The sequence below is a fragment of the Maricaulis maris genome, from assembly GCF_049116555.1.
Classification (GTDB): Bacteria; Pseudomonadota; Alphaproteobacteria; order Caulobacterales; family Maricaulaceae; genus Maricaulis; species Maricaulis maris_C.
In genome coordinates this window covers 337542-395212 of sequence record NZ_JAGDYT010000025.1, presented here as the reverse complement: position 1 = coordinate 395212, position 57671 = coordinate 337542, and the positions used below count along the sequence as shown (strand labels likewise).

Sequence of the window (57671 nt, the reverse complement as noted above, 5' to 3'; positions counted from 1 at the left end):
ACCGGACCCGCCGCCGCTGCCGGCCTTGGTGCTATCGCCGTAGAGGGCGTCATTGCCCTCGCCACCGAGCAGCGTGTCATTGCCCTGGCCGCCGACCAGAAGGTCATTGCCAGCGCCGCCGTCGAGATAGTCATCAAACGACACAGGAGCGCCGGACCCGGAGCCACCACTTCCATTGCCTTTGACGCTGTCGCCGTACAGCGCGTCGTCACCGAGGCCGCCGAACAACTCGTCGGCACCGTTCTCGCCGATGATCTCGTCATTGCCAGCGCCGCCGGTCAGGCGGTCATTGCCATTGCCGCCTTCAATTTCATCATCTCCGGCACCGCCATCGATCACATCATCATCGTTGCCGCCGTCAATTTCGTCGTTTCCGGCGCCGCCATCGATGACATCATTGCCGTTCCCGCCCTTGATCCTGTCGTCACCGCCGTTACCAAAAATTATGTCATGGCCGTTCTTGCCATCGATCTTTTCGTCTTTTTCGGAACCAATAATCGTGTCGTCCCGCTTGCTGCCTTTGATCGATTTCGCCATGTCAGTCTCCGATACAGCCGAATTTCCGGCTCAATTGGGCCATGCACAGCGCGGCCTCCGGCGTGAAGGCACGCGCGCGCTGGCAAGTTTAGGTTGTTGATAGGATTGCCGAATTTGTCGACGCTCCCCCCCGATGGTTTTAATATGCATCACTACGGAATGGGGACAATCGCTTTCTCCCCTGAGGGGTACGCCACTACCGCACTACATAAATGAATTCCCCGGTATCAGACTTTGCATAATCTGAGGCACGGCAAGGGCGGACGGCGGAAACAAGCCTCCGGAAACACCGCCAAAATCTTTTGGAATAAAAATATTCCAGGATGAAAATTCAATCCCGAGTGACGCCGGACCAGCGTGGCAATTCCTGCGTGAATTCACGCACCTCATCGATGCTAGGCACGAGTGAACTCCGACTGAGCCAGAGCCACCTCATCGGCAATTCAGACAGGAGAATCCGCTGGCAAGCGCGTCATGCCGGCAGTTGATTCAACCATCTCCGGATCGATGTCATGGAGACCGGGTCTTGCCCGAACCAGGCTCTCCGATTCCGGACAGGCAGGATGTCGGTAAGGTTGTGTGCCGGCGCAACTCAGCCCTTGCCCGGTGAACGTCAGAGCAGCGCAACAAACCCTCCGCGGAGACGGGCCTTTACGCGTACCGAGCGCCTAGAACCGCACAGCAAGCGGCCGCCCGGTTTGTCTCCGGGCGGCCGCCTTCTGCATGCGTTTGAGCGCTAGAAGCGGACGCGGAAGTCGATGCCGGCCCGCTGGTGCTCGGTTTCGGCGCCGAACTCGGCGTCATAGCCGATCGACAGGCCGACGCGCTCATTGCCGGCAATCTCGATATCCGCTCCGATCTGGTAAACCAGTTGATCGAGCGAGGTGCCAATCATGGCCGGATCGGCCAGCGGGTTGGAACCCAAGAAGCGCGTTGGCAGCTCAAGACGATCCTGCGTGCTCAGACGCAGACCACCGGTCAGCGACACGACACCCACCATATCTTCGGTCTCCCGGAAGATATGGCCGACCGTCAGCTGTGGATTGATCGCTCCGATCAGCTCCTTGTCGGCCCGCACCTCAATGCCCAGACCGTCCAGACCCTCCTCAATCAGACCATCATGATAGAGCGCCGTCAGCGAGGCTGAGACTTGCGGACGAGCGAACAGGCTGCCATGGCGGAAGCTTTCGCCGACATGACCGCCAAGCCGCGCATAACCGGTCTCCGGCGTGGAGGTGCCGACGCCGCTGGTGAACACCGTCACAGCCCGCTCTGTCTCGTGCCAGGACCAGCCACCCGATATCGCAGCCCCGTAATAGGGACCTGTCGCCGGATTGCGCTCGACACCCAGACCCACCGAGAAGCCCTGGCTTTCGGTGCGCGCCCGATCCCCGTCGATCCGGACCGGATCGGTGGTTTCGTAGCTGACCCCGGCTGCCACCGACCATTCATCGGTAAGGCGCTGCTCGAAGCCACCGGTAAAGCGCATCGATTGCGCCTCGGTGTGCAGGTTCTCGGTCGTCGCATCACGGTTTTTCGCGGTCATCTCCAGGCGAGACCACACACATTGGTCATCGCCGTTCGAGACCGGAGAGCCGCAATTGAACAGATCTTCGGCGAAATTGTTCGCCGCCGTCAGCTGACCATGCATCACCGCCAGGTGGGGCTCGGGATTGAGCTCCGCGAAGATCGCCTCATACACGTCCAGCTGATCGCTCTGCATATTGCCGAGCAGCGCCAGAAGACGTCCAATTCCGGCGGAACCGCCGACATCGAGGGCGGAGTCCATGTGACCACCCAGCGCCCGGCCATTCCGATTCAGACTGGGCAGACCAAAGTCGGTATCGATCAGCAAGTGGACACCAGCTGCGTCGGCCACAATCGAGTAATCGACCGCCAACGTGTCCCGAATGGTCAGGCCATTGTCGACACCGCCTTCCGCCGCGGCGAACAGCGTCACCGCCTCACGGTCCTGCAACCAGGTCAACGTAATGTCGCCGGTACCGTCCACCGCAGCGCCGCCCGTGACATTCACCCGGTCAGAAGCGTAGGGGCCAAAAGCGACATCAAAGACCAGATGACCGCTTTCGGTTTGCTCGAAATGACCATCCAGCTCAACCGTATTGATGACCCGAGCCCCATAGAGAAGGTTGGTCGCGGGATCGCCGACCGCATCAAAATTCCCGAACGTGTCGCCGTTCAGGAGGTCAATCGGATAGGGCGAAGCCGACAGGCCCATAATGAAGTTGCCGGCATTGCGGAAGGTCGCGGCATCAACCGGGCCCGCAGCCGCGGCAACGCTCGGCGCGTCTTCGGCGGATTGGCTCAACGCGTCGGCCGGGTCGAGATCGACCATCACCTGAACAGGAGATCCCGCATCCCGCGTGTCGGCCTGCAAGGCGGTCTCCAGCGTCGGGGTCGTCAGCGCTTCCTGGACCGGCGCGCCCTTGGAAACATCGACCCCGTCGCTGCCGGGAGCGGCCGTCGGCGAAAGCGACACAGGCGCTGGTTGGGCCCCGGTCTCCAGGTCTGCCTGGACAGGTCGCTTGGACGTCGTTTCGGTCGCGCCCATCGTGATGGGCTCGGGTTGCGCCCCGGTCTCCAGACCGTCTTCAGCCGGGACCGCCGGCTCGGCAGCATCGGATGGTTGCGATGACAGCTCGGCCTGGGTCGCCGACGCCTGGGCCGGCTCTGCGGTCGTGCCGGAATTGCCTTGGCCCAGAACTGTTTGCGGACTGGCAACGTCATCCCTCAGATCAATCGTGTCGAACGCAATAAACGTCGCACCGGCCTGATTATCGAACCGGTTTACACCGGCTCCCAAATCAACATTGCCGATGACCGTCCCTGTGTTCTCGATCAGATCATTGCCGGCGGTCGTCACGATGGCATTTCCGGACACCGCCGAGACGCTGCCTGAAGTGAACAGCGTGTTATCCGCCCCGCCATCGAAGAAGACCCCGATCCCGTTGCCCGAGCCACCACGGATGTCATTGTCCAACGTCACCGTGATTGCAGCAGCCGCAAGTGCGCTCATCACGTCGACATCATCAGCTTGATGGGCCGGATCAACCAATGCCGCCTGCCCCTCAGGACCGAACCGGTCAAGGAATGACGGCATTTCGGAACCGGTATCGGCCGTCTCGGTCGACGAGCCGGCGATACGGACGCTGGCCTGTGCCTCCGTCTGGTCGGTACTGTTGAGAGTGATCGGCTCGGCCGGAGCAAAGCTCGTACCCAGACTCTGGGCAAAGAAGGCAATCGCATTGCGACCCGACGATATGATGGCGCCGGTGTGATTGACGATTACCCGCCCCGCTTCACCTTCACCGCCCACCGAGCCGAAGAAGCCCTGGCCGTCGGCGGAACCAAACGTCCCACCGCCGCCGCCAATCGACTGGGCGAAAATGCCGATGGCACCACCACCGAGGAGATTGATCGTCCCGCTGGAATTGATGGTGACGTTGCCACCATCACCGCTATTGCCGCCAAACGGGTTGATGGCCAGGTCGATACCGGCTTCCTGCACACCGATCGTGGTGTCGCCCGCATTGCCGCCGCCGCCGCCGATCGACTGGGCGAAGATGCCGTATGCACCGATACCGTGAGTGGTGATATTGCCGGTATGGGTAACCGTAACGTCGCCGCCATCGCCGGCATTGCCACCGGCGCCACCGAAGGACACCGCACCGGCATTGGAGATGTATCCATCGCCCGCATTGCCGCCGCCGCCGCCAATGGACTGCGCGAGAATGGCATGGGCATTGTCGCCCGTCGTGGTGATCGTACCGGTGTTGGTGACAATCACATCACCGCCATCACCGGACGCGCCGCCAAAACCACCCATACCGATGCTGATTTCGGGCTGAATGGTGTCGCCAATATTGCCGTTATTCTCGAGGAGAGCGTTTCGCGTATCGCGGCTGCCATCCATGTTTCCGGCGCCGCCATTACCGCCGCCGCCGCCAATGGACTGGGCGAAAATTCCATAGGCCAGATCGCCGTCTTCACCGTAATTCGGATCATCATCCGCGCTGAAGAAGCGCGTGCCCGAGGTCTGGATCGAGCCGGTATTGACCACCGTGACATCGCCGCCATCGCCGGCCGCGCCACCAAAGCCACCAACCGCGATCGTACCGGTCGCCGTTGCGCCGCCTTGGCCGACTTCACCGCCACCGCCACCGACGGACTGGGCAAAGATGCCGCGAGACCCGTCGCCCCAGGTTCTGATGTTACCACTATTGGTCACCCGGACGTCGCCGCCATCACCGGACGCGCCGCCAAAGCCGCCGAGCGTGAAGCTCAACGAATCGCTGTCGCTACTGGACAGCAGGGCGTCGAGTTCCTCGCCGTCGAGCGAGGTCCCACCGCCATTGCCGCCGCCGCCACCGACCGATTGCGCCTTGATGCCGTCCGAACCCGCACCAAGCGTCGTGATGTCGCCTTCGTTCAGGACAGTCACATCGCCGCCATCACCGGCCGCACCACCGAAGCCGCCAACGACCGCAACGAGTTCGAGATTCTTGTCGTCATCCGAGATGTCGGCCGCATCGCGGGTGATCGCAAATCCGGTTGCGCTTCCACCATTGCCGCCGCCGCCGCCGATCGACTGGGCGAAAACACCAATGGAGCCGCGAACCCAGGAAATGACCGAGCCCTCATTGGTGACGGAAACATCACCCCCATCACCCGCCGCGCCGCCGGAGCCGCCGACAGTTACCGCGATCGAGGCTGACTGGCTGGCGCCAGCTGCGCCGGTCGCCGACATGCTGGGTCCGCCATTGCCACCGCCGCCGCCAACCGACTGGGCGAAGATAACATGAGCGTCCTTGTTCACAGTCACAAGCGAGCCGGTATTGGTCACGAACACATCGCCACCATGGCCGCCCGTACCGCCGAATCCGCCGACTGATGTCGCCAGGTTGAACGTGTTCGAGCCAATTCCGCCCGCGCCCGCACCACCGCCGCCGGTCGGCGCGCAAGGTGTCTCCGACTGCGGCAGGCATTGGTCGCCGATGATTTGTGTGCCGAAGGCACTGGAGTCGAGGCCGGCAAATCCGCCATCCCCGCCGCCGCCACCGACGGACTGGGCAAAGATCGCGTGTGACGCCTCGCCGAGCGCGTTGATGGTCCCGGAATTGTTCACCGTGACCGTGTTGCCAGTATTGCCGGTCCCGCCGGTCCCGCCGACCGCAAAGCTCAGATTGACAGAATCCGATCCGCCAGCGGCCAGTGAGCCGCTCGACCCGCCAGTACCACCACCGCCACCAACGGACTCCGCATAAATACCGTGTGCGCGATACCCACTCGTCTGGATGGTCGAGGATGACGTCACGTCGACGATGCCTGCTGTGCCGCCCTCACCGCCTGTGCCGCCGATGCTCGCTGCAACATTGACCGAATCCGACGAGCCAAAAGTGGCTGTCAGGGCGAGGCCGCCATTGCCACCACCGCCGCCAACCGATTGGGCGAAGACACCGTGTGCGCGATCGCCGACGGTCATCAGGAGCGATCCGCTGGTATCGACAATTACGTCGCCGGCCGCTCCGCCGGTTCCACCACTTCCGCCAAGACCAAAACTGATTCCGACCGCGCGGTCATTGCTGAGCGTGCCGGTCATGCTGCCGGTCCAGCCGCCATTGCCGCCGCCGCCACCGACAGACTGCGCCATGATGGCGCTGGACATGTCGCCCGCCGTTCCAATGGAGGCGGTGTTGAACACTTCGACCGTCCCGGCCGTACCTCCCGTTCCGCCATCGCCGCCCAGCGACACACCAACGGAAACCGACCGGTCACCGCCGGTAAGCGCACCGGACAGCGCGAAGCCGCCATTGCCCCCGCCGCCGCCAACAGACTGGGCCAGAATGCCGACCGAATTGTCGCCAGCCGTGGTGATCTGGCCGTTATTGGTGACCCCGACCCGATCGCCCGTGCCGCCGGTGCCGCCCGAGCCGCCCAGCGAAACGCCGAAGCCGGCGGCACTATTGCCAAACCCGCCTGCCAGCGCGGCGGACCAGCCGCCATTGCCGCCACCGCCGCCGACAGACTGGGCCAGGATGCCGTGACTATTATCGCCGAAAGATGCCAGGACAGCCGAGTTCAACACGTCAGCGGTTGACGCATTGCCGCCGCTATCGCCCGACCCACCAAGCGCCAGAGCCACAGCCCCGGCGCGATCACCCACGGCCATCGAGGCAGCGAAGCTGGCGCCGCCATTCCCGCCACCGCCGCCGACTGACTGGGCGTGCACTGCCGAAGACTGGTCGCCAAGTGTCTGGACATTGCCGCTCACGGTCACATCAACCGCTCCGGCCACGCCGCCAGTTCCGCCATCGCCGCCCAGGGCAACATTGATCGCAGCACTATTGCCGCCGCCGGTCGCCCCAAAGGCGCCCGAGAAACCACCATTACCGCCGCCGCCGCCGACCGACTGGGCGAAGATTCCGTTGGACTGGTCGCCCTCGGTCCCGACTTGGCCACGCGAGTCGACAGTGACCACACCGGCCGTATTGCCGCTGCCACCGCTGCCGCCCAGCGAGACGCCGATCGCGGCGCTGTTTGACGAAGACAGGCTGATCCCGCCCGTAATGGACATCCCGCCATTACCGCCACCGCCACCGACCGACTGGGCAAAAATGCCGTTGGACTGGTCGCCGCGCGTGTAGATCGTTTCGAGCGTGTTGACGTTGACCGCCCCGCCTGTGCCGCCGGCCCCGCCATCGCCACCAATGGCCACATTGATACTGGCCGAATTCGAGCTGCCGGCAGAGATGGAGCCGGAAATCGCTGCGCCGCCATTGCCGCCGCCGCCACCGATCGACTGGGCAAGAATGCCATTGGCATCATCGCCATCGGTCGTGATCTGGTCATTGGCATTGACGGTCACCACACCGGCCGTATTGCCAGTGCCGCCACCGCCGCCCAGCGAGACGCCGATCGCTGCGGATTGCGAACCGAAGCTCAAACCGCCCGTGACCGAGAAACCGCCATTGCCGCCACCGCCGCCCAGCGACTGCGCCGAAATACCGTGCGCGCCATCGCCAAGCGTTGAGATCTCTTGTGCGGTGACCGTCACATCGGCCGCCGAACCGCCACTGCCGCCGGACCCGCCGACACCGACATTGACCGCGCCGCCGACAGAACCGCCGCCGACCAGGCTTGCAGCGACGGCGAAGCCGCCATTACCGCCGCCACCGCCAATGGACTGGGCCAGCACGCCGATCGCGCCATCACCACCGGTCGCCACGTCTTCGACGGTCACGTCAACCGTCGAGGCTGCGCCGCCGACCCCACCGGAACCGCCGAGCGAAACATTGACAGAACCACCGACACTCATACTGCCGGCCGCGCCCGCAGCGACCGAGAAACCACCATTGCCGCCGCCGCCACCAATCGACTGGGCCAGCACGCCATGCGCTTCGTCGCCACGCGTAATGATGTGATCAGTCTGGGTCACCGTGACGGTCCGGGCATAGGATCCTGCGCCACCACCGCCGCCAATCGAAACGCCAACGCCGGCGCCGGCCGAGCCGCCAGCCGCAACATTGCCCGTTGCAGACCAGCCGCCATTACCACCGCCACCACCGATCGACTGGGCCGCGATACCGTGGGAACCGGTCCCGGTCGTCTCGACGACGCCGGTCGATGCGACCGTCACATCATCAGCGTGAGCCCCGTCGCCAGCGGCACCACCGAGCGCGACATTGACCGCTCCGCCCGCCGTACCGCCTGCTGCCAGGGAGCCCGAGAACGCAAAACCGCCATTGCCGCCACCGCCGCCAATCGACTGGGCCAGAATGCCGTGGGAAACATTGCCGAAGGTGAAGACTGTCCCGTCCGACGTGACCACCACATCGCCGTTGACGACACCGCCGCCACCGCCATCACCGCCAAGCGAGACACCGACACCGACACCGGCCGTCGCACCCAGGCTCATAGTGCCTGTTGCCGACCAGCCGCCATTGCCGCCGCCGCCGCCGATGGATTGCGCGAAGAGGCCGTGCGAATTGTCCCCGGAGGTCGCGATGATGCCATCGCTGTTGAGGGTGACCTGCCCGGAATAGGACCCGGAGCCACCATTACCGCCGAGCGCGACATCCACGCCAACGCCGGCGATACCGCCGCCGGAGAACGAACCCGAGAACGAGAAGCCGCCATTGCCCCCGCCGCCACCGATGGACTGGGCAACCAGTCCATGGGCATTGCTTCCGGAGGTAATGACATTGCCGGTCGAGTCGATCAGCACAGTGCCGCCAAATCCACCCGATCCCCCACTACCGCCAAGGGACACACCGAGGCTGATGGCCGCGCCGCTGGATACGGCCAGGTTCGCGGTACCCGTCCAGCCGCCATTGCCGCCACCACCGCCAACCGACTGGGCCAGGACGCCGAATGAGTTGTTGCCGCTGGTCTGGATCGTGTCAGCCGTGCGAACCGTGACGGACTCCGAGTCCCCCCCGGCCCCACCGTCGCCGCCGACAGCCACCGAGACCGACGCAGACGCGCCGACACCGGTGCTGATCGCGCCGGCAAAACTCTGGCCGCCATTGCCGCCGCCACCGCCGACGGATTGCGCCAGGACAGCATGGGCATTGTCGCCGAAGGTCAGGATCGAGCCATCGAGGTCCATCTCGACGACACCGCCGTCGCCACCGGCGCCGGCATTGCCGCCGACAGCGACGCTGACCGATCCGAATGCACCGATGGAACCGGCAACCGAATAGCCGCCATTACCACCGCCGCCACCGACCGACTGCCCAACGATCCCGGTCGAGCCATGCCCGCGGGTTTCGATGAAAGCGCCGTCGGCGCTGTTGACCCGCACGATGCCGCCGCCGCCGCCGACCGCACCGTCGCCGCCAACAGCGACGCTGGCGAAGAGACCACCGGACACGGCGCTACCGCCATTGCCGCCGCCGCCGCCGATGGATTGCGCGACTATCCCGTTTGAATTTTCGTTGGTTGTCAGGATGTTGCCATTGGCGTTGACCGTAACCGTGTCCGCCGAATTTCCGGTTCCGCCCCGGCCACCGACAGAAACCACGCCGCCAGCGCCGCCGCCATTGCCGCCACCACCGCCAATGGACTGCGCGACAATACCGGTCGCGCCAATTCCCTGGGTCTGGATGAGACCGCTTGTCGTGACAGTAACAGTGTCACCCGTTCCGCCACCGGATCCGTCGCCGCCAATGGCACCGATGCCACCGCCCGCGCCGCCATTGCCGCCGCCGCCGCCGATCGACTGAGCCAGGATGCCGAAGGCACGATCGCCTTCGGTCAGGATGCTACCCATGGTGATATCAACGGCACCACCGTCGCCACCGACATCTCCGTCGCCGCCGATTCCGACAATGCCGCCGCTGGTGCCGCCATTGCCGCCACCGCCGCCAATGGCTTGCGCCAGCACGCCATGTGCGTCGATACCGGTCGTTGAAATTGTGCCGTCCCCGGTCACCGTGACGGTCTCGGCACTGCCGCCGGAATCACCGTCGCCGCCAATGGCCGCCAGACCCACAGTCGAACTGCCATTGCCGCCGCCGCCGCCAATCGACTGAACCAGAATGCCAAGCGCGCCTTCGCCAGTGGTCGTGATCAATCCGTTATTGCCGACTTGAACGATGCCAGCTGCACCGCCCGCGCCGCCCTGGCCGCCAAGCGCAACGAGGCCGCCGGTGCCACGTCCAGAGCCGCCACCGCCGCCAATCGACTGGGCCATGATGCCGTGACTTCTATCACCGGTCGTCGCCGTGCCGGTCGAAATGGCGCCCTCATTGTAGACTGTGACGATGCCCGCATCGCCGCCGGGCCCGGAGCCAGCGCCCAGTGCCGCAATGCCAACGGACGCACCACTGCGACCGCCGCCGCCGCCGATCGACTGCGCGGTGATGCCGACGGCATCGTCCCCGCGCGTTGTGATCGTACCCGTCGCAGCATTGGACACATATACGAGACCACCATTGCCTGCGCCGCCGCCGCCGCCGCCGAAGGCCACCAGGCCGCCGGACGCGCCGGCATCGCCGCCGGAGCCACCAATGCTCTGCGCCACGATCCCGTCGGAGTAATTCCCTGTGGTGATGATGGAGCCGTAATTCCTGACGGCGACCGATGAACCATTACCGCCGGTGCTGCCGGAATTGGCGTTGCCCACAATACCGAAACTGGAGCCGGCATCGCCTGATGCTCCGCCCATCGACTGCGCGAGGATACCGTTTGCGCTGAGACCGATCGTGCTGATGGCCCCATGATTGACAACGACGACCGTGCCGCCTTCCGCGGCCGGTCCGGATGACCCCCCGTCAGACCAGATGAAACCGCTGCCGCCGTCACCGCCCCGACCGGCCCGGCTGAGCGCGAAAATGCCATGGCCCTGATTGCCGGACGTAGTAACGTTGACATAGGAGGTCAGCGAGACCGTACCGCCGGCGCCGCTGGCGCCACCTTCATATCCCTCGAAGCCGAAGCCGGCCGCATTGCCGCCATCGCCACCATTACCGCCGATCGAAACCGCACTGATACCCGGCAGATTGTCGGTTACGGCCTCGATGTCCCCGAAGCCTGATGTGGTCAGGTTATGGATGACATCGGGACCGACACCGCCGTCCTCACCGGGATCCCCATTCTCACCGATCGTGAAGCATTTGATGATGCAGATCCGCGCGCCCCAGGCATTGTCACCATCAGAGCCGTTCGAACCGGTCTGACGGTCCGCGAAAATATTGACATTCCCGGCCGGGATGGCGGGGTTCACAGACGTCGCAGGAGAGCCCGGAGATCCTGTTATTCCAGACGATGCAGTCGTGATGTCCCCACTGCGGGAGGTGACCGAGGAGAAGGTGAAGCTATTGCCGTCAGCATCTTCGGCCGTATAGGAGACGATCGCCGCGAACGGATTAACGTTGATGGCCGTGATCGTGTAGGTCGCCGCACTCCCGGCGCTATCCGATGTCGCTGTCGGATCGACGATCGTGTCGCCGACTGCGCCTGCAACAATGATCACATTGAAAGCGTCCGTCATGACGACATTGTCGCCGAGGATCGCCTGCACAATTTCGGATCCGCCGGTGATCGGGTTGGTGACCGTATCACCGACATCAACCGCAAAGGCCGCCGGACTGACGATCGCGGCGAGGCTTGCCCCTGCCAGCGCCATGCTCATAGCGTGCGGCGACGTGCCAAGAAGCAGAGACGCAACACGGCGGGACCGCATCTTCTGGCCCCCATCAGACGCTTTCAGAAAGTTGGACAAGACAATTCCCCCCGGGAACAAGGTACTGACGCAATTATTGGGGTTTACGCAAAAACAATGCCGCCCTCATAGCCAGATGTTAACGGAGACTTAATGAATCATCTAGCGCCGACTTGGATGAATCATAGAGCGCCGACCTGGGAAATTATCACCCGGGTCGGCAGGCCTTGTGAGGCAGTATCGGACGCCGAATCCGACATCAGGTCAGAGAGCCGGATCAATGTTGAGGCAACACGCCGGCCAGCCCGAAGGGTCATGATGCAAGCCCCGAATTTATTGCCCAAGCCGACCAAATCGGGAAATTCAGACCCTCTCACGACCCACTCTGCTACAGAATTCGAACCGGGACACGCTGCGTCAGTCGCGCATTGACCGCCAAATCGCCTGGGTTGACGCGCAGGGAGGAACCCACGCAAACGCAGACGCGGCGGGGATTTCGCAATGACACTTTATCGAACTATTTCAAAGTTTAGCGCTATCGTCTCGGGACAAGAGCGCCCCGACTTCTGTTGCCGGAAATCTGGGAGCGTAAGCGTAGAGTGCTGCTCGTTTTCTACCGTCGCAGGCTAATCGCCAATCTCCCGAACTTTCGCCGAACGCGTTTCGATAATGCCGGCCTCAATTGTGAGGCGAACACCTGGCGCGGGGACCATCCACGCTTCCAGATCCGACAGTTCGGGATCGCAAGAATCATAACCCACGACCTGATCACCATTGAGCCAGTGCTCGACGCGGCCCGGCATGATGATCAGCCTGACCCGGTTCCACATATCGCCGGAATAGGCGCGTTTTCCATATCCGGGCTCGGAGAGGTTTTCCGCCGCAATACGTCCTGGGAAACTGCCCAGGAGACCATTCGCGGGCCGCGTCTCTCCGAGCACCGCATCATTGGCGATCTGGTAGCGTCCGGCACACTCGCTCGACCCGCTTGAATAAGAGTAGGAGAGCTGACCATCCGCCGCGTCCTCGACGCGGACGTCAACGACCAGTTCAAATGCGTCCCCGGGAACATCAAGGTTCGCGCGTCCGTCCGTGAGATCAACCCGTCGCCAGCCCCGCAGAGCCTCAGAAGCGCTGATCTCGTCGACCAGCCAACCCTCGATTTGGGCGAAGCGTCGGTCCCGCCACAAGTCGTCGTCATGCGGGTTTGCGAGAAGACGCAGATCGCGCCATTCCGTGAAATTGCCTACCAGGGCCTCATTCCGCCCGATATCGTGGATCTGCAAGGCGATGAAACCGTCTGAATGATGGTCGCCGACCACGTGTGCACAAGCGATCCCATTGACCCAGGTCGCCACGGTCTGGCCTACCGCTTCAATGCGAAAGTCATTCCACTCGCCATGGTGATAAGCCGCGCGGCACTCCGGGTTTCGAGCCATCGAATGGCGCCAGACATTGGCGCTTTCATGATAGATGCCGCCCGTGAAGCGCCGATCTGTTGGGTCGATTTCAAGCTGATAGCCTATCAAGCCGCTGCGTTCATCCGGCGCAAGCTCGGTGCGAAACTGAACGCCGGAATTGCCGAAACCCTCCGAACGCGCCTGAAACTCGAGGACAAAGTCTTCATAATGCGTGTCTGTGGCCAGAAAACTATTCGGCGAATCAAGCACATTACTGCCCCGGATTGCCCCGTTCACGACCGCATAGGGTGCCGCACCATTCAGCTGCGTCCAGCCCTCGAGGGTGTGCCCGTCAAACAGGTCCACCCACCTTGCCTCGGGATCGTCAGACAGGGACAAGCCGCCGCAGCCCACCAGCCCAAGGGCCAGGCTCACACATGCCACGCGCACGCCCTTGCGCGCATCCAAACGCCTCATAAGCTACCCTCCTGCAGGCGCTGAACGGCGTGATCAACAGCCCGAGCGGTCAACGCCATGTAGGTCAGTGACGGGTTGGCCGTACCGCACGAGGACATGCAGGCACCGTCGGTAACGAACAGATTGTCGACATCATGAGCCTGGTTCCACCGGTTGAGGACCGAGGTCGCAGGATCGTGCCCCATGCAGGCTCCACCCATCTCGTGCGTCTTGCCGCCAACCAGGACATGCTCGTCATCAGGCGTCCGCACCGAGGAGATATCCTTGCACCCTGCCGCCGTGAGGATTTCCACCGCATCCTGCTCGGCCTGGCGGATCATGGCGCGCTCATTCTCGCGAATATGACAGTCCATATGCGCCAGTGGCATGCCCCAGTCATCAGTGCGCGTCGGATGGAGTCGTATGGTGTTGTCGGCATAGGGCAACATTTCCCCGAACATGCCGATACCCAGAACCCAGGGCGACCATTGGTCCATCGCGGCCTTGCTCTCCGCTCCGATACCCGGGCGCGATCCGGTGTGACCAGCGCGCTGGCGATTGGCCCCGCCCTGAAAGCCAAAGCCGCGGACGAACGCCTGGTCCTCGCGCTCGTGGCGGTAGTTGGGAATGTAGATGCCGGTGGGCCGGCGCCCGAAGTCAAACCGGTCTTCCAGCCCCTCAATCCGGCCGTTGGCACCGGCATGACCGAAATGGTCCATGATGTAATTGCCGAGCTGGCCAGAGGTATTGGCAAGGCCATTCGGCATCGCCTCAGACTGCGAATTCAACAGGATCTGGGCCGAGGCAATGGCAGACGCATTGAGAAAAATTATCCGCGCGGAGAACAGGCGTTCTTCACGTGTGTGATAATCAACGACCTTCACATGCGTCGCCCGACGAGTGAGTGGATCGAAGATGACCTCGCTGACAACCGAGTCGGTTTCTACGGTGAGGTTACCGGTCCGCTCAGCCGCTGGAAGCGTCGCTGAAAGTGACGAGAAATAGGCTCCGTATGAGCACCCCCGGATACAGTGATCGCGCGCCTGGCAGGCCCCGCGCCCGAGCTCTGCATGCACATCGCGCACTTCGGTGAGATTGGCGCCCCGCCCGATAATCATGCGGCGATCTTCGAAGCTGCCATTTATGTTCCGCGCCGCAACTTCCTCGGCACAATTCATCTCCCATGGCCTCAGGAATTCACCGTCGGGCAAGTTCTCCAACCCGTCACTCGCCCCGGATATCCCGGCGAAGGCTTCCACATGGTCATACCACGGCGCCAGGTCGCCGTAGCGAATAGGCCAGTCCACACCGTGCCCGTCTCGCGCATTGGCTTCGAAATCTTTCGGACCCCAGCGATAACTCTGGCGAGCCCAGGTTAGCGAGCGACCGCCCAGCTGATAGCCGCGCGTCCACATGAAAGGCCGGTCTTCGGGATAGGAATAGGGATGATCCCTTTCATCAACAAAGAACTGGATGATCTCGTTGCGATAGGTCCACCCCTTCCGCTTGAGCATGCGGTAGCGGCCCTGATCGTCGTAAATCTCCGGCACCATGCCCCGGTATTCCATGTCCCAGGGCGCTTCAAAATCGGTGTATTCCGGGCTTGGGTGATCAAGATGGCGCCCACGCTCCAACACCAGGGTCTTCAGGCCTCGCTCACACAGCTCCTTGGCCGCCCAACCACCGGACATGCCTGACCCGATGACAATCGCATCAAACTCTTCACTCATGCCCCGCCCCTAGAATCGCGCATCATCGACAAGCGCCTGAAACTCGGTGGCCGACACATCGCCGAGATACTGCCCCGGCACCGCAACATAATCGGGGTTTGCCGCCTCGCTGGTATAATGAATATGGAAAATCAGCCGCTTCAGCTTGCGGTAGGCGGCGGCGAAACCATGTCGCTCGCCCTCGGCGAAGCTCGCCTGGTCCATACTTTCCAGGAGACGAAAGCGGGCCTGCCGGGACAAGGACCGGAATGCGCGCCCGACGCTCTGGCGAGCATGACCATCCAGCTGTGCGGGAAAGCCCAGGATTTCAGCCCGGCTGGCCGCAGATGCCCAGTGGTCCATCAACTGATCGAGATACAGCACAGTGCCGGTATCGCCCGCACCGGGGGTATCGGTCCGGGGAATCATCAGATCCGCGACATCGAGAAGGATCGCCGCCGTAGCCCGGTCAAAGACGGAAAAACCGGTGACGTCCGCGAGATCCAGCTCGATTGCGTCACGGTTCTCGCACCCCGACAGTGACAGTCCGGCCAGGGCCAGACCGCCCGTCGAGAGCAGGATTCGCCGTGTAACGCCCGTCCCCGTCAATCTCTGCCCCCTCGTTCAGGGCGTCACTCTGCAGGGCCTGAAAGCAGCAATCAAGCCGGAACCCATTGACCAGAGACCGATTTCTTCGGCGCCAGAACGCAGAATTCCGCTTTGGATCTGACGGCTCCTGATAACAGGTCGCTCACCCGCAAGGCGGCGCGCCGCATGCCAATCTCGGATGAGCGCCCACGCTTCTGTCCCGGTCGGGTATCGAATTTGAGAATTGCGTCCCTCAGCAGGAGGTTTTGCATCTGCTATCGCCGCATCAACGGCCGGACATGCACGCGCCCTTCGTGAGACGGCTTTCTTTTGGCCATCTGTGCGGAGCAAGGTCCTGACTTCTCACTTTCAGCCAAAGAAATCCCGCATATCCTCGAGCAAGAGGCAACCATACTGGCAGCGGCGTCCGCGCAGAGTCCAACGCTCGTGATTGGGGACTTTTTAAAATACCCATTGGCACCACAAATAGTCCCGGCGCGGCGTTCTATCCGCTTTAAAAACCGATGATTTGTGGACTCGTCAGCGCTTGGGGAAATAGTGGCGGTGCTGTCAGCCGCGAGCGAAGGAGTCTCGACCGGCGGGCGTTTCGAAGTTAGCTGTCCCGTTCGACGTCCGACGCGCGACACCGAATCTCGGCAGGTCTCAGGACGATGCCTTCTGGGGCGACTTGATTGCGCAATCTGGCGGTTGGTTTGAGCAGATGCCCATTGCTGCAACCGGTTGTGCCCACACTCCCGCCGCCTGATAGTCTTGTTGGCACATTCGGTTTATCGATGAGGGGTCGGCGCGCGTGTTGCGTATCGGGTCCGTGTTGATCTGGAGTTTCGAAATGATCAGTGTTCTTGTATCTGCCCTTCTAGCCCTGACGGCCGCAGACCATCACGGCCATCACGGCAACCATCACCAGGCCGAAGAACAGGCCAGCTCTACCGTCGCTGCGGATGTGCGGGCAGCTGACGCCGAAAACCGCACTGCGCTCGTTCGGCATGATGCGCTGACCGAGCTCGGCATGGGCGCGATGATGATGCGCTTCTCAGTGGCCGAAGATGTGGATTTCGATCTGTTTCAGCCGGACGCGGCGCTGATCATCACCGTCATCAGCGGCGAGAATGGCTTCGAGATCATCGCCGCCGAAGCGCGTTCGGAGTAACCCTCCGCGAAATTACGCCCCGCGTGGACATGGCCGGGCGAGCTGTCGGCTCGCCCGTTTATGTGTGCTGTCATCAATCCAGGCGCACCGTCATCGTGGCCTGATCGCTGTGATAATTGCCGTCCGGCGTTTCCGGCAGATCGATCCAGATCGCAGACAGCAGGACCTCGCCGTCCAGCTCAGCGGAAACGGTGAACCTGCCGGTCTCGTCTGTCAGCGCTTCGAAATGCCGTCCGTCAGGCGTGTGGATCGTGACCCGATGGCCGGCCAGGGTCTCGCTGTCCTGGTAGAGCGCGAACCGTCGCGCCTCATTCTGCACCGGCACAAATTCAAGCGCCTGGCCCATCGGTGTGAACACGGCATCTTCGCCGCCTTCACACGTCGCCACGCAGAAGATCGTCTTGGTGAGCTTGGAGTAGCTGCGCATCAGGGTCGGTGAGCCGGGCAGCGCATGAAAGGCCGCCTGCACGTCAGCGTCCGCATCGATCTCCTCGAAGTAGACGTCGATGCTTTCCGGAGGAATTTCACCGGATCTTGGATGGGTCGAGACCGCCAATACACCCAGCCCAGCGGAAGTGGGTGTGAACCGAATGCCCAACGCAGTCTCGGTCTCTGCATAGGAAAGATCATCCACGGCAACGCCGCCGACTGTCGCCGATATAAATGCCACCCGGTCCTGGCCCAGACCAAACTGGATGTCCGGATATTCCAGCGCACTGGTCATCGCGATCTCGACAGTCTCTCCGGACGGCCAGATGGCTTCGCTTGAAGCCAGGAAAGTCTTGTGACCGAAGGCAGCAGAACTGGCGAGGAGCGCCGCGAGGCCACCCGCGAATACCGCCTTCAAACGCGGCGAGCGATTGTCAGTTTTCATCGTATTCCCCTCAGTTCTCCGGGCCCGCAGGCCCTTTTCTGTTGGCACTCCAAATTCGCCGAAGCCGGTCTCCGACCGCAGTCTTGAACGCAAGACTTGGTTTTTCCACGAGGCTCCAGGACATGGCGGAGACCAGACACGTGACCGGGACCGCAATGATACCGATCTTCAACGGGTCGGCGTTCGGGTCGAAGAACAGCACCATCTGCATGATCGGATAGTGCCAGATATAGATTCCGTAGGACCAGTCCGGCAGATCCGCGCCGGTCGGCCAGCGATCGAGCGCCGCAAAGGCAACCGCAAACATCGCGGCGGCTATGGCGAGATTCATGAACAGCTCGGCACCAGGATGCTCGCCAAGGGCCAGCCAGAGCGGGACGACCAACAGCAAAGGCCAGGGCAGAATGGGGATGCGATGCCGCCAGGCATGAATGACCATCCCGATCGTGAAGGCCGAGGACAGGCGTGCAGCGCTGGCAATCAGGGCCGGCGCGTCATCCCAGAACAGGCTGATGAGAATATGGGCAGCGGTCGTGACAGCAAACAGGACGAGATGCGCGTGACGGCCCCATGGCAGGGGCGAGAAGAAGATCAGGGCCGCCGCCACGTAGGCAATGACCTCGTAGCGCAGCGTCCAGAGCGTGGCCGAAAATTCACCGCTCCAGGGATGACTTGAAAAAATGCCTGCCGGCCCCTGGCTCGTATCAAGGAAGGCAAGAACATTGACCGGAAAGAACCAGGTTTGCGCAGACCCGAAATACTCGGGAACGCTCAGTATCGTCACGGCGGGCCCGATAACGAAGACGGCCACGAGGGACAGAACAAGCAGCGCTGGCCACAGACGGAGAGCGCGGGCGGCGACGAACTGGTAGGGGTCCGCGCGGCGCTCAAGACTGTCGGCAATCAGGAAGCCACTGAGAATAAAAAAGGCGTTCACGGCCGCATAACTGAGCGACCAGCCGTTTATCGCCAGCGGCGGAGGCGGTTCGGGGCCTTGCGTGACGATAATCGCGTGTTCGACTAGCACGGCCGAGGCCAGGACGAGGCGAATCGGCGTCAGGCGGTTATGCCGGCTCGTGAAAGCCGAACCGATGGTCTTCAAGCCGAAAATGGGCGCCCTCCCGATGCGATCCTTTACCGGATACGCGGCGGGTCGAGCCTCCCCTCACCTTCGGGTCATTGCCGGCGCTTCGCGATTTCCATCCTCACCAGGCGCTGCATGCGCAGGACCAGCAGGAGAAGTCCGGCCAGTACCGTCACCAGAGCGAAAATCGATGCCGTAATCAGGAGCGGATTATTGAAATTCTCCCGCTCCTCATAGTCCATGATGTGGAGCATCCAGAAGAAGTCGAAGAAGCGCCAGTCATCATTGCGGCGCGCCATCACCAAGCCGGTATCCGGTGAGACATAGATCCGCGTTCCCTCGCCATCAGCGAAGCTGATCCGCCAAGCAGCGCCCGGCCGCCGATACTCCCAGGTCGGGTCCTCGAAATACTCAACCGCAGCGATTTCCGGGTCCCCGGCGTAATCGGCACGGGCCAGCTCGATCGCAGTTTCGCGGGAGACCGGCGTGATACGCTCGCCGGTCATGGCATCGACCAACGCGGACGCGCCGTTGTGGGCAATCGCGTTATAGACCGGGCGTCCCTGCCACGCCTGCAATCTGACTTCCTCGAAGGGCGCGCCGAGATCCAGGTCCGACAATGCCTGGTCAGCGGGCAAAACCGTGTTCACATCGATCATCAGCGGCGCGGGCTCGGCGATATTGTGCTCACCGCGGACACGCTCGAGCGGCAGGACGCTCATGACCACACCGCCCACGATCCAGAGCACGATCTGAATGCCGACCATCAAAGCCAGCCATTTGTGAGCGCGAATTGTCCAGCGAAGCAGCGCTGTCATGAATATCCCCTGCCTGTCACGGCCCTGCTGGCCTGTCCCGATTGGAAGTTACGCGAAGCAGACCTCTACCCCTCATGGTAGTAGTCGTCCTTCAGCTTTTTCCTGGCCCGATAAACTCTCACTTCCGCTGCCTTTTCGGAAATTCCCATCGCAATGCCGATTTCGGCCAGAGACAACCCCTCCAGGACGGATAGCAGAAGCGGTGTCCGCAAACCCTCGGGCAAAGCACGGATCAGGGCGTCTACCCGGGCGAGGTCCGCCTTGTCTCTGACGGTTGTTTCAGGGTCTGGGTCCTCCGAGGGCATGAATTCGGCTCGATCTTCGAATCCGACCCAATTGAGAACCGCGCGGCGTCGATGATGATCCTTCGCTTTGTTCCGGGCGATGAAGAACATCCAGGTCACGAAGGATTTGTCGGCGTCAAACCGCGCCAGATTGCGATGGATCGCGATGAATGTGTTCTGGGCGACGTCCTCGGCATCCGCCCTGCCGCCCACCTGGCGCTCAAGGAACTGGACCAGCCTGGGCGCATGACGCTGCATGAGCTGGTTGAACGCCAGCCTTTCACCATCCCGGGCGCGGATTGCGAGTTGTTCGTCGGTCGGATCGAGGGCAGATCCGTCGGCCCTATCCCTCGACATCAAAGGCGTTGGCCAGACGGTCATCAAACTCGGCGCGCTGGTCTTCGGTCATGACCTCGCGCATAGCCAAAATGTGATTGAGCGTGGCCAATTGCAGCTCACCCATCACATCGTGAAAGGCCTCGGCCGCTTCGGCTACGTCGGCTGACATTTCGCGGTCTGCGAGGAGAGCCCGGCCAATTGCGCGCCGCGCCTCCGTGACCCGGTTTTCATACCCGGCCTTCTGCGTAGCGAAACTTGCCTCGAGCGCTTCGATGACCGCTTCCTGCTCGTGATCGAGCGCGAGCTCGTCATGGATGATGGCGTGCAGGCTGGACGAGGCTCCATCGTGATGGCCAAGCACATTCACGCCCAACCACACACCGGCAAATCCGCTGGTCAGCCCGAGGGCGGTTGCGACAACTCCAGCTCTCCAGATCATCCGTCCGCCCCCTCATCCACGAGCGCGGTTAACGACCAGCCGGCATCGGCGTCGAATACTGCCAGGAGGTCCGGCTCGGCATGACCGATCGCACCGGCGCCGACTACCCCACCGATCAGCAACGCCACCGCAGCGGGCGCCGCACGCATGGCGAGAGCACGGCCAAGCGCTTCGCGCCCTGGATGACCGTGCGCCGCGCCATCGAGGCGTGCCCAGACTCGCGGCTGGAAATCGGCCATGTCGACCTGGGACGGCGCGCCGCCCATGTTATCGAGGATTTCGTCCAGCTTATCGTCGGACATGTCAGTTCTCCGTCAGGACGTGTGCAGGTGCTTGATGCGCCAACCGGTATCAGTGCGAACAAGTATAGCGGTTCCATGCGCGTCACGCTCGCGTGCCTCTCCACGCACCTCGTACTCCATCCGGATATCGAAGGTCGCAAAGGCCAGGTTCCGATCCGCATTCACCGTGTAACCGGACCAGTCATAAACATGGAAGGTCACATGCTCCGCCGCGAATTCCGGCGCCAAGTGATGATCACGATACTCGGCCCAGCCGATATCGCTGCCACTGCCCTCGAAGATCGTGAAGTCGGACCCGTCCGGAAGCACCCAGCGCTCGGCCTCTTGAACATTCTCCGCGGAAAGCGCACCCGAATAGCTCTCCAGAACAGCGGTTATGTCTGCAGCATCATCCGCAATAACGGGCGACGACATCGCGATCGCGGTCGCGGCTCCGATGCTTCCGTGTCTGATCCAGTCCATTTCACCCTCTCATATCGTTTTCAGGTCCTGCGCCACCGGCTGATCCAGGCCTCACCCCATGCGCGCATACGAGTACGCGCCGGGCGCTCTACCCACTCATATGTGCCCGCTGAAACACCGATCATCACAACCATCATCGCCAGCAGTATCGGCCAGGATATCGTCTGATCGACCACGCCCAGGACGTCCTGCAGGAAATTGAAGCTGACCATGAAAAACGGCACATGGATCATGTAGACGCTGTAGGAGATGTCGCCGAGATAACTCATCGCCCCGGCTCTCGTTTCGCCGGCACGCCGGTCCAGCTCTGCGAGGAGGAAAATGATCGGCGCCCCAAGCAGCGCGATCGCGCGATCATCCCAGGCGGCGTGGACGGCCCAGAGGTAGACAGCAAGAACTCCGATGAATGCATATCGGGCGGCCGGACGGGGCAAGGCATACGCTTGGCCCAGCCTGTAAAGGCCGACCCCGATGAGAAATTCGGGAATGATCCGGATGACGCCATAGCGCTCCGTCGCCATTGGCAGGGTCTCGCCAAAAAGACGCAAATGGACCTGGTCCAGTGCGAAAAAGAGAACGACGGCTATTCCCAGCAGCAGCCAGGGGCGATGCTTCAGGGCCCGTGCCGCCATCAGGTACGCGGGAAAGGCCAGATAGGCGAACCATTCCGCGCTGATCGACCATGACGGTCCATTCCAGCTCAGATCTGGCGCGAAACCCCACGCATGGATCATCAGGATGTTGGCGGGCAGGTCAGCCAGGGCGAACCGCTCCGTGTCGAAAGGCACACCAAGCGTGGTCGCCGTGACCCAGACGAGAATGAGAAACAGGGTGACGGCGATGTGCAGCGGCCAGATCCTGGCGAAACGCGCAACCAGAAACCGGGCGAAATCGAACCGGCCTTCTTCGCGCGCCAGAAGGTAGACATGGGCGAGCACAAATCCGGAGAGGATGAAGAACAGATCCACCCCGAACCGGCCCATTGCCAGAAATTGGGTGACCGCGTCGACGTCGAAGTCCCACGGTGCTCGCCAGTGATAGAATACGACCCACAGGGCGGCGAAGAACCGCAATCTCGTGAGAGACACCAGATGGGCGGGATAGCTCACCCTAGCCGCCGCCAATCAGATGCCGCAGCCCGCCATGGGCGAGCGCGCCGCCGAGGAAACCATTCAACAAGAGCGCCAACGCAGATCCGAACAGCGCGATATTGAATAGAAGCGCGCCCAGCTGATTGTCCGGACGGCGTGACCACTCACCAAGCGCCGCCAGGCCGACCAGCCCGAACAATAGCGCTGTGCCCAAATAGCGGTGAGCCAGCATGACGCCGGCCTCATTTGCGGCCATCGGACCGGAATGGGCCCAGCCTAGCAACCCAGCGGCGACGCCGCCTGCGGCTCCGGTCCACACCAGGAAACGAACCGTATCGCCGCCGCTGCCAAAGCGACCGGCGAGAACAAAGACCTGTGCCAGTGCCGCCACGAGGATCAGCGCAATCGGGAAATGCACCGCCACGGAGTGAAACACGCCAATGCGGGACATCGCACGTTCAAAAGGGGTCGAGGCGCCGTCTTCACCCCAGTGGGAGTGACCGCCGGCCTGACCGCCTTCAGCATCATGATGGCCTTCATCGATACACGGGTCGGGCTCGCCGCCATGATCATGCTCGAACACATCTGCCAGCGTGTCGCTGGATGCCGGGGCTGCCTCGCTTTCGGCGCCGATTTCCCCGACGGTCTCGGCAACCGGTTCGGCGCTCGCGGATTGCTCCTGAGCCCCGGTCTCCTCAGCGGGCTCATGCTGGGCCGGCGGATGCGCCCAGCCCGGCGCCGATGCGAATAAGATAACCCCTGCGCCTGCAAGCGCGGCCAAAGCGATGCGAAGCCCCACGGCATCGTCCTCCCGATCGTTCAGTCCGGACTACGCGCGTCATCGCGTTTTCCCTCAGCCGAGCCGAACCGATCTCAGGCGCAGGGAGTTGGTAATGACCGACACGGAGGACAGGCTCATGGCCGCCGCAGCGATCATCGGTGACAGCATGATCCCGAAAACCGGGTAGAGGATACCGGCTGCCACAGGCACGCCCGCCGCATTGTAGATGAGAGCAAAGAACAGGTTCTCACGGATATTGCGCATAGTTGCGAGGGCCAGCTTGCGGGCGCGAACAATGCCGGTCAGATCACCCTTTACCAGCGTCAAACCTGCACTTTCGATGGCGACGTCTGCACCGGTGCCCATGGCAATGCCCACATCGGCCTGCGCCAGAGCGGGGGCATCATTGACACCGTCTCCGGCCATGGCAACGCGGTGCCCGTCGGCTTGCAACTCCTCCACGATTCGGGCCTTGTCGCGCGGCAGGACGTCGGCTCGCACCTCGTCCAGCCCGAGCCTGGCCGCCACCGACTTCGCCGTGCGCTCATTGTCGCCGGTCGCCATCACGATGCGGAATCCCAGTTTGTGCAGGTCTTCCAGCGCCTGGGCTGTCGTCGGTTTGATCGGGTCCACGACGCAGACCATGCCGGCCAAATGGCCATCAATCGCCACAAACATGACGGTCTCCCCGTCATCTCTTCGCGCATTGGCTTCGCCTGTCGCTGTCTCGCTGACCGCGATGCCTTGCACATCCATCAGCGCGGCATTGCCAAGAGCAACTGCCCGACCGCGAACCCGACCCGTCACGCCCTTGCCGGTGACGGCTTCGAACTCATCGGCGGTGTCCATCGTCACGCCACGGCTCTTGGCGCCCTGGACAATGGCTTCAGCGAGCGGATGTTCGGACCCGCGCTCAAGGCTGGCGGCCGCGGTCAGGACGTCATCCTCATTGTTGTTGGAAAACGCGATCACGGCGGCCAGCTCAGGCCTCCCCATGGTCAGCGTGCCGGTCTTGTCGACGATCAGCGTGTCAACTTTCGCAAAGCGTTCGAGCGCCTCAGCATTCCTGATCAGGACGCCGGCCTGAGCGCCGCGCCCGGTAGCGGTCATGACGGACATGGGCGTGGCCAGGCCCAGGGCACAAGGACAGGCAATAATCAGAACAGACACCGCTGCGATCAGCCCATAGGCCGATGCCGGCTCGGGCCCCCAGATCGACCAGGCGACAAAGGCGAAGGCGGCGACCCCGATCACGGCGGGCACAAACCGGCCCGACGCCATATCGGCAAACTTCTGGATCGGAGCACGGCTGCGCTGGGCACTGGCCACCATCTCCACGATCTGGCTGAGCACCGTGTCCTTGCCGACCCGCCGGGCCTCGACAACCAGACTGCCATTCCCGTTGACCGTGGCCCCGGTCACATTTTCACCCTCGACCTTCTCAACCGGGACCGGTTCCCCGGAGATCATGGATTCATCAACCGAAGACCGGCCTTCAACGACAACGCCGTCCACCGGAATTTTCTCACCGGGGCGCACCCGCAAACGATCGCCTTCGCGGATCTGGTCCAGCGGCACGTCCTCGTCATTCCCGTCAGCTCCGACTCGCAAGGCCGTTTTCGGTGCGAGGTCGAGCAGAGCCCGGATGGCGGACCCGGTCTGCTCCCGCGCCCGCAATTCCATGATCTGTCCCAACAGGACAAGGTCAATGATGACGGCAGCGGCCTCAAAATACACGCCCACATGGCCGTTCGCGTGCCGGAACGCGTCCGGAAACACGTCCGGTGCCAGAACCGCAACCAGGCTGAACAGATAGGCGGCACCGGTTCCCATCGCGATCAGCGTGAACATGTTGAGATGGCGGTTGATCACTGACTTCACGCCACGCTCGAAGAAGGGCCAACCCGACCACAGGACCGCCGGAGTGGCCAGCACCAGTTCCGCCCAGGCGGCAGGGGTTTCACCGAGAGCGTCACGCAGGAAGCCCAGTCCAATCATCGGTCCCATAGCGAGCAGCAGGACCGGCACGGTCAAGACGGCGCCGACCCAGAAACGGCGGGTAAAGTCCACTAGTTCAGGATTGGGGCCCTCTTCACCGTTCGGCACGCCCATCGGTTCAAGCGCCATACCGCAGATGGGGCAGTCGCCCGGTTCATCGCGGACGATCTCGGGGTCCATCGGGCAAGTGTATTTCGTCCCCTCCGGCATGTCCTCATAGGACTGAAGATGTGCACCGGTCAGGAAGTGATCGGGGTCGTCGGCAAACCGGTCGTGACAACGTTGCGAACAGAAATGGTAGGTTTCACCGTCATGCGCGTGACTGGGCTTTCCGGCCCCGATACGCACCTCCATCCCGCAAACCGGGTCGGTCGCAACAGGCTGATGGTGCACATCTTCTTTTGTCTCTTCGGGCGAGCAATTCTGGCAACTCATCGGACAATCCTCCTATGGATGTCGCGGGTGTGAGGCTTCCAGTCACTGGAAGGTCAAGCGGCCAATTTCAGCTTTTCTCGCCGGCGAGCCCCTCAACGATGGGGCAGTCCGGCCGATCATCCCCATGACAGGCCGAAACGAGGCGCTGCAGCTCTGACTTGATCGCCGTCATTTCCGCGAGTTTCCGATCAATCTGGGCAACATGGCCCAGCGCCAGCGCCTTCACATCGGCACTCGCCCTGGACCTGTCTTCGTACAAGGACAGCAGGGCCCGGCAATCGTCGAGCGAAAAGCCGAGACTTCGCGCTCGGCCGACAAAGGCGAGCTTGTGGAGATCGCTGTCTTGATAGACACGGTATCCATTGGCCGCCCGGGCCGGGGCGACCAGCCCCACATCCTCGTAGTAGCGCAAGGTCTTTGAGGCCAGGCCGGTCGCCCGGGCCGCGTCCTTCACATTCATCATGCCGCCCCCTCCACTGGCAAGGCTTGGTGGGTCCGGCCAAGCCCCGTCCGTTTCCAGATCAGGAAAGCCGCAGGGATAACCAGAAGCGTGAGGATGGTGGCGCTTGTCATGCCGCCCACCATCGGCGCTGCAATCCGCCGCATCACCTCCGAACCGGTCCCGTCACCAAACATGATCGGCAGCAAGCCAGCGATGGTTGCGATCACGGTCATCATGATGGGCCGCACCCGCAACAGCGCTCCCTCGATCACGGCCTCTTGCAGATCGGACCGGTTCAGCGATCGGCCGGCCTCATCGGCAAGACCCTGATGGCGGGCGAGCGCCTGTTCCAGATAGACGATCATCAAGACGCCGATCTCTACGGCCACGCCTGCCAGGGCGATAAAGCCCACACCGACAGCTACCGAGAGATTATACCCGAGCAGGTCGAGCAGCCAGACACCACCAACAAGAGCCAGAGGCAACGTGCCCATGATCATCAAGACCGGGGTCAGCCTGCGGAAGTTTAAAAAGAGCAGCAGCAAGATGATCACCAGGGTGACAGGAACGACCACAGCCAGCTTGGCTTTGGCCCTTTCCATGTATTCGTACTGACCGGACCAGCTGATCGAATAGCCCGGCGGCAGGTCAACATGCTCGGCCAGAGCCTGCTGGGCCTCCTCCACATAACTGCCGATATCCACGTCATTGATATCGACATAGACCCAGCCATTGGTACGGGCATTCTCACTGCGGATCACACCCGGTCCGTCGGCGATGGAGATGTCGGCGACGCGCCCCAGCGGAATTTCCGCGCCGGTCGGCGTTATGATCGGCAGGTCCCGAAGCGCGTCCACGGAATTGCGGTAGTCGCGCGGGTAGCGCAGATTGATGGGATAGCGCTCACGGCCCTCGACGCTTTCGCTGACTGACATGCCACCGATCGCCGTTCGAACCACGTCATGCACGTCCGCCACATTGAGGCCGAAGCGGGCCGCCTCAAGCCGATTCATGTCAATATCAACGAACCGCCCCCCGGTTACCCGTTCAGCATAGACCGATGCGGTGCCGTCCAAGGTCCGGATAACGGCTTCGACCTCTTCCCCGATTTCCGCGATCACCTCCAGGTCCGGACCGGCTATCTTGATCCCGACCGGGGTCTTGATCCCCGTGGCCAACATGTCGATCCGCCCCCGGATTGGCATGATCCACGCGTTGGTCAGACTGGGCACATCGACCACCGCATCCAGTTCGGAGCGAATGTCATCGATCGTGATGCCCGGCCGCCATTCCTCTCGCGGACGTAGCTGGATCGTGGTCTCGATCATGGTCAGGGGGGCCGGGTCGGTCGCGGTTTCGGCCCGCCCCGCCTTGCCATGAACCGTGAGGACTTCCGGGACGGTCATGATGAGCCGATTGGTCTGCTGCAGAAGCTCGGTGACCTTGCCGGCCGACACGCCTGGAAACGCGCTTGGCATGTAGAGAATATCGCCCTCATCCAGATCTGGCATGAATTCGCTACCCATACGCGAAAGCGGTATCGTAGCGCTTGCCAATACCAGACCCGCGGCCAGCAGGACCACGACCGGACGGCGGATCGCTAAGCCGATAAAGGGCCGGTAGCCGGCGATCAGCAGACGATTGACCGGGTTTTTGTGCTCCGGCGTGATCCGGCCACGCACAAGATACCCCATCAGGACCGGGACCAATGTGATCGCCAGACCAGCCGCGGCGGCCATCGCGTAGGTCTTGGTGAAAGCCAACGGATGGAAAAGACGCCCTTCCTGAGCCTCGAGGGCAAAGATCGGCACAAAGCTGAATGTGACGATCAGGAGTGAGAAGAACAACGCCGGGCCGACCTCAACCGAAGCTTTGGTGACAATCTCCCAGCGGTTTTCCCGCGTAATCGGCTCACGTTCGGCATGCTTGTGCATGTTCTCGATCATGACGATCGCAGCATCCACCATGGCGCCAATGGCGATGGCAATTCCGCCGAGAGACATGATGTTGGCGTTGATGCCTTGGGCATTCATCACGATGACAGCGGTCAGAATTCCAAGCGGCAGGCTCAGCACGATCACCAGGGAGGAGCGGAAGTGGAACAGGAAGAGCGCGCAGATCAACGCGACCACCAAAAACTCCTCGATCAACTTTTCCCGCAGAGATGAAACCGCCCGTTCGATCAAGCTGGCCCGGTTGTAGGTGGTGACAATCTCCACGCCGTCAGGGAGTGACGAACCGAGTTCTTCCAGCCGGTCCTCAACGCGCTGAATCGTCGCCCGGGCATTCTCGCCAAACCGCATGACAACCACACCACCGACGGCCTCGCCTTCGCCATTGAGTTCCCCAATGCCGCGACGCAATTCCGGTCCGATTGTAATGTCGGCGACGTCCGAAAGCAGGATGGGGGTCCCGGTTTCCGTGACAGTGACCGGGATCGCCTGCAGATCCTCGACGCTCTCGATATAGCCGGAGGCCCGGACCATGTATTCGGCTTCCGCCATCTCGATGACTCGGCCGCCACTTTCCTGATTGCCGCGCTCGATAGCGGTCCGGACCGCTGAGAGCGGAATGCCCTGGGCCCGCAACCGGTCCGGATCGGCAGTCACCTGGTACTGCCGCACCATGCCGCCAATCGTGGCCACCTCGGACACACCTTCAATGGTCTGGAGCTCGTATTTGAGGAACCAGTCCTGGAGAGAGCGCAGTTCGGCGAGGTCATGTTGCCCGGTCCGGTCGACGAGCGCGTATTGATAGATCCAGCCCACACCGGTCGCATCCGGCCCAAGCGCCGGGCGAGCGGCGTCCGGCAAGGTCGGGGCGACCTGGGACAGGTATTCCAACACCCGCGAGCGGGCCCAATACAGGTCAGTGCCGTCCTCGAAAATGACGTAGACATAGCTGTCATTGAAAAAGGAATAGCCACGGACCGTGACGGCGCCCGGAACCGCCAGCATGGCCGTGGTCAGCGGATAGGTGACCTGGTCCTCGACGACCTGTGGGGCCTGGCCGGGATAGGTCGTCTTGATGATGACCTGCACATCAGACAGATCGGGAATGGCGTCCATCGGCGTGCGGACGAGCGAGTACACGCCGCTCCCCGCCAGCAGGGTGGCCAGGATGAGGACGATCAGACGATTGCCGATCGACCAGCGGATAATCGCGTTGATCATTCCTCGCCTCCCGCATCACCCATAGTCATCACCGAAATACCGGTGAGCTGCCATTGACCGGGGCCGGCCTCATCAATGGTGAAGCGGACGTGGTCGCCCTCGGCGAGCCCGTCCAGCGTGACGCCTTCGGTGAGCTCGTAGACCATGCTCATGGCCGGCATGTCGATCGCTTCGATCCGCTCATGGTCGATCTCGACCATGCCGAGATCGCCCATCAGCGTGACAACGCGGCCATGTCCCTCGACCACCGTCTCACCGGTTCCGTCGAGAGACGCGTCCGGTCCGGAGATCGAGGCAATGCGCCATTGGCCGTCATCGTTCTGGCGCAAGGTGAAGTTCACCGCATCCCCTTCGGACAGTCCCTCCAGTGACACACCCTCGAGCGTGAAGAAGGACATGCTCATCACCGGCCAGTCGAGCGCGGGGATGGGATCATGGGTTAGATCGATCATGCCGTGGGACGCCATGACACCATCGACTGTGCCCGTGCCTTCGACCGCCTCCGGCAGCGCAGCGGGCTCCTCGGCACCGGCCATGCGGAGCGCAACGCCCTGAAGGCTGGCTTCAGAGTCGATTAGGAACTGGCTGGACACGACCACGCGTTCACCTTCGGAAAGGCCGGACAGGATTTCGACCCGACCACCTGCTTCGGCTCCGCTTCTCACCTGGGCCAACCGGTACCGACCGTCACCCAGAGCCAGAACCACCCGTTCCGACTGCCCGGTCCGGATCACGGCTTCGGCAGGAACCGACAGGACATTCTCTCGCGGTGACACCTCAATACGGACATTCACATAAGCTTCCGGGCGCAACGCCCCGTCACCATTGCTGAACCGCATGCGCACCGGGATCGAGCGGCTGCGCGGGTCTACTGTGGGATAGAGGTACTCCACCCGCCCATGCCACATTCGGCCCGGCTGGGCCCGGGTCTGCATGTGGACGTCTTGCCCGGGCTCGATCGCCGACGCCGCGTCTTCAAACAGGTCCGCGATAACCCAGACCTCGCGCAAATCGGCGATCGTCATCACGACCATGCTGGGATGGGCATGGGCGCCCTCGCGGACATTCATTTCCAGGACGACACCGGTTCGTGGTGCATAAACATTGACGAGTCTCTGCGGGGTGCCACGGCGCGCGATGGCGTCGATCTGAGCCTCGTTTACTCCCAGCGCCTGCAAGCGTGAACGGGCAGCCGAGATCAGACCGGGCCTGGCGACATTGACCGCCTGCAGGAACTCGCTTTGCGCTGTCACGATCTCCGGTGAGTACATGCGGAAGAGCAGATCTCCGCCTTCCACGACATCGCCAACAGCGGCGACCCGCAGGTCCTCGATCCAGCCCTGCGCCCGGACATCCACGACCGAAGTCAGATCATCGACCGGACGGACATAACCAACCGTGTCGAGATCCTCGGCAAACCGGTCCCGTGTCGCCAGTGCCGTGCGCACGCCGATATTGTTCTCAACGGCCGAGGAGATGGTGATGGTGGTGCTGTCCGTGGGTTCATCACCTGCATAGACGGGGATCAGATCCATCCCCATGGGAGACCTGCCCGGTTCGTCCCGACGGAAATTCGGGTCCATCGGTGCCACCCAATAAAGGATTTCAGGATCATCCGCGGTCGGCGTGGAACCGCTACCGACGAGGCTCATGCCGAAGGCCCCGATGGCAATACCGGCGATCAGCGTGCCAGCACCGAGAATAAATGTGCGCGGGGTCATTGGACATCTCCGGTGAGGAACAGGATCCGGCTTTGCGCCTGCAAGGCGTCAACGCGTGTCCGGATCAGGGTCAGTTCAATATCAAGCAGGGCCAGTTCCGAGCGAACCAGTTCGGCAAAGTCCGCTTGCTCGTTCTCATACGCGGCTAGAACGGCTGCTGCTGTCTCACGCGCGCGTTCCAGAACCCCGGTTTCATAGGCAGCGGCGGTCTGGTTCAGACGCTCAAAACGCACCCAGTCCTCATCGAGCTGGCGGCGCAGGTCGAGCAGAAGCGCCTGCCGGTCCAGCTCCTCTGCCGAGCGAATCTGCCGGGCACCCGCAACGCTCTCGTCCTGGCGGCGCTGGCTGAAGATCGGCATTTGCACGCTCACGCCAATACTGGCGACGTCCGACCGGCTGTCTCGCACGCCATAGCCCGCATCAACGCTCCAGGTCGGATTGTATGCATCGAGCGCCAGATCAATATCGCGTTCGCTGGCCTCGATCCGGGCATTCCGGGAAATAATGGACGGGTGACGGCCAAGAGCATTCACGGCTTCATTGGCTTCCGGCAAGGCCGGAAGAACCGGCAATCGCGGCAGCATGTCCCGCCTCGCCGCATCGGATCCGACATGGCGTGCCAACTGAGCCCTGGCCGTCCCGATCTGCCGATCGATCTCGATCAGACGCGCATCCAGCAGAGCGGTTTCCAGATCCACCCGGATCACGTCATGCGAATTGCCGCGTCCGCTGGCAAACAGGGCTGTCGCCACTTCGCTGAGTTGCCGGACTTCCTCGCGCCGCGCCCGCGTCAACTCACTCGCCCGCTCCCAGTAAAAAGCCTCCAGCCATGCCAGTCGTACCGAGCGCGTGATCATGCGTTCTTCCAGCCCGCCCAGGGCACGGAAGCCTTCAGCCTGCGCCCGTTGACGCTCACGCTGGAGATGACGGCTCGTCCCGCTGGGAATGACCTGCCGCACGCCGACCTGCCACTGCGTCATGGCTTCGCGATTGGGATCAAGATCGTTCAAGGGAAGATTGGCGAGACCGACCCGCATCATCGGATCTGGCAGGGCCAACGCCGCTTCGCCGGCATGATCGAGTGCGCCCGCCCGCGACTGCAAGCTTGCGATGGCCGGGTCTTCGGCTTGTCCGGCGATCAGGACAGCCTCCGGCAGGCTGAGCGGAGGCAGTTCAGAAACAGGTTGCGCGGTTGCAGCCGAAAGCTGGAGCGCGGCCGCAAGAACGGCATGGGCAGGCAGGGACATTGAGGTCTCCGATGCGGGCAGAACGAAGTGACAAAGAGCCCATCAACAAGGCTCGGCTTCGTCAAGCGCGTGGAGGACGGTCCAGATTGTCAGGCGTATTGGAAACCGGCCTTAGCATGACCTGGCGAGCGGTGCGCTCGACGAGGCCCGATGCCAGACGAGAGGCCGGGCCACTCGGGATCAGGGTCGAAAAGGAGGAGGCCAGACTGCACTTATTTGCGGAACATCCATCCATGTCGTCACAGGGCTGTGCCTGCTGCGCCCCGTCTGACTCCACCATATCCGTGACGTCCGGGCAGCAATCATGATCGGTCATCGCGACCATGTCAGCCGTCTGCATGACATCGGCACGCGCATCAGGCCCATAGTCCGTCCCACCCAGCGCAAGCGCACCGAGCAAAAACAGGATCAGGCTGAAATACCGCCAAGTCAAAATCGGGAACTTCCTCTTGGTTCCAATCACGACACCCTATACGATCCAGATGAGGATTTCCCTCACGCAAAGTGTCACAGGGTTGTGCCTTAACACGATGCTGAACGACAAAAACGGGCTGACCTCGAATTCCATAACTTGGGCCTAGTGCGGGCCGCGATTTGACGCTTGTCGTCCAGCGCGGTGGCGCGGGTATTCTCAAAGTCAGGCCGTGAATAGAGGTGGCGCTCGAGATTGAAGTGGTTGCGAACTGAGGCTTGGACCGCGGCAAATTTCTGAAGGCTTTGCATTGACCGAAAGCGAGGCATGCATTTCCTGCCCAACCGGAGCGGCTGATATGAATTTTCGGTCGATTGTTGATCAACCTCCTCGTTTCCGGGCGGCGAGAGCTTTCTGGATCACCCACAGCGGCTAGGCGGTTAAGCTAAGGCGAAACGCTCAAAGACCGGAACGGATTACGCTCTGGCAAAGACGACGTATTCAGACGTGCCGACTCAAACCCATCGTCATCTGATGGAGCCTCACGCTGCGCACACGCAGAAGCATGAGAGCTTCTCGAACTACCAGATTGCCAGCCATACTCGTTCCAGCGAATCGCAGAGGCTACATAAAGCTACCAATCGCACATCCATCAATAGTTTGAGGCCCTGAAACAGCTCGCTGCACTTCTGAGAAAAATCACGGGCCAGTGCGAGCGAACGGGCGAGCCCGATTGCGCTTTGGTCCTGTCGCTGCAGTCGTCATTGACCGCACTGAGCTAGCTCGTCTGTAAACGACCTACTCCGTCGACAAACCAAACTGGGTTAATCTGCATCCTGCGGCACATCCCAGTGGTACGCGTTGAACTACCAATATCTCCGCACAGTTCCAGCATAACACTCAAACAGCTCCCCGAAGGTTCGTTTCATGTGCGGTTCTTCGACCCAGGTGATGAACACATGGATTATCACCAAGAACGAGATTGCCGACAGAAGCGCGAATGTTGATCCGGCGGCCGCCGCACTGCCGACGAACATGGCTCCATAACCCACATACTGAGGATTGCGGGTGCGTTGATAGATCCCGTGTTGGATCAGCTCATCTTCGAGGAGACCATAAACGCGCTCCTGCGAACCATAGGCGTAGCGTCCGAGAAAGATAACAAATGCGCCGCCAAGAAAGAGTGCGCCACCCAATGCAAGCGAGATCAGGTTCGGTGCGAACAAGCTACCACGGTCTAGCCACGCGAGCCCGAGCGTTGCGAGGAAATGCCCATGCATGATGACCCCCGAGAAGACCGCCGTTGGTCGAGACCATTTCCCTTGGCGCTGGAAATCTGCGCGGGCTTGCAGCGTGAACGGGACGGCGAGCACGGCGTTGATGAGGACATACCCCACGACGATCGTAAGTAAGGGCGACATTTAGGCGTCTCCGGCTTCAGCGATGGGGTGGTTGTGGCTACGCAGCTCGGCAAGCGCCTGACTGCAGATCAACCATGCAGAGCGTGTGAAGAGCGCGGCCAATGCGAAGGCCAGAACAAGATCGGGCCAAGCCGATCCGGTTAGGGCTACAAGCCCACCGGCGATCATCACGCCGACATTGCCGATGGCGTCATTGCGGGAGCACAGCCAAACCGAGCGCACATTTGCATCACCGTCTCTCCATTTGAGGAGGATGAGGACGCTGGCCGCGTTAGCAAGGAGTGCTGCGAAGCCAACGATGCCCATGGTTTCCGCGACGGGCGGTTCGCCGGACAGGGCGCGCATCAGCGTCATACCGAGCACCGAGACCGCGATCACGATTAGCAGGCCGCCTTTAAAGAGCGCGGCCCGAGCACGTAACGCCAGGCTCGAACCGATTACCAGCAGGCTGATGGTGTAGGTCATGGTGTCACCGGCGAAGTCGAGGGCGTCGGCTTTAAGGGCTTGAGAGCCGGAGGCGAACCCGGCTGTGATCTCGACGGCGAACATCACCAGATTGATGAGAATGACAGCCCATAGGGCGCGACGATACGCAACTGATGTGCCGTCGAATTTTTTGTCGTTTGAGCAACAACTCATTTTCTTGACTCCTACCTTTGACATGGAGTCTAATTTCTACAGTGACTGTAGAAGCAAGAAGAAAATGACAAAAGAATTCAGTATCGGCAAAGCGGCAAAATCCTCCGGCGTCAAAGTGACGACGATCCGCTATTACGAGAGCGTTGGTTTGATGCCAGAACCGAGGCGGGTAGAAAGCGGCCGCCGGGTCTACGATCAAGCGTCAGTGGATCTGCTTGGATTTATCCGGCATGCCCGCGACCTTGGTTTTACCGTCGAGGCGATACGTGACTTGATCGACCTGCAGGAGAACCCTGGTACAGATTGCACAAGGGCTGACGAGCTGGCTCGTCATCATCTTGTCGAGACGCAAAAACGCATCGGGCAGCTACGCGTTCTTGAGCATGAGCTCAAACGTATGATCGAGGGATGTGCAGGCGGCAAGGTTGGCAGTTGCGAGATCGTCACCAGCCTGTTCGATCATACGAAATGCTTGTCAGATCACAGCCCGGCACGGATAGGAAAAAAGTGATCAACGTATCCCCGGCACCTTAAACTTTGAGCCGCTTCCATCCGAGAAGTAACAATGCCGCCCCTATGAAAACGAAGACGTCGGCCAGATTGAAGGTGGGCCAGCGCAACGCTTGCCATCCAAAATCAAGGAAGTCTGTCACAGCTCCGTCGCCGAGCCGATCGATAGCATTGGCCAACCCACCTGACGCAAACAAAATACCGGCGGCATTAACAGGTTTCGATTTCTGCTGTGCGGTCCAAATCAAGACAGCAACGACGAGACCGACAGCCACACTCGAGAGAAGATAGGGCGCGATCCAATGATCGCTATCCAATATCCCAAAACTAACGCCCCTGTTGTGGCCGAGCGTTAGGTTGAACCCGGGCACCAGCGGCACCGACGTGCCAACATCAACAAGCAGGCGTTCGATTTGGGATTTCACGATCAAATCGAACGCGACTAAGAACACCCAAAAAACTAAGTACACTGAGCCTATCCGGCGAAGGCCAAACATCTTGCTCTGAATGTAGGCGGGTCGAATTGCTCGCATCTTCCGTTTTTCCCTCTAGTCGAGCGCAACGCAATTAAGTGGACCAAACTGCCCCGAGCGACTGTGCCGGGGGGACAAGACGCCCGGGGCTGCCGGCGGATCTGGTGGGTGCAAGAACAAAGGGTTGCCCCACCAGATCCTCACCTGCCTTCGGTTAGGTAGGCAGGTGTTCCGAAGCGCGCTTTTGTGGATGTGGCGCAAACCACTTGTAGACAGCCGGTAGAACCAACAAGGTCAGAACGGTCGAGGTGACCAAGCCGCCGATCACTACGGCGGCGAGCGGTCTCTGCACTTCCGAACCGATCCCCGATGCAAACAACAACGGCATCAGGCCAAGCCCGGTAGTTGTCGCGGTCATCAAGACGGGTTGAGCACGGCGCACCGCGGCCTCGACACTGAAGGCATCAACATCCAGACGCTCTTTGGCAAACCGGTCGAGGAAAGAAACCAAGACCATACCGTTGCCGAGAGCGATGCCAAACAGTGCAATGAAGCCAACCGATGCCGGGACAGATAGGTTTTGCCCCGTCAGCCAAAGCGCCGCTATTCCTCCGACGAGGGCCAGTGGAATATTGGCAATGATGAGCAGTGCGCTCTTCAATCGACCAAAGCTGAATAGCAAAAGCAAAAACACGACACCCAGAGTGACCGGAATCACGATCGCAAACCGCGCGTTGGCTTGTTGTTGAAGCTCGAACTGGCCACCCCATTCAACAAAATACCCTGGCGGAAGTTCAATGTTTCCAGCAACGGCATTCTGGCCTTCCGCTACAAACGATCCAATATCGCGTTCACGGACATTGGTTTGGATGGTGATGTACCGTTGGCCATTTTCACGCGTGACCTGGCGAGGCCCTTCGATCCGCTCAACGGTCGCAACCTGGCTCAGTGGGATTATCTCATCCCCTGGGCCGTTCAGAACAATCCGGCTGATACGTTCGGCATTCAGTCGATCTTGCTCGCGATAGCGTACGATGATGTCAAACCGCCGAACCCCTTCGAAGACCTGACCCGCTTGCGAACCACCGATAGCGGTTCGGACCACAGAGAGAACATCTTCTACGTTCAAGCCATATCGACTTATCGCTTCTCGGTTCACCGTTATCCGGAGTTGCGGCGCCCCTGTTACCTGATCGGTTTGAACATCAGCCGACCCGGAAATCTCGCGAATGACGCCTGCAATTTGAGCTGCGTAATCCTCGAGGACAGCCATGTCCTCTCCGAACAGCTTAATTGCCAAATCAGCTTTCGTTCCGGTCAACAACTCGTCGGTTGCCGCAGCGATTGGCTGCGTGAAGTTGAACCGGGCACCAGGGAACGCTTCGAAGCTCTCACTCATCAGCGCTAGGAGCGCCTCTTGCGTCCTCGCGGTTTCCCACTGATCCCGCGGGGCGAGAGCTACGAACGCCTCTGCGCTGTTGACGGGGTCAGCATGCGCACCAACCTCTCCGCGTCCGATACGTGTTACAATGCGCTCAACTTCGGGGAAGTTGGAGAGCAATTGTTGTTCGAAACGGGTGACGGTTGACCGAGCTTCCGGCAGTGAAATCGACGGAGCCATTGTCAATCGAACGAGCAAATCGCCTTCATTCATTCGTGGCGTAAACTCAGAACCCAAACGCGGGAAAATCGCGCCGCCAACCATGAGCATTGCGGCTGCAAGTACGAGCGCCGCCCACCGTTTATGAACGAAAAAGCGCACAAGTGGCGCAAATCGCTGTTCGTAGAAGTCGGGCTCATCAGAACTTGACGACTTGTTGCCGATCTTCAACCCGAGCATCGACGCCGCAGGTGCCAGTAGCACGGCGAAAACCAACGACCCGGCCATCGCGAAGACAACCGAAAACGCCAGCGGCCGGAACATTTTTCCTTCGACACCCTCAAGCGTCAGGATCGGTACGAACACAACGACCACAATCAGGATTGCGAAAATGAGCGGTTGCAGCACTTCCGCACACGCGTTCGCGATAAGCGCTCGCTTGTCCTCGCCCTCGGTTGACGCGTTTAATATGCGGTTCGCGTTTTCTACAATGACGACCGCGCCATCCACCATCATCCCAATGGCGATGGCGATACCGCCTAGGGACATGAGGTTTGCAGAAACGCCGAAAAACTGCATCGAGAGCAATGCGAAACCCACCGAAAATGGGATCGAAGCCACAACGATCAAGCTTGGGCGCCAGCCTCGAAGGAAGAGGAATAGGATCACAGCTACGAGTAGCGCACCCTGCCACAAAGCTGTGGTCATCGTGCGAACCGCAGCGCCAACCAACTCGGACTGATCATAATAGGGAACAGCCGTCACGCCGGGCGGGAGAGACGCATTGATCCGTTCCATCCGATCGTGAACGCGCGCGATCACTTCATTCGTGTTTGCGCCGAGCAGTTTCAGCACGAGGCCGGCAACGACTTCGCCTTCCCCGTCCATGGTGGCCATGCCTTGCCGCGGGGCGCCCCCAATCTCGATGTTCGCGATATCGCGAACACGAACTGGCACGCCGTCCTCGACCTTCACGATAATGTCGGAGAGGTCGTGAATTCCTTGGGCCAACCCAACTGCACGCACGGTGTATTGCTCGCTGTTCTCGATGAGAAACTGAGCGCCCGCATTTGCGTTATTGGCCTCAACAGCCGCGACAATGTCTTCGATCGCTAGCTGATAGCGAAGCAAAGCGTCTGGGCGAACATTGATTTGATATTGCTGCTCGAAGCCACCGAGTGACAACACTTCCGTCACGCCGCGTACCGTTTGAAGGTCGAATTTGACCTGCCAGTCCTGCAACGTACGCAGCTGAACGCCGTCGAGGCTCTCGTCCGATGTTTGGAGGAAATAGAATAGAATTTGCCCGAGCCCAGTGGTGATGGGCCCCATTCCGGGATCACCAAATCCTTCGGGAATTTCTTCTCTGGCTTGTTGTAGCCGTTCACCAACGAGTTGCCTCGCCCAATAGATATCAACGCCATCTTCGAAGTAGATGTTGACGACAGACAAACCAAAGTTTGACGTCGACCGCACCTCGCGAAGCCGGGGCAGCCCGTTCATGGACGTTTCTACGGGAAACGTGACATATCGCTCGACTTCTTCCGGAGCGAGACCTTCAGTTTCTGTGAACACCTGCACGAGCGTGGGTGTTACATCCGGAAACGCGTCTACTGGCATGGTCCGAAATGTGACGATTCCGCCGATGAGGACGAACGCAAATGCTAGAGCCGCAAGAAGGCGCCCTCCGGCAATGCGATGTAGCAAGCCCGTCAAACCAGCGGCCTGTTGTGAGGAGTTAGTGCGCGTGTCCATCGTCGAACTCCCCTTTTTGCAATTCTGCTTTCAACGAGAACGTCTCGGTCGTGGCGATCATCTCGCCCAGACTGACGCCTGACAGGATTTCCGCGAAGCGATCCGATCTTCGCCCTAAGCGGACCTCACGAACCTCAAAACCATCCGCGCTACGAACGAAAACAACCGTTTCGCCATCCACTGTCTGGAGCGCTGTAACTGGCACGCGTACTGTCGGTTGGGCATCAGAAGCCGCCGCAAACACCGTCACAAACATCCCGGGCCGCAACCGATCTCCTGGATTTTCAATGACAATTCGAGCACGACCAGTTCGCGTCCTCTCACCGATTTGAGGGCTCACGAAGTCGATGGTTGACTCTATTGGTGGACCACCGTCACCAGGGTCAATTGAAACCGGTGCACCTGAGCGAATCCGCCCAAGATCAGCGCCGTAGATTGCCGCATCGACCCACACTGAATCAGTATCCGCCACAATGAACGCAGGTGGCTGAGCACCTTCTTCCAACACCTCTCCAAGCACGGCGTGGCGCTCGATAATCGTGCCGGAAATCGGGGCTGCCAGCTCGTATCGGGTAAGCGATACATCTGACGATGCCACCATTCGAGGCAGAGACGACACATCAACGCCCAATGCATCGAGTTGTTGGCCGGCACTGCGAACCTCAATTCGAGCCTCCTCAAGCGCCCGTCGGGCATCCAGGAAGTCCTGTTCCGCAGAGATCTGGCGTTCCCATAAACGCTCTTCACGTTCGAAAGAACTTTCAGCCAGATCCAATCTGGCGCGCGCTGAAAGGTAGGACGCCTTGGCGTCAGCGAGCGGGCGGCTGTTTAGAACTGCCAACACGTCGCCTGCCTCAACACGATCCCCCTCAGCCACCGCGACGCTACGCACAATGCCAGATACCCGAGGCGATACGTGAGCGAGATGATTCAGGTCAAAACCAACTTCAGCGGGCAGCTCAAGAATGCCGTCAACCGCACCGCTGGAGACAGGAGACACGACAATACCAAGATCAGATATTTGGCTGGCATCGAGATGAACTTCAGCACTTTCACTGTGCTCGTTGTCTTCACCATGACCATCGTCATCTTCGTGGCCTTCGTCTCCATGGTCATCCTCGGCATGGCCCTCCGCTTCGGCGTGGTTCTCATCCTCGCCATGATCGTCGTGTCGAGTTTCGGATGTCACGTTGTCTGCGACGCTAGAGCGATCGCCATTTCCAGATTGTTCGCTCTGACTTTCAGGAGAACATGCCGCTAGAGCCAGAACGCTGGCCGTAATCAGCAGGAGATTGATTTTGTTTTTGGTCATTGTACTGCCTCCTCTGAGTTGGTTTCAACCAGTCGATTGAGTTGCGGCGCGCCTGCCAGGACATCAAGCTCGATCGCGGCACGCGCCAGCTCGGCGCGAGCAGTAATCAGATCCACTCGCACATCGAAGTACGACCGCTGGATATCCAGGAAATTGAGGATATCTAGAGCCCCTTCACGATACGCCCCTTGCGCGGCCCCAAGCGCATTTTCAGACGCCGGGAGGATGTTCTCGTTGAGTTGCGTATAGGTCGATTGCGCTCGTGCGAAACGACCAGCCGATGAGGCATATTGAGCGATCAAAGATCGTCTCATCACCTCTTCGTTGAGCCGCGCTGCATTTTCGCGCGACGCCGCAGCAGCGACACCGCCCTGATTACGATTCAGAACCGGAATAGGGACCTCAAGGGTTGCGACAAACGCTGTTTCATCGGTGCCTCCGAAGCGCCGAACGCCGGCTCCCACGGTAAGATCCGGAATCGCAGCGGCACGCTCTCGACGAATTTCTTGGCTACGTGCGCGCGTAATGGCCCTGAGTTGGAGAAGCTCAGGATTGTCGGATATCCAATTTACCGGTTGAGCGTCAGAGTAGGCGGTCAGATCGAACGCCTGAAGTGGCGGCGCCAACTCGCCGTTGACCGGTCCTCCAGACCAGATCGCAACGAGTTGATTATTAGCTGCCGATTGTGCGCTAGCGGCATCGTTGGCGGCAATTGTGGCCAGCCCAACGAGCATATCCGCTCGGTTTCGTTCGATCGGAGAAGCCCGACCGGCCTCGACGCGGGAACGGATCGCGTCAGCGGAATTATTGGCAATTTCCAACAACTCCATTCGCAATGACAATGTTTCTGACGCCGCTTGTGCGGCAACGTATGCCTGCGCGGTGCTGGCCAAGAGACGGTTTCGTTGAAGTGCGAGTTCCGCGCTTGCGGCACTAGCCCAAGCGTTTGCAGCCTCGCGAGCTCGCCCTCGATCACCACCTAGGGGGATCGTTTGATTGATCGACAAGGTGGTATCCGCATCGCCGAGACCTCCGCGATCAGATCCGAATTCCTCTATTTCTGCTCCAAGAGTGGGGTTATCCCACAGCCCGGCCTGCAGCGCGTCGGCTTCGGCGGCGCGTATTTCTGCACGCGCCGCTCCAGTTATTGGGTTATTCTCCAGCGCGAGACTTAGCGCACCAGAAAGGTTCAACGGGTCAGCAGAGGTCGTTTGAGCCTCAGCTGCGCCGATGGAGACTCCGGCAAGCACGATTGCTGCCACAGCTCTCCGCCCTAGCCAGTTTGGCCAGGCGACAAATTTTGATTTCATCTAGAATAATTTCCGATTGTTAGTTTCAGTTGGACGAATAGGTCAGACTGAAACTTCAATCGGGGGCTGGAATGGTGGTTCTAGTGCGCGTGAAGAAACGCGTTCACTGGAGAGATCAAAATGGTGCTCTGTAGCGGTCATGTCGACAACCAGGAGCAGCGATCGACTACCAACGACATGATGGCAGACGCCACATCCATGCAGGGCGTGCGAACCATGGTCCGTGTCAGCCGGCCCGTGGCTTTCGATATCTAACACGCTATCGACATGATGGTCATGATCAGCCGAGGCTGCCAGCATGGCTTCGCCGCCCATTGAAATTGTCACGGCAATCAAAATTATGAACTGCAAGCTGATCCGCATGCCCAATTCTTAGTTCAAACTCTTCTCGATTGAAAGCCGCCGAATCTCCCGGTCACGCTGGCGGAGCTGCCAAATGGCATCTCACAAAGGGCAGCGGAACCTATTCTCGTACTGCCAATTATGCGCAAAATGTCGGGCATTCTTGACACTGTGGATCGCGACACGTCTTTTCTCTAACCTTCAGATGCGGCCATCTTTGCCACGTCAAATCCCAAGAATCGCAAGGCTTTGATGGTCCTACCATTGATCGGCGGATAGCTGGGCTCGACCCAGCCAAGAAGCTCCATCACGCAGGCTTCACCAAAACGGGACAACCGGAACCGCTCATCGTAGATGCAGTCGTACGCCCGTTCGATGGGATCGCCTGTTCCTAATGCAAGATGAGTGAGGCATTTCTTTATCGCATCGAGCGAGTTTCGCCGTTTGAAGTCCTGGCGAAGCCCCTCCAGCCCTCCTTGCGTAAAGCGCAGCATCTCTCGAAAGGCATGGCAGCCGATCAGAACATCGAATAGCTCGTCGTAGCTAAGGGCGTCGAGAGCCTCTTCTGACCCGAATGCATTTTCGATAGCCCGAATATTGCCTACCTCGCCTTCAACCTGGATCATGTCGCTCGCTGATACCTCAGGCGCGGCGAGCCAATCTTTTCGGTAGGATTCTAGTTTTCCAGCCCGTTCTGACTTGGAAAGCAAAGGCGTATCATTCCAGCTTTCGCCTGGTGCGTGGACGACGCGCAGCCACCCGAGAAAGCGACTGATTTCCACGTCAATTCGGTCTGTATCGAACTCGGGGCGGTGCTCGCCAGCCGCCAAAAACGCGTCTCGGACCTCAGTGAATGCCGGATGCAGGAGTTCATCGTATTTCCGACGGAAGGTCTGAAGAAAGCTGCGGCGGTGAGAGACCTCGTCGCTGCCGACGCGTATATTCGGAGGCTCGCACGGATCGATATAGTCCCGGAGCTTGCGGTCGAAGTCTTCATCGCTGCGCCCGCTCCGCTCTGTCTTATATGCTTTCTCATATCGCTCCAGCACTGACGCGGTCAGGGTGTCCGCGGAATCCCAAAGCAAATCGTACAGGCCAGGCAGCTCTTCGAATGCCGCATCCCTTCCACGCTGAAGAACTACCGAAACTTCGCGATTTGCATTGAGGCCCGCGTCTGTGAGATTCGCAGACCCGACCAGAGCGCTATCGCCGACGATGTATAACTTCGCATGGAAGCGCCTATCCGTGTAATAGCGCACAGTGACATTCGGATCCTGGAACGCCTTCCTTAGCGCTTCCGGCGTCGTGGTTTCGCACAACCTCACCAATAACTTCACGCGGCACCCGAGTTGTGAGAGCGCCTCGACTGCTGAATAGTCCGAGTAGAATGGGCTGGCCAAGAGCGCGTCCGTTGCGCCGCGCCCGGCTGCCGAGAAAAAACTGATCGTGAACCCACCCGATTTCGAATTGGCGTAAACGTCTCTCAGCACCTGCGTCCCCTGATTGGATTTTTGGACCCGCCCACTGATCACCGGCGGTGCAGTCGCCAATCTGTCGCCGGTAAGAGGACCTATTCAAGTATAAGTTTGGCACCCCCGTCACTTTCAGGCAGGAAAGCCTTTGAAGGTATGAAGCCAGGATGGTGGCCGACGCGCCACAAGCGGCGCTTGCCCAGCCCCCTGAATGCCGGCCAAGGGATGTTACAATCCATCGATAGTGAGGCCCACTCCCATAGTTTGCACAGCCGTACCGACAGGCTCTCAATTCAAATGCGGGACCAAATGGGTCTCAGGTCAATCCCGGAAGCGGAAATTGGCTGAGCTTCGCCGTAAGCCGAGGAAGGGCAGGGTTTAGACCGTTGTTTTGGTTTCTAAGTCATAGGCTTCAGGAAGGCTGCTCCCTATCTATCAGGAATCAGCAACACACACGGATCACCTTTGGGTGTGAAAATTGTAGTGCGCTGCCGCCCTCTGGTGACGCTTACCCTAAAGTTCTGGCGTGATCCGTCGTTGATTTCGGCTCGGTCATTGTTGCGCACAATACGGTCGAGGTTTGCGACGATGTTTCCCTTTTTCCTGCGCGGCCAGCCCTCGAAGATGATGACTTCATCGAATTGCTTTCCCTTGGCCTTGTGCATGTTCATCACGATCACGCCGGTCTCAGGCTTACTTCCCGTCGCGAAATGCTCTTGGACAAAGGCTTGCTGAACGATTGCGTGCGCGTTCGCATAGGAGCCGTTATCCCGCCAGTCCTGTGTGAGGCCCTGACGCAATTGGCCACCACGCTCCAAGAGACGAATATTGCGAACCTCCAGACCGATCTCCTTTAAACGCGAACAGCCGCCCGCTTCCAAAACGGATCGTACCGACCGCCAATCCTTGTCCGGGGCACCAGTCAAGGAAATCGCCCTTGCTTGTTCATACACAGAAGATAGCGCATGGATCATGCTTTTCGCATGCGGTTTCTTCCCAGCGGCAAGTGCCGCAAGCCACTTGTCGTAGGCACTACGGACAACTGCCGCCTCTTTGAGAGCGCCGCTTGTCGGGCGATCACCGCCCTTTCCCTGAAAGTAGTTACAGACCAGATCAATGAATTCGGAAAAATGACTACCGTCCGTGTCGGGCTGCATCAAATGCGCAATAATCTCTGATCCGAGAATAGCCGCTTCGAGTTCAACGACAGCGGTATGGGCAATGGGCTGCATTCCGGCCGGTGGTGCCCGAAACTTGTCCGACACGAGGCGGGTCATTTTTTTCGTTGGCACCAGCACAGCCAAGGACCAATCAGATTTGCCGGATGCGACAAGACGTTTACGGGCTAAATAGGTGGTCGTTACCAGTTTGGTCATGGCCGGGTCCGGGAACGGCTCGAAAAGCTCGCAATCGATACCTGTGTAGGAACTCTGGCTAAAGGTTCCCTTCAGAATGTCGTTCGCGAATGTGGCGATGTCAGTACCGCCACTTCGATGGTTGTCGGTACTGAAGTCGATCTCGGTTGGGCTAAAGGCGTCCCGATAATGATTTAGTCGTTCCGGATCGGCCCCGATGAAATCGAAAATGCGTTGCTCCGGATCGGCAAGCGCAATAAGGCGACAGAAGACCCCGAGCGCTTGAACCACACGCCATTGTTCTGCGTTCGTATCTTGAAATTCATCGAGGATGATAACGGGATACATGGTGGCCATAAGCCGTCTCAGTGTCTCGCTCCCATGCAGCAGGTCACCGACATATGGTGCGAAGAGGTCAAAGCAGATGCGCCCCCCGTCAGTGGCCAAACGGTATCTCTCAGCCGTCTCCGCCGCTCGCTTCGCCTGTTTCTGAGGCTCGGTCAGTTTGTTGTCTGCTCCGTGGCCATTGCGGATTTCCGAAAGGGCAATCGCTTCGGCCGAAGGCGTCAGAATCGTGAGGTCCCTTGGAAGCCCTGCGAGGTAACCGTGCGCTTGGAGGATGCGCCAAAAGAAGGAATGGTAGGTCTCAACGTCTATCCGGCGTTTGATTTCCTTGGTGATTTTTTGCTCGAACTCGATGGCTTCCACGACCCGAGACACTGTCGCTCTGGCAAAGCTGAGAAACAGCACTTTTTGGCCTGGCCGGAGGACAGTCTCGGCAAGCTGAGCGGCCTTGAATATGGAAATGGTTGTCTTGCCAGACCCCGGCCCTCCGGTAACAAGGAGGTGGCCGTCAGCTTCCAAGACCTGAATTTGCTTCTCAGTCAGCTCCATCCGAAGACACCCCCGGATCAGCATCGCTCTCGCCGACGGGTTCAGCCGCCTCATCCACAGGCGGGGCTGGGTCGCAGGCTGTCTTCAGTTGAGCACAGGCGTTTCGCACCCACTCCGGAATTTCACCCTCTGTGCACTGGGCAAAGAAGTCGGCGATGCCCCAATTCCCCTTCGACCATGAGAAATAATCGGCAAGGGCATTGAAAACATCAGCGGATGGGTCCGGATACTTTGCGGTGAGGTGACCCGGCCAATCGAGTAAAGCGGCAAAGCGCTTGAGCGCATCCTCAGTTGTGCCTTTCAGTACTAGGTCCTCGAAGCCCTTCTCGGCATGCATGAGCAGGATATCGACTTCCGCTTCAATCAGGGTCTGGTTCGCGGCGTCCTGTTGGTCGCATAGAGCGAAAGTGCGTTTTCCGAGCTCCCGGTACAGCTTTGCCATGCCTGGGATGTTTTTCTCTCCATCGGCATCGACAACGCAAATGCCCAAGGCTTCAAGGGAACTGTATGTGCCAGGATTGATCTCTGCGAGCCGTCGACACGCCACGGGAAAAGCGGACGCTTCTGTCGGGCCTTCGGCAATCAAAACGCGGCGTGCCAGCAGCCCTTCGCAGAAGCGGGTGCGGAATTCCTGTCTGTAGCGCTTCAGCTTGACGTTGGCTGGAAGCTCAATCGGCTTTCGAGAAAGAGCCCCGTCTGTGTCACGACCGAGAACAACAGTTTCCTCTGTCGCGAATTCCTCAAGCACATAGGGCGAATGAGAAGTGAAGATGGCTTGCGAGGCCAGTTTGCGGATTTCGTGTACAATCCTTTTCTGCGCATAGGGCGGGATGGCCGTTTCCGGTTCTTCCATCGCAAAGATGACGTTCTGCTTATCGGCTGCGATCTGGGACAGCATGGCAAGAACCAGCATGTTGATGGTGCCGGTCCCCTGTCTGAAGTAAGGTGCCGCATGTTTGCCTTCACCGGTGGCAATAAACGCCGTGATCACCTTGCGGAGGTGGTCGCGGGTCAGATTGGATACCTTCAAATGTGGCTCGACACCCCATTCCTTGGGGACGTATTTCTTCAGGGCTTTGTTGATGCTCTCGAGGACACCTGAAATGCCGAGAGCCGGGTCGGCGGCAATGGAATACTCAGCGAGTGTTCCCAAGGTATCTTCCCACATCTGTGGGCGCACCTCCTTGAGCCGAAGAATGATATCGAGAAGGCTTCCCCGCTCCAGGCTCAATGCCCGTGAACCCGTTCTGAGTGACCGTAGATACAAGAAGCCGCATAACTGCTTGTCTTTCTTGCTGAAGGGGACGGGGTTGGCGCCTTCGGAAAGGCTTCGGGAAAAGTATGTCCGCCCCTCAAAGTCATCTTCTTCGGGGTCGTACCAACCATGGAAAGTGACGCGAAGCGCCTCGGCGATAGGGGCCGGGTCGACCCCGGCTGGGTCGGGCTGGTCGTACAAGGCATCGGTGGTCGAGTCCCAGAATTCGAGATAGTCGCCGAAGCGGGCCTTCTGCTCTTCCGAGAGGTCTGTCACCGTAACTTCAATCTCAATGCACGGTGCTTCGTAGTCCGCCGCATTCGCGGGTTCGCCTGCTACCGGCTTGCCGTCGCCCTCCTCCGGTGCGACATCCTCACCCTCGGCCGGTGAGTCAGACGTTGCCTTGGCGAGATATTGACCCCGATAGAAATCATGTTCATCAATTGGCGGCCTGCGGTTGAGGCGGTCTGGACCCAGCGCAAGGTCGAGCGAATCGAGAATTGTTGTCTTGCCAGTATTATTATCGCCGATGAGCACAGCATGATGCGGAAGCATGATCGTTGCGTCTTTGACACCTCGAAAATGGCTAACTTTGACACGACAGGCTCTCAATGCATTTCCCCCATTGGAATCGGCACTACTACCCCACGTTTATCCCGAAAGCAGGCGTCAGCGATAGCTTTGGCCGGACGGAACTCCTATTTTATCGTAGGGCACTTGAGTCTCAGGTCACAATTCGCATCGTCGCCAATCCCGACGATGGTGGAACCCTTCAGCCCAGTACACACCCGGTAATTGCACCACATATACCCTGGCTGGCCTCTGACTAATTTGATCAAGAAGCCCTACAATCCGCACGATGGTTGATTGGGGTGAATTCCCCGAAGACATGCCGAGTATCGCCGATTTGGAGCGCATGTTCGCGGCGATGGCTCCCCCACAAGCGATATCGAGTGTGCTCGAAAGCCGTCCAGAAAGGCAAATAGGCGACTTCAGTTGAGGCAACGCTTTATGCGACGGCCTCATCGCGCCAGCACGCGAAACAAGCCCTAGCTTAGCCCACTCCCGCGCCAAAGCAGACCTCAATCCACCAGATCACCAACCGTCACACCCAGCGCACCCGCAATCCGTCCAACAATCGTGATTGTCGGATTCCGCACGAGCCGCTCCACGCCAGAAATGTAGGTGCGATGCACGCCGGCCTGGTGGGCCAGCTCCTCTTGGGACCACTCTTTTTCGCGCCTGTACTTGCGCATGTTATCGGCGAGCCGCTGGCGAATATCCATTCAGGCAACGGACACCGACGCATACTTTCAGACTACAGACTATGAGTCTCTTTTTCCGTTGACTTCGACCTTTGCCCAAGCCTTGTGTGGTCACCATGATGACCCGTCCAGAATATGCACGACCAACGTCAGGCCAGCTCGGTACAGCCGCCGAGATCATGATCGCGTGTCAGCTCATGCTTGCGTCGCAGGGTCGCCTTTCCAGCTATGTCCCCTTGGTCGATGACGACGGAATTGACGTGATGGTCCATGACAAGGTCACGCGGCGTTCGCTCGGTTTGCAGGTCAAGAGCTGGACCTTCCTGAGTGAGGACCGACCCCGGACAGTGCAGTTCGATGTCGGTCTAAACACCTGGCGGAACGATGCCAGTCTGTTTCTCCTCGCGGTCGCCATGGATGGCTTAGCGGCTCAGATGGAAACGGCCTGGCTTATGCCATCCGGTGCGGTCAAGACCGTTGCCAATGTCGGATCCAAGAAGATGAGCCTGACACCCAATCCACGCCACACAAGCCAGGACCGGTACGCCCAGTATCGGCTCGCATCGATGGGCGCTGTTGCATCCGCGCTCGCCGCGGCGTTTGACCGGTGAGTGCAGATCCGGACGATCTGGATCTGTTTCATCACCTGGCTGCGCAGGCCACGGGCGAACTGGAAAACGCTGCGGTGCAGGCGATCCAGTTTCAGGCCGGTTCGCTTCCGACCACGCTAGCGCCACTGATCAAGCGCATTGAGGCGGCTTTGGTTTTGGTCAAAGCCGCCCAAACAATAGTTGACCAAAACACCTGAAAGCGGTCGCTCTGGCGCAGACAAGGAGTTCTGCGCCATGACAAAGCCCAAGGAACCTCGCTGGGGTGAAGACGGATGGTCCGACATGCCGCCGCTTGCATTCGACGGACCCGAGCTGGACCGGTGGATAGATGAGCTGAGCCGGCATTCGCCCGACCTGGACAGAGACGCAGTTCGCCAGGAGCTGTACTCGATCTCCGTCTCGCATCTTTGCGGACATGGACGCGGTCCCGAGGCATTTACGCGCAAGCAGGCACGTGACGGGTTAAACGCCTTTCTCAAACACCCCACCGCTCAGGCTGTGGCGCAGCTGAATGGCGGGGCGGAAAGCGCTTTGATCAACGCGCTCTGGAGTCTTGCTCCTCTTGATGAGGTGGGCGCGGGGGACTCAGTCGCGCAGGCTCTTTTTGAACAAAGGATCAAAGAGACAACGCTCAAGAGCGCCGCTCACATTGCCTTGGAGACCCTCTCCACACCGCCAAAGAAACGTGATGGCTCGCCAGCAAAAGGGCAAGGCCGCCCTCGCCAATACACTCTGGAACAGACGGTCGAAACACTCTGCGAGTTCTGGGAACGAAGCACCGGCACAAACGTCACCAGCTGGAACGCGTCACATGACGAATACACCTCAACTTCAACCTCGCCAGCCGGCATCTGGATTACCGATGTAATCACGACACTGTCCAGCGACCACCTCGGGTCAGCCGTGCGCCGCCACATCGACGCGTTTGTCAGAAAGCGAAAAATGACCGCTCAAGGCTAACGGGACCCTTTCGTCGCTACCGGCAAGCAATCGCATTGTTCAATTGGGAGCCTTCTCTAACTCTTGATGAGGAGGCTTTTATGCCCGATTTTAGTCCACCCCGGCCTATCGCTGGCCACCACCATTTCGCAAGCCGTCTGATCGACGTCGACGACCAGCGAAACGGTACACAGTCGAAATTCTGGCTCTATTGCATAGCGTATCTGCCGACCGGCCGGTCCCTTTGCTCCTGCGAGCCCGAGTTCAAAGACTTAGCAGCTGAGGTTATCCGCCGCTGTCCGCTTCCTGTCTTTGGAGGCGCGTCATGACCGCGTCCATCCGAGACCTGCGTGTGGAGACCCTGCCGATCCGCTCGCTTAAGCCCTACCCGAACAATCCCCGCACGCATTCAAAGCGACAGATCGAGCAGGTGGCTGCCAGTATCCGCACCTTTGGCTGGACGAACCCGATCCTGGTCAGTGACGACCTTGAGATCATTGCCGGTCATGGTCGGCTGGAGGCCGCGAAATCCCTGGGACTTGGCGAAGTACCTATCATGCGGCTCTCCGGCATGACCGCGGCGCAGCAGCGAGCTTACATTATTGCGGATAATCGTCTGGCTGAGACCGCTGGCTGGGATGACGATCTCCTGAGACTGGAGATTGGCGATCTCATCGAGATGGATCTGGATTTCCAGATCGAGACGATCGGCTTCGAAACAGGCGAGATCGATGTGATCCTGGCAGGAGAGGACGACTGTGCGGAGCCCGAGGCTGTGCCCTCGCCGGACGACGGGCCCGCGGTCAGCCGGCTTGGAGACGTCTGGATACTGGGTCGGCACAGACTGGTTTGTGGCGACGCCCTGGATGCGGGGACCTATCGTGCGCTGCTTCGGGATGAAGTCGTGGATGCCTGCTTCACGGACCCGCCCTACAATGTGCCGATCGCTGGCCATGTCAGCGGCCTGGGAAAGAAGACTCACGACGAGTTTGTCATGGCGTCAGGCGAGATGTCTGACGCGGAGTTCTCGGGTTTCCTGCAAACCGTTGCGGCACGGATCTGCGAGGTGCTGAAGCCGGGCGGGATCGCCTTTGCCTGCATGGACTGGCGTCATATCTGCGAGCTGGTTGCGGCTGGCGAGCAAGAGATCGGCGAGCTCAAGAACATCTGCGTCTGGAACAAGGATGTTGGTGGCATGGGTTCGCTTTATCGGTCCAAGCACGAATTGGTCGCTGTCTTTGCCAAGCGAGGCGGGCGTCACACCAACAACGTCCAGCTGGGTCGCTTTGGCCGCAATCGCACCAATGTCTGGGACTATCCGGGCGTGATCGGCCGGCGGGACGAGCTGGCCATGCACCCGACCGTGAAGCCGACAGCCATGGTGATGGATGCGATCAAGGATGTGACGGCGATGGACGGGATCGTGCTCGATCCGTTCGGCGGATCGGGTTCGACGCTGCTGGCAGCTCAAAGCTGCAGCCGTTCTGCGAGACTGATCGAGCTGGATCCGCGCTATTGCGATCTGATCATATCGAGGTTCGAAGCCGCGTCGGGCGAGGACGCTCGATTGGAGGCGACGGGTGAGCGCTTCTCGCTGGTGCGTGAAATTCGTCTGGACTGGGAGGATGAGGAATGAGCCAGGACAAGTCCGACTACGAGGTGGGATACGGCAAACCACCCAAGGCCACGCAGTTCAAGAAGGGCCAGAGCGGAAATCCGCGTGGCCGGCCGAAAAAGCTGCCCAAGGATGTTGCTGCTCACATGTCTGACATTCTGGCGGAGAGGCGCCCGGTCAGGATCAATGGCGAGACCGTGATGATGAGCGGTGAGGAACTTGTCGCTCGCCGGCTTTTGGAAAAGGCCCTGAAGGGCGATCCGAAGGCCTTTGACAAGGTTCACGAGCTTGAGGCCCAACACGCCGCCGAGAAAGCGCGCCGCCTCGCCAAGGAGAAGAATGAAGCAAAAAAGATCGTTGTTGAATTGGTTCACGCCACGATCCCTGAGGAGGAGTGCTACAAGCAGCCGGGCGAGCGGATCGATTACCATCCTGACGGCACGCCGAGCGTGATCGAACGCTGGGATGGATATCTGCCTGATGATGTTGAGAAGGCAGACGGCGACAGCTAGGTCGCAGCGCCGATTGGCGACAGCACAGAATAGTTACACCGCCACGGCCCGCCTTTGTTCCTCAAGGCGGGCCGGTGTGTATCCGGCAACTGGACTTCCTGCCCGACCCGAGCGGTGGTGACGGAACAGGAGACTTCACATGACTGATCCGCTTTACGACCTTCTTGAAGAAGCGCGGCGACAATGTCTGGAAGCCCGCGAGCTGACGGATTGCCCTGAACTTCGACCGCGACTGACCGCAATTTCGGCCTTGCTCGAACAGGCCCATATGCCATCCAGGCTTCAGACCGCCAGGCGCCGGCGACCGCACACCAAGCGCGCAGCCTTGATCGATTGGCTCAAACATCCCGATGGCGCGAGCGCCGAGGCGATAGAGAACCGCTTCCAATGGTCCAGCGGCGCCTTGTCGGCCGTGCTGACGGATATTCGCCAAGAAGGTTATGTGATCGCACGAGACCGATTGCCCGGCCAGAAACGATCAACCTACCGCATCCTGCAGGACCAAAGGCCCGGTTGAGCACAGGCGGACTGGACTTCCTGCCCGACCCGAGCATGCATGCTCACCACGCCCGGACGGCTCCGCTTCAAGGACCCGGGCTTGTCTCAGTGCAGCCCCTCGCATCCCGCGAGGTGGCATCACAGGAGACACACATGTCCAAGCTCACCCCCACCCATCTTGCCATCCTCAAAGCCCTCGGCGCCCAGAACGGCCCCGCACCCGTCGATCAGCTCTCCGGTCTGCCGGCCTCGGGCGCGGCTCTGGAAGCCCATCTCGATCACCTCGCCAGCCGCGGGTTCCTCACGCGGACGGGTAAGGCTATGGCTCTCACCGAGGTGGGTCAGGCCGCCCTCTCGGAAGCGCCGACGAAGGCCGCCGGGAAAGCGAAAGACAAGCCTGCCTCCGTGCCAGCCCCCGTGCCTTCAGAACCGAAGTCCGATACGCCTACCAAGAAGGCCCGCCTGATCGCGCTCCTCACGGCGGATAAGGGCGTCACCGTTCCCGATCTGGCAGCGACGCTGGACTGGCTGCCGCACACGACGCGGGCCGCTCTGACAGGGCTCAAAAAGGCCGGGTATACGATCGACAAGCTTCCTCCCCTCGAAGGCAGCCGGTCCTCGCGCTACAAGCTCGTCGAGGCGACCTGATGGCGCGGCGCAAACGCTCGGTCGAAATTGACCTCGATGGCCTGATTGAACGACCGCGCGATGAGCTGGTGGCGATCTGGCAGGCCAGCTTCACCACCAAGCCACCACGTGGATCAAGCCAGGCATTTCTGGCCCGTCTTCTGGCCTATGACCTTCAGGTCGAGGCCAGGGGCGGGCTTGGCCCACGCCTGGAAAAGCGCCTGCTCTCGCTAGCAGCCGGTGAAACCCCCAAACCCGCCGCCCCTAGGCTCAAACCCGGCGCACAGCTGGTGCGCACCTGGAATGGGGTCACACATCGTGTCGATGTCGTTGACGAGGGCTATCGCTACCGCGACGAGACCTTCACCTCGCTGTCCGCCATCGCCAAGGTGATCACGGGCACGCACTGGTCCGGCCCGCGCTTCTTCGGGCTCGTCTCGCGCAAGAAGGCCGCGTGATGGACCGTGCCGCAGGACACGCCCGACGCACCATTCGCTGTGCGATCTATACCCGCAAGTCGTCCGAGGAGGGACTGGATCAGGAGTTCAACTCGCTGGACGCCCAGTTCGAAGCCTGTGCGGCCTATATCGCCAGTCAGAAGGCTGAGGGCTGGAAGCTTTTGCCCGAGCGGTACGATGATGGTGGCATCTCCGGCGGCACGCTGGAACGCCCAGCGATCCAGCGCCTCATGGCCGATATCGATAGCGGGCGGGTCGACATGATCGTCGTTTACAAGATCGACCGGCTGACCCGCTCGCTTGCGGATTTTTCACGTCTCATAGACAGGCTGGATGCCGCGGACTGTTCCTTCGTCTCGGTCACCCAGGCCTTCAACACTTCCACCTCGATGGGCCGTCTGACGCTGAACGTGCTGCTCTCCTTTGCCCAGTTCGAGCGGGAGGTCACATCCGAGCGCATCCGCGACAAGATCGCGGCCTCCAAGAAGAAGGGCATGTGGATGGGCGGCATGGTGCCCACCGGCTATGACGTCGATCCGAACCCCAATGCCCGAGGCCTGATCGTCAACGCCATTGAGGCAGACAATGTCCGCACTCTGTTCGCGCTCTATGACGAGCATGAATGCCTTTCAACCGTGGCATCCAGGGCCGATGCTCAAGGCATCCGTTCCAAGCACCGCACCTTCGCTTCGGGCAAGCAGTATGGCGGGGCCATCCTGTCCCATGGCGCGATCCACAATATCCTGACCAACCCGATCTATGTCGGCCGCATCCGTCACAAGCTGGAGACATATGACGGCCAGCACGAAGCCATTATCTCAGAAGATCTCTGGGCCCGTGTTCAGGACAAGCTCCAGGCCCATGCCGCCCGGCCCCGTGTACGTGACGCAGCCACCAAAGCACTCAAGCAACCCGATCAGAAATCCCCGCTTGCCGGAAAGCTCTTTGACGAGACCGGCGACCGGCTGACGCCCAGCCATTCGCGGCGCAGGACTGAGGGCGGTCACAAGCGCATCCGCTATTATGTCTCTCGACGGCTGATGAAGGGCGCGGCAGAGGACCCCTCAGGATGGCGCCTGCCGGCCCTCAAACTGGAGCGGGCCGTTTGTGGTGCGATTGTCAGTCACCTCGACGAGATCGGTGAGCAGCTCTTCCGCGAACCCGATCCCATCGCGATTTACAGGGCGCAGGACGCGCTCGGTCGGATAAGGGCCCGACTGGATGCGCGCGACGGGGAGGTGCTGCGCGTGGCAACCCAGACGGTCCGCGTGTCCCCGAACCGGCTTCGCATCGATCTCGACCGTGCGGAGTTGGCGCAGGCACTGGACATCGCCCCGAGCGCACTCGCCGAGGATCAACTCGCCATTGAGACCGGGTTCGAGCTGCGCCGGCGCGGTGTGGAGATCAAGATCATCACCGGCCAGTTCGAACGGGCCCCGGACCATACCCTGATCAATGCCATCGCGAAGGCTCACCAGTGGCTTGCCGAAGCCCGGCGCGGTGTCTCCCTGGCCGCCATCGGCCGGCGCTATGGCTGGACCGATAGCCCCATCCGCCAGCGCATCCGACTGGCCTTCCTGTCGCCCGACATCACCGCGGCGATCTTGGACGGGCGCCAGCCGCCCGAGCTGACCTTGCAGCATCTTCTCACCCACCCCATTCCGCTGGACTGGGATGCGCAGGCGCGGGTGCTCGGGTTTTCCGGTCGGAAAATTCCCTGTTCGACCCAATAAAATTCCCTGCTTTCCAGCATAACAGGGAACGCCATTTCCCTGTTATTTGCGCCAGGGAATTGCGGCACAACCCATTGAATTCACGCAATTAAATGCGGGGCGAAGTCGGCATTGAGGCCGATTTCGCGCCATTTTCCCTACGATTTGAGAGAAACAGGGAAACCACCCTACCCGATCTGCCCGAAACCCCGAACTGAGACCGGCGCGCTAGATTGCGGCCTCAGCGCCGGAACGTCGCGGTCTGAGCACAGGGAAAAACCCGCGAAGCCGCGGAAACGCCGCGGGATTTTCGCAGCGGCCTTTTATCTAATTATTTCAAGAAGATAAATGGCGGAGAGAGAGGGATTCGAACCCTCGGAACGCTTGCGCGCTCAACGGTTTTCGAGACCGCCCCGTTCAACCACTCCGGCACCTCTCCGCGGGGAAGCGCGTTTGTACTGAGTGGGCCGACAAAATCAAGAGGCGGATGCGGTGCGGGCGCGGCGGTGCACGCAAAAAGTTCATTTTGCGAACCGGCTCCCTGTCCCCTATGGTCCGCGCCAACGCATAATAAGGGGTTTCGTGACCAGTATGATCAAGTTCAGTATCAAGACTCTCGCCTGTGCCGTTGGCGCCGTGACACTCACCGCCATCGCCGGCTGTGCAACCACCTCGAACGAGGATGTGGCTGAAGCGCTTCCCGACCAGGGCGTCACCTCCGACGGCGATCGCTTTACCTGTCGCCGTATCCAGGTCACGGGTACTCGCCAGCGCGAGCGGATCTGTTACACCGAAGCCGAGTGGGACGCCTATCAGGAACGCGTTCGCGAGGGCGTGGATTCGACCCGCGATGGCAATCGCGGCGAGGTTCGCCCGGACTCATTCGGCGGCCCGGGGCGGTAATACGCGACTTTCGCAGGCTCAGCTAATTGACTCTGGAGCGGGCGTGCGTATAACGCCCGCTCCTGCTCGCGCGGCTTGCCGTTGCGGGCCCATAAATCATGAACAACGCTCCGGGCATACGGAGTGAAGAAAAAGGACCCGCCGGGCGTTGTGGATCAAGGTGATCCCGCGGTACCGGACGGATCGGACAAAAGGACAAAGAAGATCATGTTTGCAGTGATCAAGACCGGCGGTAAGCAGTATCGCGTTGCAGCCGGCGACGAAATTCGCATCGAGAAGCTCGAGGGCGCCGCCGGCGACACGCTCGACCTCGGTGATGTGCTGATGCTCGGCTCGGATGCCGGTGTTACGGTTGGCTCGCCGACCGTTGATGGCGCCCAGGTGATCGGCGAATTGCTGGACACCAACCGTGCTCGCAAGATCATCGTCTTCAAGAAGCGCCGCCGCAAGAACTACCGTCGCACCAAGGGCCACCGCCAGTGGGGCACGGTTGTGCGCATTGCCGAGATTGTTGCACCGGGCGAGAAAGCCAAGACGGCGCTGAAGTCGACCACCGCCGCTCCGAAAGCCGCAGACGCGCCGAAAGCGAAAGCCAAGGCCGCTCCGAAAGCCGCGCCGAAGGCCGCTGCGCCGAAAGCTGAGAAGGCTCCGGCCAAGAAAGCTGCCGCACCGAAAGCTGCGGCCGCCGACAAGCTGACCGACCTGGCTGGTGTGGGCCCTGCCCTCGCGACCAAGCTGAACGAAGCCGGCATCACCACGTTTGCGCAGGTCGCAGCCTGGACCGATGCTGACCTGGACGCCCTGAGCGAGACCATCACCGGTCTCAAGGCCAAGGCAGAGAAAAACGACTGGATCAACGCCGCCAAGGCGCTGGCCAAGTAATCGGAGGACTGATCAATGGCTCACAAAAAAGCAGGCGGTTCATCCCGTAACGGTCGCGACTCCGCAGGTCGCCGCCTTGGTGTGAAGAAGTATGGCGGCCAGGAAGTCATTCCCGGCAACATTATCGTGCGTCAGCGCGGCACCAAGGTGAATCCGGGTGCCAATGTCGGCATGGGCAAGGACCATACCCTCTTCGCGCTTACCGAAGGCCGTGTGGTCTTCGCGAAGAAGTCCGGCGGCAAGGCTTTCGTCTCGGTAGAGCCGACTGCCAAAGCAGCAGAATAAGCGGTTCGCACATATTCGGACCGTGTCTTGAACAGGCAGGGTCCGACAGCGCCAGACGCGTTAAAGGGGAGACGGACC

The 57671-nt window shown here is 60.5% G+C and carries 45 protein-coding genes and 1 tRNA gene (1 of these 46 only partly in view); 14 read left to right on the top strand and 32 right to left on the bottom strand.

Annotated elements, in window-relative coordinates:
• From JXQ94_RS16020 to JXQ94_RS16000, 5 genes are all read right to left on the bottom strand, one after another.
• Positions 1 to 537 carry part of the coding region annotated (locus JXQ94_RS16020; RefSeq protein WP_421924773.1) for a VCBS domain-containing protein on the bottom strand (this coding region is incomplete at its 3' end). 2518 nt of the annotated region lie to the left of the window's left edge, so 537 of the 3055 annotated nt are shown.
• 736 nt (positions 538 to 1273) lie between these two features.
• Entirely contained in the window at positions 1274 to 11692 is a 10419-nt protein-coding gene (locus tag JXQ94_RS16015) for a hypothetical protein (RefSeq protein ID WP_421924772.1), read from the bottom strand.
• 656 nt (positions 11693 to 12348) lie between these two features.
• Positions 12349 to 13599, bottom strand: coding sequence for a 3-keto-disaccharide hydrolase (locus tag JXQ94_RS16010; RefSeq protein WP_421924771.1), 1251 nt, complete (start codon positions 13597 to 13599; stop codon positions 12349 to 12351).
• Complete coding sequence (locus JXQ94_RS16005; RefSeq protein WP_421924770.1) at positions 13596 to 15308, bottom strand: GMC oxidoreductase; 1713 nt, start codon at positions 15306 to 15308, stop codon at positions 13596 to 13598. The genes JXQ94_RS16010 and JXQ94_RS16005 overlap by 4 nt, the downstream gene beginning before the upstream one ends.
• Before the next feature lie 9 nt (positions 15309 to 15317).
• Positions 15318 to 15896: a gluconate 2-dehydrogenase subunit 3 family protein gene (locus JXQ94_RS16000; protein WP_421924769.1), complete on the bottom strand. Its 579-nt coding sequence runs from the start codon at positions 15894 to 15896 to the stop codon at positions 15318 to 15320.
• Positions 15897 to 16725: 829 nt separating this feature from the next.
• Between JXQ94_RS16000 and JXQ94_RS15995 the strand changes: the two genes are divergently transcribed.
• A complete protein-coding gene (locus JXQ94_RS15995) occupies positions 16726 to 17046 on the top strand; it encodes a copper-binding protein (RefSeq protein WP_421924768.1) in 321 nt (106 codons plus the stop codon).
• Between the two features lie 73 nt (positions 17047 to 17119).
• Here JXQ94_RS15995 and JXQ94_RS15990 read toward each other — a convergent pair whose 3' ends face one another.
• From JXQ94_RS15990 to JXQ94_RS15910, 17 genes are all read right to left on the bottom strand, one after another.
• Entirely contained in the window at positions 17120 to 17920 is an 801-nt protein-coding gene (locus tag JXQ94_RS15990; RefSeq protein ID WP_421924767.1) for a hypothetical protein, read from the bottom strand.
• A gap of 10 nt (positions 17921 to 17930) precedes the next feature.
• Complete coding sequence (locus tag JXQ94_RS15985) at positions 17931 to 19022, bottom strand: acyltransferase family protein (protein ID WP_421924766.1); 1092 nt, start codon at positions 19020 to 19022, stop codon at positions 17931 to 17933.
• Positions 19023 to 19096: 74 nt separating this feature from the next.
• Positions 19097 to 19822 carry a PepSY domain-containing protein gene (locus JXQ94_RS15980; RefSeq protein ID WP_421924765.1) on the bottom strand — a complete coding sequence of 242 codons (726 nt, stop codon included), beginning with the start codon at positions 19820 to 19822 and terminating at the stop codon, positions 19097 to 19099.
• A gap of 65 nt (positions 19823 to 19887) precedes the next feature.
• Positions 19888 to 20463 carry an RNA polymerase sigma factor gene (locus JXQ94_RS15975; protein ID WP_421924764.1) on the bottom strand — a complete coding sequence of 192 codons (576 nt, stop codon included), beginning with the start codon at positions 20461 to 20463 and terminating at the stop codon, positions 19888 to 19890.
• Positions 20450 to 20884 carry a periplasmic heavy metal sensor gene (locus tag JXQ94_RS15970; RefSeq protein WP_421924763.1) on the bottom strand — a complete coding sequence of 145 codons (435 nt, stop codon included), beginning with the start codon at positions 20882 to 20884 and terminating at the stop codon, positions 20450 to 20452. The genes JXQ94_RS15975 and JXQ94_RS15970 overlap by 14 nt, the downstream gene beginning before the upstream one ends.
• A complete protein-coding gene (locus tag JXQ94_RS15965; protein WP_421924762.1) occupies positions 20881 to 21186 on the bottom strand; it encodes a hypothetical protein in 306 nt (101 codons plus the stop codon). Before JXQ94_RS15965 ends, JXQ94_RS15970 begins: the two co-directional genes overlap by 4 nt.
• Before the next feature lie 12 nt (positions 21187 to 21198).
• Positions 21199 to 21648, bottom strand: coding sequence for a nuclear transport factor 2 family protein (locus JXQ94_RS15960; RefSeq protein ID WP_421924761.1), 450 nt, complete (start codon positions 21646 to 21648; stop codon positions 21199 to 21201).
• 20 nt (positions 21649 to 21668) lie between these two features.
• Complete coding sequence (locus JXQ94_RS15955; RefSeq protein ID WP_421924760.1) at positions 21669 to 22736, bottom strand: acyltransferase family protein; 1068 nt, start codon at positions 22734 to 22736, stop codon at positions 21669 to 21671.
• Positions 22737 to 22758: 22 nt separating this feature from the next.
• On the bottom strand, positions 22759 to 23538 hold the full coding sequence (locus tag JXQ94_RS15950) for a hypothetical protein (RefSeq protein ID WP_421924759.1): 780 nt from the start codon (positions 23536 to 23538) through the stop codon (positions 22759 to 22761).
• A 54-nt stretch (positions 23539 to 23592) separates the two neighbouring features.
• A complete protein-coding gene (locus JXQ94_RS15945; RefSeq protein ID WP_421924758.1) occupies positions 23593 to 25953 on the bottom strand; it encodes a heavy metal translocating P-type ATPase in 2361 nt (786 codons plus the stop codon).
• Positions 25954 to 26020: 67 nt separating this feature from the next.
• Positions 26021 to 26413: a Cu(I)-responsive transcriptional regulator gene (gene cueR, locus JXQ94_RS15940; RefSeq protein WP_421924787.1), complete on the bottom strand. Its 393-nt coding sequence runs from the start codon at positions 26411 to 26413 to the stop codon at positions 26021 to 26023.
• Positions 26413 to 29568, bottom strand: a complete 3156-nt coding sequence (locus JXQ94_RS15935; protein WP_421924757.1) for an efflux RND transporter permease subunit — start codon at positions 29566 to 29568, stop codon at positions 26413 to 26415. The genes cueR and JXQ94_RS15935 overlap by 1 nt, the downstream gene beginning before the upstream one ends.
• Positions 29565 to 31289: an efflux RND transporter periplasmic adaptor subunit gene (locus tag JXQ94_RS15930; protein ID WP_421924756.1), complete on the bottom strand. Its 1725-nt coding sequence runs from the start codon at positions 31287 to 31289 to the stop codon at positions 29565 to 29567. Before JXQ94_RS15930 ends, JXQ94_RS15935 begins: the two co-directional genes overlap by 4 nt.
• On the bottom strand, positions 31286 to 32536 hold the full coding sequence (locus tag JXQ94_RS15925; protein WP_421924755.1) for a TolC family protein: 1251 nt from the start codon (positions 32534 to 32536) through the stop codon (positions 31286 to 31288). Before JXQ94_RS15925 ends, JXQ94_RS15930 begins: the two co-directional genes overlap by 4 nt.
• A gap of 61 nt (positions 32537 to 32597) precedes the next feature.
• A complete protein-coding gene (locus JXQ94_RS15920; protein WP_421924754.1) occupies positions 32598 to 32969 on the bottom strand; it encodes a hypothetical protein in 372 nt (123 codons plus the stop codon).
• Between the two features lie 845 nt (positions 32970 to 33814).
• Positions 33815 to 34369, bottom strand: a complete 555-nt coding sequence (locus JXQ94_RS15915; RefSeq protein ID WP_421924753.1) for a PEMT/PEM2 family methyltransferase — start codon at positions 34367 to 34369, stop codon at positions 33815 to 33817.
• The gene (locus tag JXQ94_RS15910; RefSeq protein ID WP_421924785.1) at positions 34370 to 35008 is read right to left on the bottom strand and encodes a cation transporter; all 639 of its coding nucleotides are present in this window, start codon (positions 35006 to 35008) and stop codon (positions 34370 to 34372) included.
• A gap of 64 nt (positions 35009 to 35072) precedes the next feature.
• Between JXQ94_RS15910 and JXQ94_RS15905 the strand changes: the two genes are divergently transcribed.
• Entirely contained in the window at positions 35073 to 35519 is a 447-nt protein-coding gene (locus JXQ94_RS15905) for a MerR family transcriptional regulator (RefSeq protein ID WP_421924752.1), read from the top strand.
• Between the two features lie 19 nt (positions 35520 to 35538).
• On the opposite strand, the gene lspA is transcribed toward JXQ94_RS15905, so the two are convergent.
• The 9 genes from lspA to JXQ94_RS15860 all read right to left on the bottom strand — a co-directional run bounded on the left by lspA (position 35539) and on the right by JXQ94_RS15860 (position 48572).
• Entirely contained in the window at positions 35539 to 36015 is a 477-nt protein-coding gene (gene lspA, locus JXQ94_RS15900; protein ID WP_421924784.1) for a signal peptidase II, read from the bottom strand.
• A 190-nt stretch (positions 36016 to 36205) separates the two neighbouring features.
• Positions 36206 to 39346 (bottom strand): efflux RND transporter permease subunit, encoded by a 3141-nt coding sequence (locus JXQ94_RS15895; RefSeq protein WP_421924751.1) that lies wholly within the window; start codon positions 39344 to 39346, stop codon positions 36206 to 36208.
• Positions 39330 to 40658: an efflux RND transporter periplasmic adaptor subunit gene (locus JXQ94_RS15890; protein WP_421924750.1), complete on the bottom strand. Its 1329-nt coding sequence runs from the start codon at positions 40656 to 40658 to the stop codon at positions 39330 to 39332. Before JXQ94_RS15890 ends, JXQ94_RS15895 begins: the two co-directional genes overlap by 17 nt.
• The gene (locus JXQ94_RS15885) at positions 40655 to 41968 is read right to left on the bottom strand and encodes a TolC family protein (RefSeq protein ID WP_138512771.1); all 1314 of its coding nucleotides are present in this window, start codon (positions 41966 to 41968) and stop codon (positions 40655 to 40657) included. The genes JXQ94_RS15890 and JXQ94_RS15885 overlap by 4 nt, the downstream gene beginning before the upstream one ends.
• A 42-nt stretch (positions 41969 to 42010) precedes the next feature.
• Positions 42011 to 42331 (bottom strand): hypothetical protein, encoded by a 321-nt coding sequence (locus tag JXQ94_RS15880; protein WP_138512773.1) that lies wholly within the window; start codon positions 42329 to 42331, stop codon positions 42011 to 42013.
• A 173-nt stretch (positions 42332 to 42504) separates the two neighbouring features.
• Positions 42505 to 43860 carry a phospholipase D family protein gene (locus JXQ94_RS15875; protein WP_421924749.1) on the bottom strand — a complete coding sequence of 452 codons (1356 nt, stop codon included), beginning with the start codon at positions 43858 to 43860 and terminating at the stop codon, positions 42505 to 42507.
• Between the two features lie 350 nt (positions 43861 to 44210).
• Positions 44211 to 46031 carry a UvrD-helicase domain-containing protein gene (locus JXQ94_RS15870; protein WP_421924748.1) on the bottom strand — a complete coding sequence of 607 codons (1821 nt, stop codon included), beginning with the start codon at positions 46029 to 46031 and terminating at the stop codon, positions 44211 to 44213.
• Positions 46018 to 47841 carry an ATP-dependent nuclease gene (locus tag JXQ94_RS15865; protein WP_421924747.1) on the bottom strand — a complete coding sequence of 608 codons (1824 nt, stop codon included), beginning with the start codon at positions 47839 to 47841 and terminating at the stop codon, positions 46018 to 46020. The genes JXQ94_RS15870 and JXQ94_RS15865 overlap by 14 nt, the downstream gene beginning before the upstream one ends.
• Positions 47842 to 48368: 527 nt before the next feature.
• Positions 48369 to 48572 (bottom strand): helix-turn-helix domain-containing protein, encoded by a 204-nt coding sequence (locus JXQ94_RS15860; RefSeq protein ID WP_421924746.1) that lies wholly within the window; start codon positions 48570 to 48572, stop codon positions 48369 to 48371.
• Positions 48573 to 48667: 95 nt separating this feature from the next.
• On the opposite strand from JXQ94_RS15860, the gene JXQ94_RS15855 reads away from it, so the two are divergent.
• The 9 genes from JXQ94_RS15855 (at position 48668) to JXQ94_RS15815 (ending at position 55544) form a co-directional block, all read left to right on the top strand.
• The gene (locus JXQ94_RS15855) at positions 48668 to 49162 is read left to right on the top strand and encodes a hypothetical protein (RefSeq protein ID WP_421924745.1); all 495 of its coding nucleotides are present in this window, start codon (positions 48668 to 48670) and stop codon (positions 49160 to 49162) included.
• Positions 49159 to 49359, top strand: a complete 201-nt coding sequence (locus JXQ94_RS15850) for a hypothetical protein (protein ID WP_421924744.1) — start codon at positions 49159 to 49161, stop codon at positions 49357 to 49359. Before JXQ94_RS15855 ends, JXQ94_RS15850 begins: the two co-directional genes overlap by 4 nt.
• Positions 49360 to 49396: 37 nt before the next feature.
• Complete coding sequence (locus JXQ94_RS15845; protein WP_421924743.1) at positions 49397 to 50122, top strand: hypothetical protein; 726 nt, start codon at positions 49397 to 49399, stop codon at positions 50120 to 50122.
• 304 nt (positions 50123 to 50426) lie between these two features.
• Positions 50427 to 51737 (top strand): site-specific DNA-methyltransferase, encoded by a 1311-nt coding sequence (locus tag JXQ94_RS15840; RefSeq protein WP_421924742.1) that lies wholly within the window; start codon positions 50427 to 50429, stop codon positions 51735 to 51737.
• Positions 51734 to 52228 (top strand): DUF5681 domain-containing protein, encoded by a 495-nt coding sequence (locus JXQ94_RS15835; protein ID WP_421924741.1) that lies wholly within the window; start codon positions 51734 to 51736, stop codon positions 52226 to 52228. Before JXQ94_RS15840 ends, JXQ94_RS15835 begins: the two co-directional genes overlap by 4 nt.
• Before the next feature lie 139 nt (positions 52229 to 52367).
• Positions 52368 to 52745 (top strand): DUF3489 domain-containing protein, encoded by a 378-nt coding sequence (locus JXQ94_RS15830; RefSeq protein WP_421924740.1) that lies wholly within the window; start codon positions 52368 to 52370, stop codon positions 52743 to 52745.
• Between the two features lie 134 nt (positions 52746 to 52879).
• A complete protein-coding gene (locus JXQ94_RS15825; RefSeq protein ID WP_421924739.1) occupies positions 52880 to 53374 on the top strand; it encodes a DUF3489 domain-containing protein in 495 nt (164 codons plus the stop codon).
• Positions 53374 to 53811 (top strand): DUF2924 domain-containing protein, encoded by a 438-nt coding sequence (locus JXQ94_RS15820; protein ID WP_421924738.1) that lies wholly within the window; start codon positions 53374 to 53376, stop codon positions 53809 to 53811. The genes JXQ94_RS15825 and JXQ94_RS15820 overlap by 1 nt, the downstream gene beginning before the upstream one ends.
• Positions 53811 to 55544, top strand: a complete 1734-nt coding sequence (locus JXQ94_RS15815; protein ID WP_421924737.1) for a recombinase family protein — start codon at positions 53811 to 53813, stop codon at positions 55542 to 55544. The genes JXQ94_RS15820 and JXQ94_RS15815 overlap by 1 nt, the downstream gene beginning before the upstream one ends.
• A gap of 328 nt (positions 55545 to 55872) precedes the next feature.
• Here JXQ94_RS15815 and JXQ94_RS15810 read toward each other — a convergent pair.
• Positions 55873 to 55962: transfer RNA gene (locus JXQ94_RS15810), tRNA-Ser, on the bottom strand.
• A 152-nt stretch (positions 55963 to 56114) separates the two neighbouring features.
• On the opposite strand from JXQ94_RS15810, the gene JXQ94_RS15805 reads away from it, so the two are divergent.
• From JXQ94_RS15805 to rpmA, 3 genes are all read left to right on the top strand, one after another.
• Positions 56115 to 56426: a hypothetical protein gene (locus JXQ94_RS15805; RefSeq protein ID WP_421924736.1), complete on the top strand. Its 312-nt coding sequence runs from the start codon at positions 56115 to 56117 to the stop codon at positions 56424 to 56426.
• 207 nt (positions 56427 to 56633) lie between these two features.
• A complete protein-coding gene (locus JXQ94_RS15800) occupies positions 56634 to 57308 on the top strand; it encodes a 50S ribosomal protein L21 (protein WP_421924735.1) in 675 nt (224 codons plus the stop codon).
• Positions 57309 to 57323: 15 nt separating this feature from the next.
• Positions 57324 to 57593, top strand: coding sequence for a 50S ribosomal protein L27 (gene rpmA, locus JXQ94_RS15795; RefSeq protein ID WP_295693399.1), 270 nt, complete (start codon positions 57324 to 57326; stop codon positions 57591 to 57593).
• The last annotated feature ends 78 nt before the right edge of the window (positions 57594 to 57671 follow it).

Coding starts and splice junctions, on each gene's coding strand:
- JXQ94_RS15925 (WP_421924755.1), bottom strand. CDS start 32,536: ATGTCCCTGCCTGCCCATGCCGTTCTTGCGGCCGCGCTCCAGCTTTCG.
- JXQ94_RS15975 (WP_421924764.1), bottom strand. CDS start 20,463: ATGTCGAGGGATAGGGCCGACGGATCTGCCCTCGATCCGACCGACGAA.
- JXQ94_RS15855 (WP_421924745.1), top strand. CDS start 48,668: ATGATGACCCGTCCAGAATATGCACGACCAACGTCAGGCCAGCTCGGT.
- JXQ94_RS15960 (WP_421924761.1), bottom strand. CDS start 21,648: ATGGACTGGATCAGACACGGAAGCATCGGAGCCGCGACCGCGATCGCG.
- JXQ94_RS16005 (WP_421924770.1), bottom strand. CDS start 15,308: ATGAGTGAAGAGTTTGATGCGATTGTCATCGGGTCAGGCATGTCCGGT.
- JXQ94_RS16015 (WP_421924772.1), bottom strand. CDS start 11,692: ATGAGCATGGCGCTGGCAGGGGCAAGCCTCGCCGCGATCGTCAGTCCG.
- JXQ94_RS15980 (WP_421924765.1), bottom strand. CDS start 19,822: ATGACAGCGCTGCTTCGCTGGACAATTCGCGCTCACAAATGGCTGGCT.
- cueR (WP_421924787.1), bottom strand. CDS start 26,413: ATGAATGTGAAGGACGCGGCCCGGGCGACCGGCCTGGCCTCAAAGACC.
- JXQ94_RS15995 (WP_421924768.1), top strand. CDS start 16,726: ATGATCAGTGTTCTTGTATCTGCCCTTCTAGCCCTGACGGCCGCAGAC.
- JXQ94_RS15835 (WP_421924741.1), top strand. CDS start 51,734: ATGAGCCAGGACAAGTCCGACTACGAGGTGGGATACGGCAAACCACCC.
- JXQ94_RS15885 (WP_138512771.1), bottom strand. CDS start 41,968: ATGAAATCAAAATTTGTCGCCTGGCCAAACTGGCTAGGGCGGAGAGCT.
- JXQ94_RS15860 (WP_421924746.1), bottom strand. CDS start 48,572: ATGGATATTCGCCAGCGGCTCGCCGATAACATGCGCAAGTACAGGCGC.
- JXQ94_RS15945 (WP_421924758.1), bottom strand. CDS start 25,953: ATGAGTTGCCAGAATTGCTCGCCCGAAGAGACAAAAGAAGATGTGCAC.
- JXQ94_RS15805 (WP_421924736.1), top strand. CDS start 56,115: ATGATCAAGTTCAGTATCAAGACTCTCGCCTGTGCCGTTGGCGCCGTG.
- JXQ94_RS16010 (WP_421924771.1), bottom strand. CDS start 13,599: ATGAGGCGTTTGGATGCGCGCAAGGGCGTGCGCGTGGCATGTGTGAGC.
- JXQ94_RS15895 (WP_421924751.1), bottom strand. CDS start 39,346: ATGGACACGCGCACTAACTCCTCACAACAGGCCGCTGGTTTGACGGGC.
- JXQ94_RS15870 (WP_421924748.1), bottom strand. CDS start 46,031: ATGGAGCTGACTGAGAAGCAAATTCAGGTCTTGGAAGCTGACGGCCAC.
- JXQ94_RS15905 (WP_421924752.1), top strand. CDS start 35,073: ATGACAAAAGAATTCAGTATCGGCAAAGCGGCAAAATCCTCCGGCGTC.
- JXQ94_RS15990 (WP_421924767.1), bottom strand. CDS start 17,920: ATGAAAACTGACAATCGCTCGCCGCGTTTGAAGGCGGTATTCGCGGGT.
- JXQ94_RS15865 (WP_421924747.1), bottom strand. CDS start 47,841: ATGCTTCCGCATCATGCTGTGCTCATCGGCGATAATAATACTGGCAAG.
- JXQ94_RS15890 (WP_421924750.1), bottom strand. CDS start 40,658: ATGACCAAAAACAAAATCAATCTCCTGCTGATTACGGCCAGCGTTCTG.
- JXQ94_RS15930 (WP_421924756.1), bottom strand. CDS start 31,289: ATGACCCCGCGCACATTTATTCTCGGTGCTGGCACGCTGATCGCCGGT.
- rpmA (WP_295693399.1), top strand. CDS start 57,324: ATGGCTCACAAAAAAGCAGGCGGTTCATCCCGTAACGGTCGCGACTCC.
- JXQ94_RS15915 (WP_421924753.1), bottom strand. CDS start 34,369: ATGTCGCCCTTACTTACGATCGTCGTGGGGTATGTCCTCATCAACGCC.
- JXQ94_RS15845 (WP_421924743.1), top strand. CDS start 49,397: ATGACAAAGCCCAAGGAACCTCGCTGGGGTGAAGACGGATGGTCCGAC.
- JXQ94_RS15815 (WP_421924737.1), top strand. CDS start 53,811: ATGGACCGTGCCGCAGGACACGCCCGACGCACCATTCGCTGTGCGATC.
- lspA (WP_421924784.1), bottom strand. CDS start 36,015: ATGTTTGGCCTTCGCCGGATAGGCTCAGTGTACTTAGTTTTTTGGGTG.
- JXQ94_RS15935 (WP_421924757.1), bottom strand. CDS start 29,568: ATGATCAACGCGATTATCCGCTGGTCGATCGGCAATCGTCTGATCGTC.
- JXQ94_RS15880 (WP_138512773.1), bottom strand. CDS start 42,331: ATGCGGATCAGCTTGCAGTTCATAATTTTGATTGCCGTGACAATTTCA.
- JXQ94_RS15965 (WP_421924762.1), bottom strand. CDS start 21,186: ATGTCCGACGATAAGCTGGACGAAATCCTCGATAACATGGGCGGCGCG.
- JXQ94_RS15825 (WP_421924739.1), top strand. CDS start 52,880: ATGTCCAAGCTCACCCCCACCCATCTTGCCATCCTCAAAGCCCTCGGC.
- JXQ94_RS15910 (WP_421924785.1), bottom strand. CDS start 35,008: ATGAGTTGTTGCTCAAACGACAAAAAATTCGACGGCACATCAGTTGCG.
- JXQ94_RS15820 (WP_421924738.1), top strand. CDS start 53,374: ATGGCGCGGCGCAAACGCTCGGTCGAAATTGACCTCGATGGCCTGATT.
- JXQ94_RS15970 (WP_421924763.1), bottom strand. CDS start 20,884: ATGATCTGGAGAGCTGGAGTTGTCGCAACCGCCCTCGGGCTGACCAGC.
- JXQ94_RS15800 (WP_421924735.1), top strand. CDS start 56,634: ATGTTTGCAGTGATCAAGACCGGCGGTAAGCAGTATCGCGTTGCAGCC.
- JXQ94_RS15830 (WP_421924740.1), top strand. CDS start 52,368: ATGACTGATCCGCTTTACGACCTTCTTGAAGAAGCGCGGCGACAATGT.
- JXQ94_RS15840 (WP_421924742.1), top strand. CDS start 50,427: ATGACCGCGTCCATCCGAGACCTGCGTGTGGAGACCCTGCCGATCCGC.